This window comes from Colwellia sp. Bg11-12 (assembly GCF_014076955.1).
GTDB lineage: Bacteria > Pseudomonadota > Gammaproteobacteria > Enterobacterales > Alteromonadaceae > Colwellia_A.
On record NZ_JACGUZ010000056.1, the window covers coordinates 1 to 57671 of the forward strand.

The window sequence follows — 57671 nt, forward strand, 5'->3', positions numbered from 1 at the left end:
TATAAATAATAATAAATACTAATACATACTGGAGATATACATAATAATGAAAAATTCTACTATCAAGCGAAGCTTTAATCGCTCATTAGCTGCTGTTGCAGTAGGGGCATGTTTAGCGACATCTCCTATGACATTTGCTGCTAGTAATACTGTTGGTTCTATTTACGGTGAAGCAAAAGCTGGCGCTACCATTACATTTAAAAGTGATGCTACAGGTTTAAGTCGTACACTAACTGCTGATGAAAGCGGCAAGTTTAGTTTTAAAAATGTACCTCCAGGACGTTACACTGTTAAAAGTAGTAACGGTGGCACTTCAACGGTAATGGTAACTATTGGTACTGGTTCATCTGTTATATTTTCAGGTGACAATACTGAAATAATTCAAGTAAGAGGTTCTGCAATCTCTGCAATTGATACTAGCTCTGTTGAGTCTTCAGTTGTATTTACTAACGAACAAATTGAATTGCTTCCTGTTGGTCGTAACAGTACAGCAATTGCTTTATTAACTCCTGGTACAGTGCCAGGTGATGCAGATTTCGGTAACTTACCTTCATTTGGTGGTTCATCAGTTGCTGAAAATGGTTATTACATTGATGGTTTCGATGTAACTAATATTCGTTCATTCTTAAGCTTTGCAACATTACCGTTTGACGCTATTTCTCAAACAGAAGTTAAAACCGGTGGTTACGGTGCAGAATACGGTCGTTCTTTAGGCGGTGTTACTAACACAGTAACAAAAAGTGGTACTAACGAATGGAAATTTCAAGCAGCAGCTTATTACACGCCAGACTCTTTAAGAACTGACGGTAAAAATACTATCGATTTAGAAGAACCTGATGGATCATTATTCACAGGCTACAGAGCAGACGATTACAGTGAATCATTGTCTTATAACATCGGTGTTGGCGGTCCAATTATTGAAGATACGCTATTCATTTATGCCAATCTTGAATTTCAAGATAACAAGCGTGACACTTACAATCGTACTGAAAGTAATGAACGTAGCACAACCAATCCAAATGGCCTTATTAAGCTTGATTGGTATATCAACGATGATCATTTAGTTTCTGGTACATATATTCAGAACGAAGAAGATATCGACCGCGTTTTCTACACTAACGCTGATGACGAATACTACACTGGTAAGCACGGTGAAGAGTCAACTCGATATACAGAAGAAAATGGTGGCGACATCATGATTTTCAACTACTCAGGTCAAATTACTGACGATTTAAGCGTTAGTCTTATGTATGGTGAGTTGGAAAACAGAAACGCGAATAAGAACCCGCGTAACCCTGATGAAGCCGCTGCATTATGTCCAAGAGTTTTTGACACTCGAGGTGATAAATCTTGGGGCGCTAGAGAAGTTTTAGGTTGTTGGAACACAGCACAATCACAAATTCTTGATGTAGAACCAAAGTCAGATCGCGACGAACGTACAAGCTATAAAATTGATGTTAGCTACACGTTAGGCGATCACGAGTTCCGTATGGGTTACAACAATGAAGAATTTACTTCATATACCCTTGGTTCACAGTACACTGGTGGTGTTTACTACCGTTACTTTGAGTCAAACGCTGCTACAAGTACAAGTATCAACGGTGTAGAGCAACCAATAGGCACTCAAGCTGTTCGTGTTATTTATGATGATCAAAAATCAGGTAGCTTTAAAGTAGAAAACACAGCTTTCTACATTGAAGACAACTGGCAAATCACTGACGACATCTTGTTATACCTTGGTGTTCGTAATGAAACTTTCACTAACTATGCTGCAAATGGCGAAGTGTTTGTTGAAGCTGACGAGTTAATTGCACCACGCCTTGGTTTTTCTTGGGATGTTGATGGCGATTCAACTAAGAAATTTTACGGTACCTTTGGTCGTTCATACATTCCAATTGCATCAAACACTAACATCCGTGCAACTCGTCAAGAAGCCGGTTCTCAGTACTTCTACAAATATGACGATATAGATGCTGCTACCGGTGCTCCAATTGGTTTAGGCGAGAAAATTGGTGGTGGTTACACTGATGATCAAATACCTGATCCTCGTGTAATTGCTGTTTCTGATTTAGACCCTATGTTCCAAGATGAATACATTCTTGGTTACCAACAAGAAGTTATGGAAAACTGGACTGCTGGCGTTAAGTTGATGTACCGTGAAATTCAAGACGGTATGGATGACATGTGTTCACATGATGGATTCTACAACTGGGGTGTTGATCAAGGCTTTGCTATGGCTAATGAAGGCAATGATTGGGAAACTCCAGAAGGTGGCTTCGACGTTCACTCAATGTCAGGTTGTTTATTAGTTAACCCAGGTAAAGATCTTAATTTATTCATTGATACTAATGGTGACGGTGACGTAACTGCTCAAACAGTATCTAATGATTACTTTAATATTCCTGAATATAAACGTAGTTACAAAGGTCTTGAACTAACGTTAGAAAGAGCATTTGCTGACGGTTGGTACATGAACGCTTCTTATGTTTACTCTAAGAGTGAAGGTAACATCGAAGGTTATGTAAACTCTACTTTAGGCCAAGAAGATGCGGGCGCGACTCAAGATTTCGATCACAAACGCTTCCAAGATGGTTCTGATGGTTACTTACCTAACGATCGTCGTCATCAGTTTAAAGTTTATGGTGCTTACCAGTTTACTGAAGAGTTAACGGTAACCGCTAATGTTAACCTTATGTCAGGTACACCACAAAGTTGTAACGGTTTCTTACCAACAGATGCTAGAAATGGCGAAGCTGCTTTCTTAGTAGGTGATGGTTCTACATCATTCGATAAAGGTAACTTTGATCGTTACGGCGCTTCAAGTTTTTACTGTGTAAACGAAAATGGTGAATCTGAGCTGTCTAATCGTGGCGATTACGGCGATACTGATTGGACTTATATGGTTGATGCTGGTTTAAGCTACATCCCACATTGGGCTGATGATCAATTAACGTTAAAAATTGACGTATTTAACATCTTTGATTTTGATGAAGCTACAGAAGTTAATCAACAGAAAGATTATTCACGTGGTGGCAGCGAAATCAATCCAAACTTTTTAGCGCCTACAAGCTTCCAAGCACCTCGTAGTGTAAGATTTACAGCTCGCTACAAGTTTTAATCGTTATTAACTCATCTGTAACACTTATGGTGTGACAGTAAAAGTTAACTAACATGTGCAAACGGCCTTGATTCAATGAAAATTGATTCAAGGCCGTTTTTTATGGGCTAATATATTTTATTGCGCTCTATTTTCCACCGGGTTCACTTTAACGGCCACTTAACCGGTAAAGTATGTATAGATGAAAATATAAGAGGAATGGGCGGTGCATCAACACACTTTATACTTATTACGCCATGGCGAAATTGCTACTCCAGGTATTTTAGCCGGTAAAATTGACGTGGCACTTTCTGAAAATGGCTTACAACAACTATGGAAATCGAGCCAGCAATTACCTAGAATATCTTACTGTATAAGTTCGCCGCTGCAACGTTGCCAAACTTTTGCTAAAGCGTACTCATTAAAAAATAATATTCACCTTCAGCTAGATAATCAGCTTAAAGAAATGGATTTTGGTGATTGGGATGGAAAAAAATATGAAGATTTATGGAAAATAAAGCCAATGGGTAAACAACCTTCCATCGGTGATTTTTGGCAAGACCCTTGGAAAAATAATCCGCCTAATGGCGAAGCAATGATTGATTTTGTTAAACGCGTTGATGCTTGGTGGCAGCAATGGTTAGCCACTGCGCCACATGGAAATACTCTAGTTGTCGCACACGGCGGTGTTATTAAACACCTTATTGCACGAATATTGAAACTGCCTATCCCTGGAACAACTCACATGAGTCATATTGATATTCCATATGCGGGCTTAGTGAAAGTTGAGCTTTATACCGATGAACAAGGTAGAGCTTGGCCAAGAATTGTTTGGTAAAAATGTTGACCGTTCGTCTATAATATCAGCTTTAATAGCAATTAAACCTTGCTATTTTTAACTAGCTGACCATAATCGCGTGATAAAATTAAATAACTCATTTTTAATGTGGGAATGTGGTGAAAATCCGCAACTGTACCCGCAACTGTAAAAGTCTTTTAGTGTTTGTTAAATACCATAAAGCTTGAGTCAGGATACCCATTAATTAAGAGTCATTTGTCTATCTAAAGGGTAGACATAACCAACAAAGTCGAGCGGGTTTACTCGAACATTGTATGCTCGACTCTTGTATTCTTTTCAAAGACTAAGAGATTGATTGTGCTCTGTTTGTCTGCTCCCAAAATGCAAATGACATGGAGTAGCAATTTTTTGAATAGTAGCAACGAGCAATTCTCATCAATACCTCCAGCTAGTACTGAATTACTTTCTGTGCAGCATGTTTATTGGCATGCCGACGGTCAGTTAATCTTAGATGATATTTCTTTTGCTATAAATAAAGGCAGCTTCACCGGTATTCTTGGTCCCAATGGTGCTGGGAAATCAAGTCTACTTCGTTGCTTATATCGCTACGTAAAACCTGATTCAGGTTTGGTTAAATTTAAGCAACAAGATATTTGGCAACAATACGATGCTTATCAATATGCACAAGATATTGCTGTGGTCTTACAAGAAACCCCTACGCATTTTAATTTAACCGTGCACGACATTGTTTCGTTGGGCTTACTGCCACATAAAGGTTTATTTACCCGCGAACAACCTAGCGATAAACAAAAGATAGACTGTGCTATTAAACAAGTGGGTTTAGTTGATAAAACCTTACAAAATTTTGAACACTTATCTGGAGGCGAAAAGCAACGTGCGCTTATTGCTCGTGCGATTGTGCAATCGCCAAGCTTGCTGATCATGGACGAACCAACCAGTCATCTTGATGTTCGTTATCAAATACAGGTTATAGAGTTAGCAAAATCATTAGGTATAACTGTTATTGCCACTTTTCATGACTTAAATCTTGCGAGTGCGATGTGCGACCAACTTATTATATTAGACAAAGGTAAACTTGTTGAGCAAGGAACGCCACAAGAGGTGATCACCTCTGAGATGTTATCAAATGTTTTTGGTGTTTGCGCGCAAGTCTCAACACATACACAACACAAGGTTCCCCATATTTCTTATTTTTACGGCTACGACATTCAAGATATAACAGAATACAACAGTGAGTTAACGCATGATTAAAATGAATCACTCGTTGATTATTTTCCTTACCTTAAGTTTTGGCATTATCAGCTTTATTGCGTCGTTATCTTTAGGCGCAGCAGATATTAGTTTTAGTGATGTAACTTCAAGCTTATTAGCGAGCTTCTCAACGGATAAAGACGCACGAGACATCTTGTTTTTTGAACGTATTATTTGGGAATTACGTATGCCTAGGGCTATTTTGGCTTTTTTAGCGGGCAGTGGTTTGGCGGTATCGGGGCTTATTTTACAAACGGTAACGCGAAATCCTTTAGCTGATCCTTATCTTTTTGGTATTTCCTCCGGGGCTTCTTTAGGTGTAGTGATTTCGATTGTTTTACTGGGCAGTACTATTTCTTTGGTCACACCAGTCGCCGCTTTTGCTGGCAGTTTAATTGCGATGTTAATGTTGTTGATGATCGCTGGTCGCCGGCAAAGCCAACAAGTTGAATCAATGTTATTGGCAGGTGTCGCTTTGTCATTTCTGTTTAGCTCATTTACCAGTTTATTGCTTTACCACACAGATCCTCAGGCGGTAACGGCTGTTTTATTCTGGACCATGGGAAGCTTTTCTCGTGCTGAATGGGCAACACTTTGGTTTCCTGCTGTCGTTATTATTAGCTGCGTGGTGATGATGTTAGCGTATCGACGCCAATTGAATGCAATGTTACTGGGTGATGAAAGCGCAACGACGTTGGGTATAAACGTTAATCGTTTTCGACTCGTTATGTTAGTGCTGAGCTCGTTGATCACCGCAACGTTAGTGTCTTTGTGCGGCGGCATTGGCTTTGTAGGGTTAATGATCCCACATATTGTACGATTTTTTGTTTCTCAGGGCACTACTTTTGGCATTTTATTAACTGCACTTGTTGGTGGTATTTTCATGATTTGGGTTGATGTACTATCGCGTATTGTACTTAAAAATCAAGAACTTCCGGTGGGCGTTATTACCTCTGCTGTGGGGAGTTTATTCTTTTTATCCTTGTTGTACTTCCGCAAAAACAAAGCATAAAGGGGCGATTGATGAGCTTTGCTATTAAAAAAATAACTAATGAATTTGATGAACATATACAAACAACCCTTGATGGTAAAACTAAGCCACTTGGCGCGTTAGGGCAATTAGAAAATACAGCAAAAATAATAGCGCGTGTGCAGTACTCATCGTTAAATAGTATTGCACCATCGCTTAAACTCAACAAACCCAGTTTATTGATTTTTGCCGGTGACCATGGTGTTGCAGCCGAAGGTGTTTCCATTGCGCCTAGTGAAGTTACTTCACAAATGGTGGCTAATTTTGCTGCGGGTGGCGCGGCAATTAATGTTTTTTGTAAACAACTTGGCTGGCAATTAAGCGTGGTTGATACCGGTATATTATCACCGCCAGAAAGTTATTTAGGTGTAATTGACCAGCGTTTAGGGACTATTACTGAGCCATTAAATGTATCGCCAGCAATGAGCGAAGCGCAAGTTGAATTAGGTTTTGAAAAAGCGACGACTTTAATCAAGAAAATGCATAAAAGTGGTTGTAATCTTATTGCTTTTGGCGAAATGGGCATTGGTAATACAACCTCTGCTTCGGCGATTATGTCAGCGGTAATGAATATTACCGCTCAAGAAAGTGTCGGGCGTGGCACCGGCGTAAGTGATGAAGTTATAAAACGAAAGCAGCAGGTTATTGAACAGGCATTAACGCTTCATAAAGATGAACTCAACAACGCTAAAGACATTTTACGGTGCTTAGGTGGTTTTGAAATTGTACAAATTACCGCAGCAATGTTAGCCGCTGCAGAGCAAAAAATGCTAGTTGTTGTTGACGGTTTTATTTGTACAGCAGCAGCCATGCTGGCCATAGCACTTAACAAAAATGTAAAAGACTATATGATATTTGCCCATTGCTCTGGCGAGCAAGGGCACCAAAGCATGCTCGATTATTTACAGGTTAAGCCGTTATTAAATTTAGGTTTACGTTTAGGCGAAGGTACGGGGGCAGCATTAGCTTTACCCTTAATTCAAGCTTCAGCCGCTTTTTATAATGATATGGCAAGTTTTGCTCAAGCTGATGTCACTAATGTAACTGATATTAAAACGAGTGGGGTTGACCATTAAATGACTAAGCAATCACTTGGGCAACAATGCCAACAGCAATATTATTTATTGTTACTGGCATTGAGTTTTTTTACTCGTGTACCGGTACGTTTACCTGAGGTTGTTAAACCTGAGATGCTGCATCAAGCGAGTCGATATTTTGCCTTGATTGGTGTGTTTATTGGCGCGGTTACTGCCTTAATTTTAGTGCTGTTGGCGAGTTTCCTACCACTTTCTTTAGCGGTACTCATTTCAATGGCATGTAGTTTATTACTCACAGGGGCTTTTCACGAAGATGGTTGGGCTGATGTGTGGGATGGATTTGGCGGTGGCTGGACCGTCGAACAAAAACTGAATATTATGAAAGATAGCCGTTTAGGCACTTATGGTGCAGCAAGCCTGTTTTTTATTTTAATGACTAAATATCAAAGCTTAGTTTTATTAGGCACGCACAACGAAAACCCGGTGCTAGCCCTCTCATTCGCATTAGTTTTAGCACATACCTTGAGTCGAGTGGTAAGTACGAGTTTAATTTTTAGCATGTCTTATGTCAGCGAAGATGCACAGTCAAAAGTAAAACCTTTAGCACAACATTTATCAATAAAGGGGTTAATTATTTTATTGATAACTGGCGCAGTTGTGCTATTTACTTTGTTACCGCTCATGCACGCCTTTGTGATGATTGTGTGCTTATGGATAATACGCATTTTACTTATCTTATGGTTTAATCGTCAGTTAGGCGGTTTTACCGGCGATTGTTTAGGGGCAGCGCAACAAATTTTAGAAGTTGCCGTTTATATTATCTTGTTGGTATTAGTTTTACCTTCAACAGCATTTTTAGCTGAGGTGCGCTAATGAGCAATACTAACTTTAGCTGTCCGCCTTTAAGCCATATCAACGAGAACAACCTGCATTTTATTTTAGGTGGCGCGCGCTCTGGAAAATCTCGCTTAGCTGAAAATATAGCGAAACAAGCTGAGTCACAAGGGCGAACTATTTGTTATATCGCTACAGCACAAGCGCATGATAAAGAAATGAGCCAGCGTATTTTACGACACCAAGTTGAGCGTCCCGATCATTGGGCCTTACTTGAATCACCACTGTATTTAGCCCAAGCGCTTACACAAGCATTACAGGATAGTGATTGTGTTTTAGTTGATTGTTTAACACTGTGGTTAAGTAATTGTTTGTGTCATCAAGATAATGACTTTTATAAACAACAAAAAGCAATGTTCATCGACTTTTTAAAAAACTTCCTTAGCGATAAAAGCCCTTATAAAGCGAAAAAGCTTATTTTTGTCAGTAATGAAGTGGGCCACGGTATAGTGCCGATGGGGGAATTGTCTCGAGAGTTTGTTGACCAAGCGGGTTGGTTGCATCAAGAGCTTGCCCAATTAGCCAATCAAGTTGATTTTGTTATGGCGGGATTACCCATGACATTGAAAGCTAACATTTCGCAGCATAACGTATTGGATGAAAAAGACGTATGAAAACATTAATGGTGCAAGGCACAACGTCTGATGCAGGAAAGAGTACTTTAGTTGCGGGTTTATGCCGAGTATTTGTAAATTTAGGTTATAAAGTTGCACCGTTTAAGCCACAAAACATGGCGTTAAATAGTGCCGTTACTAGCGATGGAGGCGAAATTGGCCGTGCGCAAGCACTTCAGGCTATTGCGGCGAATATTGCGCCACGTGTTGATTTTAATCCAATTTTACTTAAACCCAATAGTGATACAGGTGCACAAGTTATTGTTCATGGGCGAGCAATATCGAATATGGAAGCCACTAGTTATCACGACTATAAAAAAGTAGCGATGGACGCGGTACTCGATTCTCATCATCGCTTAGCTAAAGAGTTTGATCTGTTAATGGTTGAAGGTGCAGGTAGCCCTGCTGAGATAAATTTACGGGAAAATGATATTGCCAATATGGGCTATGCTGAAGCCGTTGATTGCCCTGTTATTCTTGTCGCTGATATTGACCGAGGGGGTGTTTTTGCTCACCTAGTGGGAACCTTAGAGTTATTGTCAGCTTCTGAACAAAATCGTGTTAAAGGCTTTATTATTAATCGCTTTCGTGGCGACATTACATTATTAACATCAGGGCTTGATTGGCTGGAAGAAAAAACCGGCAAACCCGTTCTGGGCGTATTACCTTATTTACATGACTTAGCCCTTGATGCTGAAGATGCTGTCGCGATTGAAAACAAGGTTGAACAAGCAAAAATAAACATTGTTGTGCCGTTATTGCCTCATATTAGTAACCATACTGATTTTGACACTTTACGCTTAAACCCCGAAATAAATTTACGTTATGTCAAAATAGGCGAACGTATCACGGATTGTGACTTAGTTATTTTACCGGGCAGTAAAAATGTAATATCTGATCTTAAGTTTTTTAAAGAGCAAGGTTGGCAACGTGATGTTGAGTGTCACTTACGTTATGGCGGAAAGGTCTTTGGCATTTGTGGTGGTTATCAAATGTTAGGAAAAACCATCAGCGACCCCCACGGTATTGAGTCAAATGTTAAGTCGATAACAGGGCTAGGTTTACTTGACCTTGTTACGGAGTTAACCCCCGAAAAAATATTAGCACAAATAACGGCTACCATGACGTTAGGTAATGATAGTTGCCTTGTTAAAGGTTATGAAATTCATTGTGGTATTTCTAAGAGTCTGATAAATGATGAAAAATTGCTGATGCCACTCCTTGTTAATAAAAGTGATAATCAAGCAACTGATGGCTGTATTTCAGATGACAACCAAATAGCAGGCACCTACCTGCACGGTATTTTCGATGAAGGCGATGCAACACAATTATTAGTTAATTGGCTCGACAGTAATAATGACATTCAACAGACTATTAATCTTGATGAGCATCGAGAGCATCAGCTTGAACGGTTGGCTGATGTTTGCCAAAAACACTTAAAGATATCAGTCATCGAAGATATTATAAAAGACAGTAAAACGACCAAAGCATAGCATAGCGGTGAAAAACGCATATTCAACAAACATAAAAGGCTAAATAACATGACCAAAAGATTTTTATCGCTGACCCTGGTAAGTTTATTATTAATAGTAATAACCGCTAAAAGCTTTGCTGAAGAACCTAAGCAGCGCATAGTCGCCTTAGCGCCACACATCGTTGAAATGCTATTTGATATTGGCGCAGGTAAAAAAATTGTTGGTACTGTTTCTTACGCTGACTACCCAAAAGCGGCATTAGATATTCCACGTGTTGGTAGCTACCACGGCATGCAAATAGAAAAATTGTTGGCATTAAATCCTGATTTAGTGATTGTTTGGAAGTCAGGTAATTCGCAAAGTGATATTGATAAAATGCATCGTTTAGGCCTAAATGTAGTTTTTAGCAACCCTAAAGATATCGATGATGTTGCCACCGAACTGCGTTATTTTGGCAAATTAACGGGACACAAAGAGCAAGCGGAAACGGTCGCTTTAGCCTATGAACAACGGTTAAAAAAGTTACGTCTTGAAAATATAAACAAACAACCGATAACTGTTTTTTATCAATTGTGGTCAGAGCCGATGATGACTATTAATGGCACAACATGGATAAATCAATTAATTGAAGTGTGCCAAGGGGTAAATGTTTTTAAAAGTAATGCTACACCGTACCCTAAAATAAGTACGGAGAATGTGATTGTTGCTCAGCCACACTTAATGATTTTACCGGATGAAAATTCGGATAAGCCACAACCTATTATTAACTGGCAAAAATGGCCAGAAATACCCGCAGTGAAAAACAATAAGTTTATTCACGTGGATGCAGATTTATTACATAGATTTAGTACCAGAATGTTAAGCGGTGTTGAAGATATGTGTGAAAAAATTGATCAGCAAAGATAGCTGTTCAGTTAACTTAACCGATAGATAATACTATCTATTATTTGCGAATTACAGGGGAAGCCAATGAGAATTTGGCACTGCCCCCGCAATGGTAATTGTTATGGTGTGTGAGTTTATAACTCACCATAATATAAGTCCGATACTCTGTAATTTGCGTAATTATCTCGTTTATTTGAAGCTTATATAGAAAGCATAAACAACGAGATCAACATGGTGCGGAGGGCATCATAGAAAGAGGTCATATGAAAACTAAATTATTTAATAAAACACCCATTCAGCTTGCTATCGCAGGTATTATTTTTTCAAGCTTAACGTCATCAATTGCCTATGCAAAGGATGCGAATGCAGATGAAATTGAAAATATTATCATTACTGCTAATCGCACACAGCAAGAACAATTCTTAACCTTATCAGCAACGCAAGTTATCACTAAAGAAGACATTGTTGCTTTTCAACCACAAAACGTTACCGACCTACTAGAGAAAGTTGCCGGTATCAGCGTGGTTAATCAAGGAGGGGCAGGTCAGGCAAGTTCTGTATCTATGCGTGGCACAAGTAGTGGGCATACGCTCGTGTTGGTTGACGGTGTTCGCATTGGTTCGGCAACATTAGGCTCTACTAGCTTTGGTGGCATTTCAGTGGCTTTAATTGAACGTATTGAAGTTGTTAAAGGTCCACGTGCTGCATTATGGGGTTCTGATGCTATTGGTGGTGTTATTCAAATATTTACTAAAAAACAGCAGTTAGGTGAAGGTGTTATCAGTGCGGGTTTAGGTAGTAATGGTTTGTGGAAAACTGATGCATCAATCGGATTAGGCAATGAGCAACACTCGTTAACGTTAAGTGCTTCTGCCGAAGAAAGTGATGGTTTTAGTGCAACTAAAATTGATGGTGACGCTTATGACACTGATGAAGATGGTTATAGCCGTTTTTCATTAGCCGCTATTGGCGAAAGTAAAATTAATGATGAATTTTCATTACATTTAGCGTCTCGTTGGGAGCAGGGTGGTGCTGAATATGATCAAAGTATTCAATACTACAATCCTGATAATGGCTCGGCTAATGAAAGTGAATACGAGAATTATTACTTACGTGTTGCAGGTCAATATCAGTCAGGTGCTTTATTTACTGAACTTTCGCTGTCAACGAGTCAAGACCAAGGCGAAACTTTTGGTAATGATGTTAAAAAGTCAGACAGTGATGAAATTAAAACTCAGCGTGATCAATTTTCAGCCTTAGGCCAATATTCGTTTAGCGATGCGACTAGTATTACTGCGGGTGTTGATTTTTACACTGAAGAAGTTTCCACTGATACAGATAAAGACGCATGGACTCCTGGGTTTCAAAAGTGGGCTGTTGAAGAACGCGATGTTAATGCGGTATTTATTCAAGCTCGTCATCAGTTAGATGCGTTTTTATTTGAAGGCGCTGTTCGTCGTGATGACATCGAAGATGTCGACGTAGAAGTAACTTACAATGCTTCTGTTGGGTATCAAATTAATGATTCATGGCTTGTCAGCTTAAACCGTTCTACGGGTTTTAAAGCACCGTCATTTAACGATCTATACTGGCCTGGATCTGGTAATCCAGATGTAAAACCAGAGAGTATCACGAGTAACGAAATTTTGATCCGTAATCAATTTTCATCTGATGGTATTGACGGAAGCGTTGAGATGAGTTTTTTTGAATCAGACATTGAGAACTTAATTGCTTGGTCACCAAATGCTTCAGGTGCTTGGCAGCCATCCAATATTAACCAAGCTGATATTCAAGGATTAGAATTAACGTTAAATGCAACGGCTGGCGATTTTAGCCATCAACTTGCTATTGCTTCTATTGATGCTAAAGATGCACAATTAGACGTGCAACTTGCTCGTCGTCCAGAAGTTACCGCTAATTATACGCTCGGTTATCATTGGCAAGAATTCACCTTAAATGGTGTGCTTAGCTATCGTGATGAAAGCCCTGAAAAAACCAATGCTGATTCAGATATTTTAGATGACTACTGGTTAGTTAATGTATCGTTGAGTTATCAAGCGACCAATAAACTCGTGTTTATTGGCAAAGTAAATAATCTATTTGATGAAGAGTATGAAACAGCGCAGAACTATGTGGCTGATGGTACTAACTTTTTATTAACGGCTACTTATTCTTTTTAATAAGTAATACAGTATAAGTAATTAAAAACCTACACTATTGTGTAGGTTTTTTTATAGTGGTATTTTAACGGCCTAATAACACAGAGAAAAGCAGGATTTTATGGATACTGAAACGGCAAAAATTAATCGTAGTGTAAAACTGATTAAAGGTTTTATGTTATTAGTGATTGCTATGTTTTTACTACAATATTACCAAACTGGAGTACTCGACTTTGGCGCGTTTGCTGGCTCAGTTGGCGTTTTATCGTTATTGCGTGGCATTCTACTTTCGCCGTCATTACTTGTTACACCGTTTAAATATTGGAAAGTATCTACTGCTACATTTTCGAAAAGTAGTTGTTTTTATTTCCTGTTAGCTTTCGTATTAATTTTGGTCAGCGCATTGTAAAACAGTTGATTGTTTTGTTATCCTCGGCCTAGCAATAGTTGTTATTTTTTGTTCGATATCTCAATTGATTTCAATGTTATTTTTTCAATTATTTCGCAGAGTTGCGTTCTTTCTTCAACACTTAAAACAGACAATAATTCTTCTTCACGTTGTAAAGCCATCGGTATTAATTGTTGATAAATAGCTAAGCCATGCGCTGTTAGTTTTAACAATGAAGATCGCTTATCGGTTTTATCGGTATTTTTAACTAACAAGCCTTGGGTCTGCATTTTTGCTATTGCGCGGCTTGCTGGCATTTTTTCTAAATTTGTTTGCTCGCCTATTTGCTTTGCTGATAACAACTCTCCGTTACCTAAACTGGCTAAAACACGCCATTGTTGACGAGAAAGTTCAAACCTTCCCGTATAAATTTCAGCAATATTATCACTTACTTTTGCTTGTAGTTGAGTGAGCTGATAAGGAAAAAATTCTGTTAAGTGTAAGCTTTTCATCGTCTATGTATTCTCAGCTAATCTTGTGAAGGTGTATCGTTATCAACTCTAAATGATTCTGCATTCAAGTGATGTTTTTTCAATAGTTTATAGAACTCTGTACGATTCCGCTGTGCTATTTTGGCTGCTTGTGAAACATTACCTTCGGTAGTCTTTAATAATTTGGCTAAGTAGTCGCGTTCGAATTTTTCTCTCGCTTCTTGAAAAGAAGGCAGCTGTGCACTTTGAGTACGCAATGCATTATTAATTAAGCTTTCACTTATTAATGGCTCTGTTGATAAAGCGACACATTGCTCAACAACATTTTGTAATTGTCTAATATTTCCTGGCCAGTCAGCCCTGATTAAAACTTCCATCGCTTCTTGGCAGAAACCATTTATTTTATGAGACGTATTTTCGATCGCTACACTTAAAAAGTACTGGGCAAGTAAAGGAATATCTTCACGGCGCTCAGCGAGTGTTGGTAAGGTGAGTTCAACCACATTTAAGCGGTAATAAAGATCTTCACGAAAGCTTTTATCAATAATGGCCTCTTGAAGGTTTTTATGGGTTGCAGCAATAATACGTACATCAACTTTTATTGATTGTGTACTCCCTACCGGGCGAACTTCTTTTTCCTGCAGAGCTCGTAATAATTTCACTTGAAAGCTCATTGGCATATCACCCACTTCATCAAGAAATAAAGTGCCGCCATCGGTTGACTGAAAAAGTCCTTGGTGGTTTTTATCAGCGCCAGTAAAAGCGCCTTTGCAATGACCAAATAACTCTGACTCTAACAATTGTTCGGGTATGGCCGCACAGTTAATGGCGGTGAATTTTTTACTGTTACGCTTGCTTGCTAAGTGCACCGCTTTCGCCAATAATTCTTTACCGGTTCCGCTTGCGCTATGGATCAATAAACTAAAATCACTTTGAGCAACCTGATAGGTTTGCTGTAATAATGACGACATCACAGCGCTGCGACTAATTATCTTTTTACGCCAAATGTCAGCTTTTGCATTGGTATTGTGTGCGCTATTTTGTGGTTGTAAACGTATGGCTTCTTGTACAGTTGATAACAACTCTTGGCTTTCAAAAGGTTTGGTTAAAAAGCTAAAAACCCCTTGTTTTGTCGCACTAATAGCATCAGGAATAGTACCGTGGGCGGTCATAATGATGACAGGTAAATTGGGTTGTTGTTGACGAATTCTTTCGAAAAGTGCCATGCCGTCCATGCCTTCCATGCGCAGATCGCTGATCACTAATTGTGGATGAAAAGTTTCTAATATGCCTAATGCCATTTTGGCACTACTTGCTGACTCGATTTGATAACCTGCCGCTGATAGCCGAATACCCAGTAATCTTAATAAGCTGGGATCGTCATCAACAAGCAGTATTTTCTCGCGTTGTTTTTCATCGAATTTTTTTTGATTATTGGTTGAAACCATCGTCTTTACTGTCCATGTTCATTAATAGTATGTTCTATTTTTTTTAGCTGAAGGATCTGCTGCTGTAATGCTTTAAATTGCTGCTGTTGCTGCACGGAAGCTTCTTTTATGGCGTTAAACGCTTTCTTTGCTTGTGATAGTTCATTCAGACGTAACACTTGTTCATTGAGTTGTATTTTTAGCATGCTATAAAAGGCAAAGTCGGCCTCAGTTATATCGCTGTTTTTGAGATCAATGAGTGAAAGCTTGTTTAAGATACTTTTTGCAGTAAACGGATTGTGAACAGACGAATGAGGCAGTGAAAAAAGCAATACTGATTTTAATTGCCATTCAATAGCATCGTTATTATTCATTTTATTTTGTGTAACAGCTTCATTACTGTCGAATAAGACTAACTGATGTTGGCGAACTTTATCTGCTAATTGACTGTCAGTTAAGGTCACTAAAGATAAATAATACTGCGTATAGTCAATGATTTTACTTTCAACAGTTATATCTGCAGTTGTTTTTTTTAGTAATTGACAACCACTTAATATTGAGAGTAACGCTAGTGTAAAAATAACGAGAAGGTTTTTATTGGTTGAAAATATCATCAAGCCTTTACTCCTATTTTAGTTTCCACTAGAAAAGCATGAGGCAAGGTGATTGTCATTGCGGTACCACTATTTATACCGGTATTACTTTTTATTTCAATGGTGCCATTTAGTCGCATCAGTAGCTCCTTTACAATGGTTAGTCCTAGACCACTGCCTTTGATTTTTGCATTTTTTGCAGGAATGCCTTGGTAAAAAGCATCAAATATTTTTTCTTGTTGGCCGTCAGCTATACCGATACCTTGGTCAATAATACTCAACAACAACGTATTATCATTGAGTGAGCACACTATGTTAATAACGTTGTTTTCATCAGAGTACTTAATCGCATTTGATAAGAGGTTATCTAAAATAACACTTAACTGTTTCCCGTTAGCTTTGAGCTTTATCGCCGCACTTTTATACACAACTGTTAAGTTTTTTTGTTTAATATCTAAACTTCTTTGTTGTAATACTTGGTCAACTAATAATGATAATTCAACGGTTTCAGCATCTTGTAAACTGGTTGAATCAAGCACAATATTGAAGTCTAGTAGGTCTTCAATTAAGCGTTGTAAGCGAGTAACACTGCTACGAATAATATTAGAGATTTCTTGTTGTTCAGCATTTAATTCCCCGACACTGTGATCATAAAGCAATTCGGTGCCTTCTCTAATTGCCGCCAGTGGTGTTTTTAGCTCATGAGAGATATGACGAATAAAACTCGATTTTTGTAACTCCAGTGCGTGCAAGCGATTACGCATAACTTCTAAGGCGTCAGTAATTTCGTTCATTTCGGGTGAGCCGTTAAATGTGACTTCACTGTCGAAGTTTCCTAATGCTAAATGCTGTATTTTCTTTAATAATTGTTTGAGCGGCGTAGTTATTAAAAAGATAAAGATTGCTGCGATGATTAAAGTGAAGGGAATAATCATCAGGCTTTTGAGCATGTCGTGTCTAACATCGTTGGCCGATGCTTTAATCTGCTCTGCTTGCGAGATTAATAAATTGTTACTTTGCTCAGCTATTTTTTTTCGGATAGAGACAAGTTCAGTAAAATGTACTTGTAGCGATGCTAATGACGATGTTTCCAATGGGTGCAACGTTAAATAACGGTGAACTAATTTAATCGCTTGAGAGAATTCTTTACTTAGCCGATTTAAGTTGTTGTCTTTATTAAACAATGGATTACTAGCCATGGCTTTTAAAATAGCTTGCTCGTGTCTTAAATAAGCAGTTAATAAGTCTTGATCTTTTAGGATCAAAAACTGACTAGCACTTCTTTCCATTTTGGCTAAGGTAAAATTTATTTGCCGATTTGTTTTAACGAGCTCAGCGACATTAAAAATAGCCGATGTACTTTGATGAGAAAGTAATGAAATTTGATTTGCGCTATAAAGTAAAGCTATTACTAAGGGCAAAGCAACCAAAGAAAAGCCTAAAATGCTGAGCTTTTTAATAGAATACGCGTTGATCGCTAGAAAATGAGGGAGGTTTAATTTTTTCATGGATGCCACAACGATTAATGAGATGAGTAGTTTAGTTTTATTAAAAGAAAAAACAACCATGTCGTTTATTTGAGACACTCTTTTAAACCCTGTAATAGCGGGTTTTGAAGTTTTATTATGAGTTAGTTACTGTTTTACTTAGATTATTTTATCCATTGTTAGTGTTAACGTTTGCTCATTATTTTTATCAACATTTTCTCTGTTGCCAAATGGCGACACATTAGAGGAGTTCTTGGGTAGCTTTAAAGTATTTATCTAATAATATCAGCGTTTTATATTTATGGTTCAATTCCTGCTATGTCTATTGTGTTAACCCTTATATTGATTAAAATAAATCCATGAACTCTATGAATAAAGGAATTAAAATGAATTCTATTAGCTTGAAAAAAGTCACTCTACTTGTTGGTACCTGTGCGTTAGCTTCGTATTTTGTAAGCGCAGAAGATAACGTTGCAAGCCTTGAAGTTCCCGCGGTTGAACAAGTTGTTACTAAGCCTACTGCGACTAAAGTGTTGTCTGCTGATAAATTAGTTAAGGTCGATAAAAGTATCCCTACATTATTGACACAACTTGACCATGATAAGAATGGTTCACTTAATGAAGCGGAAGTTATTGCGAGTAAAGATGATCAATTAATGAAGCACTTTAAAGATATTGACAAAAATGCGGATACTGAAATCAGTGAAGTTGAGCTAAAAAGTTATCTTTCTGCGTTAAAAATGAAAAATTAAAAATTAACAGTTGAAAGATTAACCGTATCTCTCTAATATTATTAGCCTCGAATTTCCGGCTGTTGCCACCTACGCAGTTGGATTTTTTCTCACATGTCATACCTAGTAGAAGATTATTATGGACAACAAACTCACTAACAGAGTACCCGTAGAATCAATGCCTCGATTTGTACAAGTTGATGATTGGATTTTTGAGATAAAAACTGTGCGCGCTCTTCGTGTTGATGAGTATGGTAAACCTTATACGGCCATTGCCAACCTAACGGTTAATGGAGATAACGCTTACATTGATGGTTTGCTAACACGTGAAGATGAAAAGTTTAGCCGCAAAGATTTCCAAGCCTTTTATAAATTTTGTCAACAAATGAAAGTAAAACAAGCGCACTTTGATCGTTTTAAAAACAGTAAACTGATTGCTGAACGTGTCGATATCAAGCCTGTAAAATCAGTTAAACAACAAACCATACTTAAGCTCGTTCGTTAAAGGCCCTTTACTAACTTTGTACATTAAGTGCGGATATCTACTTTATTTTTAATACAATGGGTATAACATAGCTAGCACTCTAATAGCGCGATAAAATTAATTCCTACTTATGTCATTAAGCACAGCTCGTCTCGACCGTTTTATTAGTGAACACTGCAATATTAGCCGTAGATCTGTACGATTGATATTAGCGCAAAAACGGATAATCGTAGATGGCTGTATATCAAGTGATATTGGCCAGCGTATTGATAAATTTTCAAAAATAACATTTGATGGTCAAGTTTTACAAGATAACCAAGCGCTTTATATAATGCAGCATAAGCCCATTGGCGTGGTGAGTGCGACGATAGATAAGCAACATAAAACCGTTATCAATTTACTTGAAGAACAAAGGTTATTTTCTGAGGATACCAGTGAAGACAAAAACAATTTACATATTGTTGGTCGCCTTGATCTAAACACTTCAGGTTTATTGTTGCTCACTAACGACAGTCGTTGGTCAGAACGGCTCACTTCTCCCAAGCATAAAGTAGAAAAATGTTATCAGGTTACCTTACAAAACCCATTAACGGATGATTATGCCCCAGCATTTGCCAAGGGGATGTTTTTTGAATTTGAAAATATTACCACTAAACCAGCAAAACTAAAGATTATTGCTAATCATGTTAATGAACAAGGTAATCAATATGTTGCTGAGGTTAGATTAACAGAAGGGCGATATCATCAAATTAAGCGGATGTTTGGCCGATTTCGTAATCCCGTTATAGGCTTGCATCGACAAGCCATCGGAAACTTATTACTTGATGAAGATTTGGCTCTAGGAAAGAGCCGATTTTTAACTGATGAAGAAATCAGGGGCATTTTTACAACGGCTGTTACAGAATCAGCATAATAAGTTTAATCAAATTCATCGGCATCACTAATTCGCTCTAATCGCTCCTGTTCTTCTGCAAATGCCGCTTTTATTTCTTCTAATATTGTATCAACATCTGCTGATTTAGTATTTTCTTTAAATAAACCGGTCAATTCAGTTTCAGGTGTTAACTCTGCTTTTTCATATAATGCCCACATTTCTTGAGCATATTTGCTTTTTGCTAATTCAGGAGCAAATTGAGCATAATACTCGGTGATATTGTTTACATCGCGAAGTAGCATGCTTTTAGCATTATTATTTGCCGAGGCATCAACCGCTTGTGGTAAATCAATAATTACCGGGCCGTATTCGTCAACAAGTACATTAAACTCTGACAAATCACCATGAATAATACCTTCGCAAAGCATAAGCTTTACATAATTCATCATGATTAGATGGTCTTCTATAGCGTGTTCGCTTGGGAGAATAATATCATTCAAGCGTGGTGCAACATCGCCTTCCCCGTCAGTGATCAACTCCATTAATAGCACACTTTCAAAACAACCAAAGGGCTGAGGCACACGTACGCCAGCGGCAGCTAACGTATAAAGTGCTTCAACTTCAGCATTCTGCCATGCATCTTCTTGTTGTTTTCTACCATATTTTGAGCCTTTTTCCATCGCGCGTGCACGACGGCTATTACGACTTTTTCGACCTTCTTGGTATTGAGCTGCTTTTTTGAAACTTCGCTTATTGGCTTCTTTATATACTTTTGCACAGCGAATATCATCGCCGCAACGTACCATATATACAGTGGCTTCTTTGCCACTCATTAATTGACTGAGTACTTCGTCAATCAGTCCATCGTCAACAAGTGGTTGTAATCGTTTAGGTATTTTCATTATTTCATTAAATCGGCTTTGAGACTATTCTTCATCAAGATCGTCGAAGTCATCACCCATAGGTTTTACCGAACGGAAACCCTCTTTTACGACAATTTCTAAATAAAATGAGGTTAAACCAAGTTTTTCAGCTTCGTCGATATGTTTATTGATTGCAGACAAGTGAACGACTTCTGCTTCTGCTTCTGTAATACCATATTTAGAGTCAAAATCCCAAAAATCAACGCCAGCAGGAAGCTTTTTGTTTCTTTCTCTTTTTATGTATTTTTTAACATCATGTTTTACACCTTCAAATAAGCGAGCTACTTTAATTTTTGGGTGACTGATGTTGAATGTTTTTTTCATGACGTTCCTAAATGATATTGTTAAGAGAATTTGTTACATATGATCTGCATTTTACGTTAATTTTTCCTTGGGTGCGACAGTTACTCTTTGCTAAAGTGAACTTGGTTATATTTTTCCGTGTATTATTGAATTTTTTATAAGGGTTTTCCTGTTATGTCGTCTGTAATTAAACGTTTATCTCGTCTGTTTTTTGTGTCTTTAACCACATTACCCTTTGTTGTGAATGCCACTGGCAATAATGATTTCACTCAATGTATTGATAATTTGCAAGTAAAGGCTAATGCTGCCGGTTATTCTCGTTATATTGTTAATGATATTATTCCATCTCTTTCGCCCATAAAAAGAGTTATTGAACTCGATCAACGTCAGCCCGAATTCAGTCAAAGCTTTGCTGACTATTTAAGATTACGGTTGACCGATTATCACATTCAAACAGGTCGAAAAAAATTAGCTGAACATAAGGTCTTGTTTGACCAACTTTCTAAAAAATATGGTATTCCTGCGCAGTATCTCGTGTCTTTTTGGGGCTTAGAGACAAACTTTGGTAGAAACAAAGGAAAAATGTCGGTGTTAAACTCGCTTGCAACATTGGCTTGTGATGAGCGGCGTAGTGAATATTTTACAGCGGAATTGTTTGATTTATTTCATTTGATTGATAACAAAACGGTTATCACTGAACAACTCGCAGGCTCTTGGGCTGGTGCCATGGGTCATATGCAGTTTATGCCCTCAGCGTTGAGAAAGTATGCCTTAGATGGTGACAATGACGGAAAAATTGATGTTTGGCAAAGTGAAGCTGATGCGTTAACGAGTGCTGCGAATTATTTAAACAGTATTGGTTGGTTAGAAAAAGAGCGTTGGGGGAGACAAGTAAAGCTTCCGAAAGATTTCGCTTTTCAGCAAGTTGAGTTTGATCAGTTCTATGATCTCGCAACATTTAAAGCTTTAGGTGTAACGCGTGCTAATGGTGCTGCTTTATCTGACTATAAAATTGAGGCTGAATTAGTTTTACCTGCTGGCGCTGATGGCCCGGCATTTTTAGTTTACCCAAATTTTAATGTTATTATGAAATGGAACCTGTCTGAGAATTATGCGCTTTCTGTTGGGTTATTAGCGAATCGTATTCAAGGCGCTGCGGGATTAAAGATAAGCGATAAAAGTCAGCGTAATTTATATAAACCTGTGGAATTACAAGCACTACAAAAAAAGCTTAATATGATGGGGTACGATGTTGGTAAACCCGATGGCATCTGGGGGCCAAAAAGTCGAAAAGCTATTCGTTTATATCAGTTGAAACATGGTTTAGTTGGTGATGGTTTCCCTGGCCGTGCTGTATTAAATAAAGCGGGAATTCAAGGCTAGTTAGTTTTATTAATAGGCTATCTAATCAGGATATTTATGATTAATCGCCACGGCTAAGTCAATGTTATCAAGGAGAGCCTTGAGTACTTTAGGATCAAAATGGCTACCTGAAGACTCAGTCATTACAGTGATAACTTCAGCTATTGGCCATGCTTCTTTGTAACAACGCTTATGTGTTAACGCGTCAAAGACATCAGCTACCGCAACAATACGGGCGAAGATATGAATATCTTCGCCGGCTAAGCCTTGTGGGTAGCCTTGACCGTTATATTTTTCGTGATGTTGTTGAGAAATAATAGCCGCGTTTTGGAGGATCGGCCGTTTCGAACCGTGTAATATATTATACCCAATACTAGGATGATCTTTCATTATCGTCATTTCTGCATCATCAAGCTTTCCTGGCTTGAGAAGTACAGCATCTGGGGTGGCGACTTTGCCAATGTCGTGCATTGGGGCTGCTTGTTTTAATAATAGACATTCTTTTTGAGGTAAACCAATTTTTTTGGCAATAAGGTAGCTGACTTCAGCCATGCGTCTTATATGATTACCGGCTTCATTTGAGCGTGATTCTACGACATCACCTAATCGATAAATAAGATCCTCTTGCGTATCGATAATTTCTTTATTAAGGAGTAAGTTGTCAAAAGCTAAGCTGACATTCCCTGAAAATACTTCTAATAATTTACGGTCAATACTATTAAGGTTTTTAATACCTCTTAGAAAAAGTAAGCTAACTTTATCCCCTTGACTGGGAAAATAGCCAACTAGAATATCATCCTCGTAAATACTGCACCTGCTATCAATCGCTTTATTGAGATATTGATATATTTCGCTGCCAATGGAATCGTCGCCACTGTCATCACTGATTTGGGCAATAACGCGGTAGTCTTGCTTAGAATAAATAGCGCCAATACCTGTTATTTGTAATAGCGCACTGGGTTGATCTGTGTGTAATAGAGAAACGACTTGTTGTAATAGACCGCTAAAAAACTGTTGTAAGGTGCGCTGTTCTAGAATACTACTTGTAGAAGATATGACTCGCTCTAAGCCTGAGCGATAACGTTCTTGATAAATACGTGCTTTATCAATTTTTATAATATCTCGATAAGCACGCAATGCGGTAAATACGGTAGTAAATAACTTTGTTCTATTGAGCTCGGTTTTTTCTTTGTAATCGTTAATATCATACTCAACGATAACTTTTTCTTCAGGTGCTTGCCCAGGTTGTCCTGTGCGAAGTACAATTCGTGTAAAATGATTATTTAATACTTCACGCATCCATTTTGCTAGCATTAATCCTGCATCATCAGTTTCCATGACAACATCTAAAAAAACTAAAGCAACGTCTTCCTCTTCAGCTAATATTTTCTTTCCTTCTTCAGCTGAATAAGCATGAAGGAATGTAAGCCCACGATCGTCAAGAGTGAAACGTTTTAGTGCCATTTTAGTGATGGTATGAATATCTTTTTCATCATCAACGATCACTATTTTCCATGGAGGAGGTAAGGGTTTTTCGGTTTGCTTAATAAATGATAATGGCATAAACAACTTAGGATTAATAAACATTATCTTAGGTATAGCTAATAAATTTAAAAAGCTAAAGAATTTTTGATTGGCTATCAAAAATCCTGTTTTATTTAATTGTTATTGTAGTAGTTAACACCTTAAAATATCGATGTGTTTAGAAGGTTTGAATTGAGTATCAATATGAAGATAGCGTGATTTTTGATGACACTGGCGTATTTAAAAATTCTATGAAAAAAGCCAGTGGTATAGAGTTAATCGTTAATAACTCGCTAGGGTTGACCAATCCTGTTCAACAAAAAAAACAGCAATGAGCGATGTTTTTGTTGAACCAAATTTTATTTTTATGAGCCACAGTATTATTTTAATAATGTGTTTACTAGCCAAGCTGAAATGTCGCTCAGTTGTTCTGGCAATACACTATGAGGCATACGGTACGCTTGCCATGTCGCATGATATCCAGCATCAATAAGTAACTTATTGGCCATAACACCTGAACTTATTGGCACTACGTCATCTTGCTCACCATGGTTTTGTAAAATAGGTGTCTGTTTATTAGCAGTGTGACAGTTATCAGGTAATTTATCAGCGGTAGGTAAATAGCACGATAGCGCTAAAATACCGGCTAATTTTTGAGGAAACCTTAGTCCCGTAAATAAACTGACCACACCACCTTGGCTAAAACCGGCGAGTACTATTTTATCAGCTGGGATACCTGAATCAATTTGCTGTTGAATCAACACATGAATCGCTTTTTCTGATGCTAATACGCCTTCCATATCTGCACGATTATGCAAATCCATACTCTTAATATCGTACCAAGAACGCATCACATAGCCTTGGTTAATCGTTACGGCCTGCTCTGGTGCATGTGGAAAAATAAAGCGAATACCATGATTTTTTGGTAAATTTAATACAGGAACAATTGGCGCAAAGCCATCGCCTGAATCGCCAAGTCCATGTAGCCAAATAACACATGATGTGGCTGTTGATTTTGGTTCTACCGTAACGCGCGCTAAGGGTTTTATTGACATCTACTTTACTTATCTTAATAAATTGAACTTTACTCTATGATAACAGCTTGAGTTAATATTAAAAATCTATATAAAAAGAGTAAATATACCAAAAATTTAAGGCCTATTCACTGTAGGATTTATTTTTTGATGGGATCGCGTTTTAGCTTGTTCCATAAATGCCACATCTTAACTTTTACTTTGTGTCGTTTTCGACACAGTTTAATGCTGAAGTAATTAGCCTGATTTTTTTGTTATTAAATAACAGTTACTTATATCTAATTTGAAGTTGGCATGTCCCTTGTACTACCTTACTTAATTATTATTTACTAAAATGAAATCATCAGAGTATGGATATCCAACGAGAAAAAAAAATAATACCTTTGTGGCGTAAGTACTGGTATGTACCCGTTGTACTGATGTTAGCTTTTGCAACGTATAAATTAAAAAGTGTGATGGGTGATGCTTCTTTTATTGTTAAACAAAATGAATTAGTGACCGCTGTTGTTGAACAAGGTCGTTTTCAAGTGAATGTTCGCGCAACAGGGGTTTTAAAACCTGTCTATATTCGTTGGGTTTCAGCACAAGTTTCTGGTCGTGTTGAACAAGCCTTTGTAAAAGCAGGCGCTCATGTCATTAAAGGGCAGATGCTGATGCAACTTTCTAACCCTGAATTACACCGTGAATTAGAAAAAGCCCGTTGGGAATTTGAAGCAAAAAAAGCAGAAAATTATGCTGCTTATATTACGCTTGAATCTCAATTACTTGATTTAGAAAATTCAGTCGTTGAAGCTGACTATAGCTACCAAATCAGCAAGTTAAAACTTGATGCTGAAACACAATTAATCGCGCAAAAAAATGCCACCGTATCAGCGCTTGATTATCAGCATAGCCAATTGGCCGTTAAGCAACAAAATCAATACTGGCTATCACAAAAGCAAAAAGTTGAAAAAATGAAAGCGAGTTTACTTGCCTCTAAAACTGCTCAACAAGCACGATTGGGCTTAGTTGAAAATAACTATCAGCGTATCAAAGATCAAGTCGATGCTTTAGCCGTAAAAGCGACAACCAATGGGGTGGTTCAACAGATTTCTCTTGCGTTAGGCGAGCAAGTTCAAGTCGGTGGTAGTGTGGCTTTGATTGCGGATCAACGTTCGTTATTTGCTGAGCTTCAAGTACAAGAAAATAAAGTGAGTGATATTGCATTAGGTCAAACCGTTGTCGTTGATACGAGAAGTAATAAAATTTTTGGTAAAGTTATTCGTATTGACCCGGCAGTAAATAAGGGCATGGTTCAAATTGATGTGCAGCTAAATAGTGAATTACCCAATGATGCCCGACCTGATTTAACGGTAGATGGCTTAATTGAGGTAAGCGATATTGCGGATACACTTTATGTCCAACGTCCGGTATTTGCCCCTCGTTATAGTGATGCAGGTTTATATAAATTGATTAATGATAAAAAATTTGCTCAAAAACAAAAGGTGAAGTTAGGGCAGAGTTCAGTCAACCAAATTCAAATACTTTCTGGTTTAGCCGTCGGAGATGAAATTATTATTTCCGATACAACGAGTTGGCAAGAGCATCAAGAAGTGATGATTAACTAATAATAATTATTTATGAAGATAAGAGTAACAGACAAATTAAAGGAAATAAAAATGAGCACATTAATCGAATTGAAAGAAATCAGTAAAAAGTTTTTGACTGAAGAAATCGAAACACGCGCTATTGATACGGTTAATTTAACGATTAAAAAGGGTGAGTATATTTCATTAAGTGGACAGTCTGGGTGTGGTAAATCTACATTATTATCACTTTTAGGTTTACTTGATTCTCCAACCCATGGCACTTATGAACTAGATGGTGTTGATGTTTCATCATTATCAAGAGATCAACGAGCAAAAATTCGCAGTGAACAAATTGGTTTTGTCTTTCAGTCATTTAACTTAATTTCCGATTTGACGGTTTTTGAAAATGTGATGCTACCGTTAACGTATCAAAAAGGTTTATCAAAAAGTGAAATAGAGGGCAAAGTACAGCAGGTATTAGAAAAAGTTGAAATGTCTCACCGAAAAGATCATTTCCCATCACAGCTTTCTGGTGGTCAACAACAGCGAGTCGCTGTAGCTCGCGCTTTAGTTAACGACCCCGCAATTATTCTTGCTGATGAACCGACCGGTAATTTAGATTCAAGAAATGCTGAAGCAGTACTCAGTTTACTTGATAAATTGCATCAAGAAGGAGCGACAATATGTATGGTGACCCACGATCCTTCTTCTGCAAAAAGAGCCGACCGCTGTTTAGAGATGTTTGATGGCCGTTTAATTGCCGATAATATCAACATAAAAAACAATGCAGATTCAATGCCTGCACCTGCATTAGTTGTAGGTTAGGAGGATACATGTCTACATTTATCGATATCAAATATGCCTTTAGATTACTTTTTAAGTCGCCTAAGTTCACTGCGATGACTTTAGCTGTTCTTGTTGGGGGGCTTTCCATCAGCTTATTCACCTTTTCATTTTTGTATTCAACTATGCATAAAGACTTAGACTTACCTAACGGCGAAAGCATGCTGTCGGTTAATGCAGAATTTAATGGTGATTTTCAGTTATGGACTTCCTATGAATTCTTTATGATAAAGGAAAAACAAACAGTACTCAGTGAATTTGGTATTTATGATAAACAAGACTTTAGATTGTCTTTCGAAGATAGTGGAAAGAATGTTTACGGGACTTATGTTGACCAAGGCTTTTTTAATTTCAGTGGTACAAAAGCGGCGCTAGGTCGAACACTGCAAGCTGCAGATATAGAAGTAGGTGCTTCTCCAGTTGCAGTTATTAGCACTCAGATTTGGGCGAGTGATTATTCATCTAGCAAAGACATTATTGGTAAGACCATTATTGTGAATGATATTGTTACCGAAATTGTTGGTGTTATGCCCCAAGGGTATCTTTTTCCTGGTTCGAGTCATGTTTGGTTGCCGATAGAACAATCACTCATAAAAAAGACAGCGAACAATCCTAATCATGTTCATCTTTACGGTCGTATTAAAGCTGATATCAGTAGAGCTAAAGCTGAACAAGCCTTAAGCCAGCAAATTAATACGATTTATCAACAAAATGCTACGCAATACGATTTAGAAAAAGGTGATAAGTCAGTACGTTTGTGGTCATTTCCTTTTGCGCAAATGGGAGGTGAAGGTACGTTGATTTTTACCTTTTTAAATGTGATCGCTGGAATGATCCTATTACTTGCGTGTATTAATGTTGGAAATCTTTTACTTGCTCGGGCTATAGAACGTCAAAAAGAAACCGCGATACGAGCAGCATTAGGCGCATCAAACACTCGTTTAGTGAGTCAGTTAATGTGGGAAGGCGTTATTATTACCTTATTAGGTGGCGTTTTATCGGTTTTACTTGTAGGTGCAGCTTTACATTACACCGATATTATATTGCATTCATGGAACTCCAAAACGCTAGTATTTTGGTGGCGTTGGGGTATGGACAAAGAAACACTATTAATGGCGGCCGCCTTTACTATAGTGACAATTTTTTTATCCTCATTTTTACCCGCTTGGCGCTCTGCCAATCAAGACATTAATACAACATTACGTGATGGAACTCGTGGCGCACAAGGTAAAAAAGCAGGGCGTTTATCAAGATTCTTAGTGACGACTCAAGTATTTCTTGTCGCGATATTAATGCTTATTGGTTCAATGTCAGGGTATATATCCAATAAACTGGTTAATTTAGAAACGGGAGATGATTACACTAATGTGATGAGAGCTAGGCTCAGCCTACCTGAAAATAAGTATGCAGAACCACAGCAGCAAATTGCTTTTTATCAAAACTTAATGACAGACATCAAAAGTCACCCTCGCGTTGCGGGTGTCGTTATGAACAATTGGCTTGGAAACTTTCCCCTAACACTTGAAGGCGTTGATTACACCGATGAAAAAAGTAAGCCATCTGTTGATACGCTAAGTGTGATAGGGAAAACAGATACCATTGGTGTTAACCTGGTTGATGGGCGTTTCTTAAACCATCAAGACAAAAAAGGTAATCGTAAAGTCGCTTTGATTAGTCAGTCAATGGCGAGTCGATACTGGCCTGGGGAATCTGTCATTGGTAAAAGCTTTCAACTTAAGATAGATGAAAAAAACGAAAAACTATTTATAGTGGGCGTTGTAACAAATCGCATGAATCCTAAAACCATGCTCGGTAAGCTTGATAGCGCCGATGAAGTTTATACTTCAGGTTTACAATTTATGACGGCTTTTCAAAACTTTTTTTATCTAATAGAAGGCGAATTAATTAATAGTGAAGAAATATTTTATCAAGCCTTGTATAAAATAGATCGAAATATTGATCTCTTTTATGCGGTTGAACCGGCAGAGAAAAATAGAGGTATGATGCGTGATGTAATGCAATTAACGTCTAATATCACTTTTGGTACAGGCTTCTTTGCTCTAATGTTAGCACTGGTTGGCATTTATGGTTTAACCGCTAATTCGGTGGCACAACGTACTCATGAAGTTGGTATTAGACGCGCAGTGGGTGCTACCGATAAAAGTATTGTGAATATGTTTATGAAACAAGGTGCGAAACAATTAATTAAAGGATTAGGTTTAGCCTTAATCATTTTTGTATTAATTGCCTTTGGTTTTAATAAAATGTCGGAAGGTATATTCCCAACGTATTTATATGTGGTTCTTGCAGTAACGGTAGTTATCGGATTGTCTGCTATTGTAATGTTAGCGATATATGCACCAACGCGCAGAGCCGTTAAAATGGAACCAAGCTCAGCTCTTCGATACGAATAAGACGAAGGAAGAAAAGCTATCGCCCTTAATGTTAGGGCGATAGAGTAATATTAATCAATGGTGTAACTATAATACTGTGAAAAATAATAAAATCTTAATTGCTGATGATGACCTCAATATTATTGCCAGCTTAAAATATATGTTGTCAGAAGAGAATTTTGATATTTTAGCGATGACCACGCCTGAAGCTGTTTTGGAAAATTTAAAGCGTGAAAATGTAGATCTCGTTTTAATTGACATGAATTTTCAGCAAGATACAACCTCTGGTAGTGAAGGGTTACAGTTAGTTGAGGCTATTCAACAGTTTGACGAAACTCTGCCTATTATTGTTATGACCGGCTGGGCAACTATTGATATCGCGGTTGATGCTATGCGGGCTGGCGCAAAAGATTTTATCCAGAAACCATGGAATAATGAACGCATGCTCAGCGCGATTAATACGCAATTGAAATTAGCCAGTATCGATAAAAAGCTCAACCGACTCAATCAAGAAAACAAGTTACTCCGCTCACAATCGTTTCCTAAAAATAATGGCATTATTGCGCAATCACCCGTAATGAAAACACTCTTATCGTCATTAGAAGAACTCGCTAAAAGTGATATGAGCATTTTACTTACCGGTGACAATGGCACGGGTAAAAGTATGCTTGCTTCTTATGTGCATCAACAGTCATCGCGAGCTGAAAATTCTTTCGTTCCGGTAAATATGGGCGCTATTCCAGAAAGCTTATTTGAAAGCGAAATGTTTGGTCACTTAAAAGGGGCATTTACAGACGCTAAAGAAAATAGGGTTGGCCGTTTTGAAATGGCAGAGCAAGGCACGTTATTTCTGGATGAACTTGCCAATATCCCAATGGCTCAACAAGCTAAGTTGTTAAGAGTATTAGAGGAGAAAAAATTTGAAGTGGTCGGAAGTAGTAAATCACTGAGCGCGGATGTACGTATTATTTCAGCCACCAACTGTGATTTGGCAAAAGCTATTAGTGAACAGCAATTTAGACAAGATTTATTTTACCGTTTAAATACCATTCAATTACGTATACCTTCATTGCACGAGCGTATTGAAGATATTGAGCCTTTAGCCCATTATTTTTTACAACGCTTTAGTGCTAAATATAATATTGTCGCCCCTGAGTTATCATCGGATGCTGTTAATAAGTTACAACAGTATACTTGGCCGGGTAATATTCGTGAGCTAAGCCATCTTATGGAAAAACTGCTTTTTACCTGTAAAAAAACGGTGATAGGTGGACGAGATTTATTACTTGAGAATATTCATCATTCAGCAAGCGAACTTGATGAGAATAGAGGTGATAAACTCGCTAATCATTCGTTATTATCTTTAGATGAAATAGAAAAGATATCGCTGATCAGCCGTTTGAAACACCATAGAGGTAACGCCACAGAAACGGCCAAATCTTTAGGATTAAGCCGCAGTGGCTTTTATCGTCGCATGAGTAAACATGGCCTTGACTAATCGACAACGAAAACAAAAAAATGATCATAGCTTGTTAGCTCTGTTTTTGTGCTTGCCTTGTTTGCTTATAACCACCGTAGCACTTTATATAGCCAATGTGTCTGCTTATTTAATTGCTTTTATACTTATTGTTTTGGCGTTAATTGCTGTTTTTATTGTTGTCATTTCTGAGCAACGTTCTCAGCAACAAATAAGAACTTTGGCTAATATTCTGGAATCAATGATTGATGGCGATTATAGTTTACGTGGCCGAGAGCAAGAAAATAAGGCTTTTCAAGAGCTACTCACTCTCGTTAATAACCTCGCAGACACACTGGCATTAAGTAAAATTGAAGCGAAAGAGAGCCGACAGTTGCTTGAGCGAATAATGCAACAAATGGATGCAATGGTTTTAGCGGTTGATGAACAAGGTCGGATTGTATTGGCAAATGATTCGGCCCAAAAATTATTACAAATAGATATGTCTCAACACGCTCATTTATTGCTGACAAGCCTAGTGATAGGGAAAGTTATTAGTGAAGCAAAAAGCGGTATTATTGATTTTGAACAACCTCAGCTTAGTGGTGAACACTTCCTTTTTAAAGAATACTTTTTAAGTGAAGGCAAGCAACATCAACTCTTTTTAATCACCTCAGCACAACGATTATTATTAGAAAAAGAACGAAAATCTTGGCAAAGTTTATTGCGTGTTTTAAGTCATGAAATGAACAATTCTTTAACACCTATCTCTAGTATTAGCCAATCGATAAGTTCTAATTTACAAGACGGGCAGAAAGCCTTAAATCGAGAGTCTTTATTAACGGGGGTTGATATTATTAACGAACGAGCAAGTTCGCTTAGTTCCTTTATTGCCAGCTATAGTCAGCTTTCTCACTTGCCTGAACCCAATAAAAGTAGATTTGCCCTGCAAGGCTTTATTAGCCATTGTATTGCGCTCTTTAGTGATTGTCGTATTCTATTTCCAGATAATTCTATTGATTTAGAACAGGTAAATATTTACGCAGATAAAGCTCAGCTTGAGCAAGTCTTTATCAATGTCTTTAAAAACGCCAAAGAAGCCATGCAGAGAATTCGTAGCACAGACAAAATTATTGAAGTGTTTTGTCACATGGATGATAAATATTTTCACATTCACGTCTGTGATTCAGGTAGCGGGATAGCTAACAAAAATAACTTATTTGTTCCTTTTTATACGACAAAACCACAAGGCAGTGGTATTGGCTTAACGTTATGCAAACAAATATTATTTAACCATGATGGACTTTTATCGTTAAAAAACAGAGAGAATGTCGCCGGGGTTGAAGCTGTCATATCGCTTCCTAAAGGTTGATACGATAAATTATCAACTACACTCGATATATACCAATATTACCGTTTAGATATTTCCAGCAATACTTTGGTTAATATTATAGAGCTTCTGCTTATAGAGCTTTTTTTCATCAAGCTCATAGGTCCACTCTAGTGCTTTAACTAACATAGTTTGGGCCATCTCCATTTTTTGTTGCTTTATATAAATACGGTATAGCCCCATATAGGCTTGGTTTAAATAGGGCGCTTTCTTCAATGCTTTTTTAAAGTGTCTTTCTGCTTGTTCAATATCATTATTTTTTGTTGCGATATAAGCCTGAGTTAACGATTTATAGGGGTTAGGATCGTCTAATTCTTCCATCTTACTTTGCAGAAAACTCACTTCTTCCATTCGCTGTTGAGACTTAAGTAGCATAATATAATTACTTAATAGTGCTATGTTTGGTTTTCCTCGATCTAGACCTATTTTGTAGATTGCTTCTGCCGTTTTCACATCACCAGCCCTACGGTGAATAACGGCTAATAAATTAATTGTTTCGATATTTTTAGTATCATATTTATAGGCGGTATTAGCATACATAAAGGATTTCGCTAAATCTTTATCAGCTAAAGCGTCAGCAGCAATATTCTTATAATACATCGCTACAAAGGTATTATAAGAAAACGTTCCTTTTCTGCGATTATTTTTACTTGGGAAGTAATCAATGGCTATACCGGGGGGAGAAAAATAGAAAAAGTTATCATCAGCAACAAAAGAGGGATCATAAATTACTGTTTGTACATGCGAAGAGGATAAAATAACATCTTCTTTTTTAGAATAAATAGGTAAGGTATAAACGTTACGATATGAGAAATCCAACCCCAACAGCTTAGCATAAGCAGTCGTTAAAATAGCCAAACTCATACAATTCCCTTTATTAAGACGCATTGCGGTAGTGGCATTATATGTTTCACCATAATAGGTGAAATTGGCCATATTCTCGGTAAGTATCTGATAGAGTGCTTGGTGAGGTTCATAGCCCATAGCTACTTTTTTCTCAAAATCTATTTTTACCTTTTTTTGTTGGTCTTGCGTTAGGTAAAACAGTTCTTGCTCATTTAATGGTGCTATTTTTTTTTGTTCAAATAAATTGTAATTAATAGGGATATTGATGTGTTGTTTAAGAGCAGATTTTGAGCCATCTATAGATGTAGTTGAACAGGCTGAAAAAACAAAAGATAATATCAAAAGTAAAATTATTTTTATGCGATGCATTTGTCATCCTTAACATTCGGGTATATTTTTTATCTCGTCATGCCACGGGATAACTTAACTACGAATAACTCCGTACTTAAGTTAACAGAATAATAACTTATAATAAAGTGTCGTTGAAATTAATAATTACACGTGACTTTTAACCGCTCCGCTTAACTACACGCTATGCTTAATCGATGCTAATTATAAGTTGGGTGTAGTCGATACATAAGAATTTACCTCTCTGCATAAAGATTAAAGTTAGCTAGCGTTTTTTTTCGCAGATTAAATCAACAAAACACTCCCCATTTGCTATAATCGGTATTATCAATTGCAATGCCTTAATTAAACCGCGTAAATTTCGCGATTTTTTTTATATTATTTCTAGTCGATACTTAACTGTATGACTAGTCATAATTCCTTATACTGGAGTTTATATAGTTTCATGAGAAAGTTGTTATCTTCACCTGTTAAAATGCCCTTGTCTGATGCTGAAAATCAGGTTTATCAAAATGCCCTTAAATATATCACGCCGCTGAGCTTAAATTTAATGGCGGTTAAAGTGACACATCGTCCAGAAGATTTTCTAGGTTGGTGTGGCGAGTTAAACCGTCTTTGTCGTGAAGAACTTAATAAGGATCTTTTAGAAGATGAGCAACTTTTACCGCTTAAAAAACTACAAGATATTCTTGAAGCCGGGATAACGCTTAGCCAGTTTAAAATGGCTAGAATTGCTCCTTGGACAATATTTGCTGACTTTATTGAACAGCAAAGTAGCATACATGCTCTAGACGAACGATTACGTTTGCTTAACTATCTTGATGAAATTCGCCAACAACCTTTAGCAGACTTAATTGTTGAAGACCGACTCGCTTTTTCTGGTAAGCACACTACTCAGCACGACTACAGTATTTATAATTTTGATGTTGAATGGTTTGCTGGTACTAAAGGCGCCAAGGTTTTTCATACCTTACTTGAGCAATCACCAGAGAAATTTGATGCTGCATTAGCGCATATCCCTTTAACAGGAGATGTAAATCATGCTGATTATCAAAGTTTTGTTAATGACTTCCAACAAATCTTTAAAGAATATACACAGGTTAAATCTCAGGGTGAAAAAGCACCGTTAGCGGTAGCAACACGCTTGTTAGCAATGCGCCGACCGGATCAATTTATTGCATTAAATAATAATAAAATTGATATTCTTTGCCAAGGATTATCAATTGCTAAACTAAAAAACACTGATTTTTCTTCATACTGGCATGACATGATTGGCACTATGCGTACTTTTGCATGGTGGCATCAAGCACAACCAGAAATTGTTGAAGAAACTCGTGTTGCAAGTGATAGCGAAGCAAGTGAATCAGAAAATAACGAAAGCGAAACGCCAGAGAGTAAAAGTAAACGTGAGCAGACGTTATGGAAAAATCGTGCTGTACTCATCGATTTATTTTTATTTGCTGATGCTGACTTAGCGCCAAACTCAAACTATATTCGTTTGCGTGATAAAATGCTTAATAAAGCGAAAACTAAGTCAAAAGCTGCACCTAAAAAACGTAGCAAAGAGTCAGCTGAAATTTTGGTAGATAAAGCGCTTACTTCAGAAGACCTGCCAACCTACCTATTAGGTAAACGTGACTCAATTATTATTCAGGTAAAGAATGGTAAAAGTGTTGAACAAGCTATAGGTTTAATGCGCGCCATTTTTGGCTAAAGTTAATGTGGGTCAACACTTGTTATTGACCGGTGTTAATTATTAAATATAAAAACCAGTGACTGCAAAGCACTGGTTTTTTTATGTTCAGGATGGCCTTTCTCAGACATCCTGTCTTTCAAGGCATTAGTGCATCCTTGCACGTCAACGGTATGTCGTGATGCTGTGACTTCAAGGATGAAGGAAGTAGAGTAACGCAGGAGCAGTTACCGAGATGGCAAGGAACGACGATGTTCAAGATGGTTTTTTTCAGAAAAACATAAATACCTACATTCCTTCAGGCATAAAAAACACGAGGATGACATAATCAAACTCGTGTTTATTAAGTAAGTAAACCGTCTATCTATTATTTTTTATAACTAGAAGCAATGTTATCCATGCGTTCATTAGCATTATCAACAGATGATTTAACATCTTCTATTGTTGCTTTAGTCATTTTTTGTTGGCTTTTTACGTCGGCAACTTCATCAGTCAATGCATTAACTTTATTTGTTAGTGTATCAACCTTTTGGTTTAGGCTACTTACACTTGCTTCTAAAGCGTCGGTGTTAGCACAACCTGTTACTGTCATTACGAGTGCTGCTAGAGCAATATTTCTGATTAACATAGTGTTCTCCCTTTATTATCATGTTTGTAGGACAGTATGGCACAAAAATTATGGTACAAAAATTTAAAATTGTAACTTATCTCTATTTATAGAACATTTTTCTATGATTTACTTAGCTGATTTGTCAATAACTTCTTCAATCTTACTGACTAATAAATCAATTTTTATTTCGAGTTGTTTATTATGATCTAATATTTCTTTATTTTGTCTGCGTAATTCTCTATTTTTAACGTTAGTGTTAGAAAAACCAAAAAAACGATTAATAAATTGTGCGCCAATAAAACTCATTAATCCTACCCCAATATAAAACATGCACATAACAACGACTCTACCCGAGGTTGTTACAGGGTAATAATCACCAAAACCTATAGTGCTAGAGCTCATTTGAAGCGCCCAAAAGGCATCGTTATAGGTTTTAATATTTGCTGTTGGAGCGGGCAATTCAAAATGCAGTAAAAGCTGTGCAGCCCCTGCCATGATCAAATACAAGGTAAAAATTGTTAAGATCAAAATATATCGAGACTTGTAATTCTTAATACCAAATTCATCGATAGTGTAATGTTTAAGTCTATGGGTAATCATCATAATTTTTATAAATTCGCTGTTGTGCAATAGCGCTTACTATTCACTGCATTGTGTAACGTGTAAAATTAAATCATCCATTAATTTACGCTTTATTTCAAGTTGTTGTTCTGGAGATAGATTATATTTTAACGCTAATATTTTGTAATCATCGTGTCCTAAGCTTACCGTTAAACGAGGTCGCTTAGGTCTTTTATTTGTTGGCAGACCTAAAATATCACGAATTTGATCAGATGGACTCAAGCCAGCATGTAGTGCTTGAGTACGGATCGCTAATTGAATTTTTTCATCCATGTCAAAAGCCACTTGCACAGCTTTGACTGCTTGTATTGAAGATTGCCATTTTTCAGGTAATATTCTGCTCACAATTTAGCTCCCTGGAAAAATATCAATAATATCAGAAGTTGGACGATATAATGTGATAAATAGATCGGTTTCACCATCTTGCCATACTTCAATGTCAATACCGCGTGATTGTTCTTCATCAAGTAAACTATAAAGTTCAAATTGCTCACCGGCTTCATTACCTTCATATGCGCTTAAGCTTTCAGTGCGATTATCTTTACGATGAAAGTAACCTACTTTTGCAAAAACGCGTTGCTGGTATTGTGAACTACTCCAGCCTGAAGTTAATGACGAATCAGACTTTCTCTCAAGAAATGCTTGTCCTGGCTCATCAAATATTGTTGCAAATTCATCTAGATCAAAGAGAGACTCGATATCTTCATGCTGAATTTTAAGGGCAAATTTAAGGTAAGTTTGATCGTCATTTTCGATGGTTAAGTAAAGTTCAAGGTTGTTTTCACCCTGCAATACCCATTCAGTCTCTGTCTTATTCTCAAACTCGTAACAGTTGATAGCTGAAACTTGAAACTGTTGTGTTCGTAACGATTCAGGTAACGCGAAACTATCGGTAAGTACGATAATATCTTTAATCTTTAACTCTTCAGCTGAGTTAACTTGGCGTTCGTCTTCTTTCTTATTAAATAGTCGTTTTAGAAAGCTCATATTCAGATCCCAAAAATCCGCCTAGTTGTTGGGAGGATAACATCTAGGCGGTTAAAACGGTGCTAGTAAGCCAATAATGGCTCACTAGCGGGCACATATTACTTTTGTTTCGCTTTTAAACGGTCTAATACTGAGTTTGCACTATTATCCGTACCACCAATACCAGCTTGCTTAAGTTGTGCGGCTAATGAATTATCTGAATTTTCAGACTCAAGGACTTCTGCAGCCTTCATTTGATCATCAAATTTTTGTTGCTTTGCTTTAATGCGCTCTAAAGAATCTTTAGCATTTAATAACTTAGAGTTGCTTGATGAAAAATTATCAGTGATTGCTGACGTTGCTTTTTGTACACTCTCAGTGGTTTTAACCATCGAAAGTTGACGTTTATATTCACCAACCTGACGTTCACTCTTTTTCACTAATTCTTTTAAGCGATTGGCACTACCTGAAAAGCTATCAAGCGCTTGCTGCTGTGATGCGAGATCATTTTCTAAGGTAGAAATTTTTTCAGCTACAGCCAACGCTAATGTTTCATCACCTTTTTCTAAGGCTTGAACCGCATAACCTTCATGTTCAACCACTTCACGTTTTAAGCGGTCAACTTCACGGCTTGATGACATTTGTTGAGCCATGACACCTGTAAGGTCGCGTTTAGCTTTTGTTAAGTGATTCTCTGAATCACGAATTTCTTGTTCAAAAATACGGGTAGCATTTGAATCAACAATTGATTCTCCAACTTCTGAAGCGCCACCTCGAATTGCGGTCATTATCTTTTTAAAAATACTCATAGTTTTTTCCTTAGGGTGGTTAATTAAATTAGGTACTCGCCCATGTCATCTATAATTTCCATTGCGTTATTATTTAAAACGCCTAACTCATGCTCGATGTCATGAAATGATGAATTAATAGAAAGGGCACCAAAGATGACGTATTTCTCACCAATTTTTGAAAATGATGATAATGGCATCGGTATATTCATTTCTAACATGCTAACGTGCATATCTTGGAGGCAATCGGGTTTAACTTCTTCTTCGCCCCATAAGTAGGTAATACACAGTATTTGGTCATCGGTTACAGAAACAAAAATAGGTAATTCTTCACGGTCGATAACAGTGATCTGTAAAACGTCAACTTCGCCTGAAATAGGCTGGCAATCGAAAACCATCCCGGTTTCAGAGTTGTCTGCTAAGCTATTTAAGTGATCAGCAATTTTATGAATGTTCATGTGATTCCTTAGTCTGTTTTTCTTCGTTAATAAATCTAAAAGTTAATATCTCTCAGACATATTATGTCGTTGAGGTAAATTTAGCAGTTTGACATAATATGTCAAGCGTCAATTTGCATTATTTTCTATTTCTTTATCATTCTTGTAAATATGCGTTGTTTAAACCTTGTTGATCTCGCCATGCCTTTTGGTGTAATTGATAAATACTATGGCTACCTAAATAGTTAATAGGCACATCAGCTTGGTTTTTATAAAAGCTTTTTGAAAACTCAAAAGAATTAATAATCATCGGTAGGCTTAACCAGTGATGTTCAATAGGAAGACTTTCTAGAGACTTTAAACGATTAAGAGGACTAGCTCCGCGTTTTGAGGCTATTGTCCAGCCCCATTCACCAAAGCTTGGCACGTTATCGTGATATTGCTCAACATGAGCGAATTTTGCAGCGCGTACGGTTTTTCCAATAGCAATAAAAGCGTCTTTGGCGTGATAAGGGCTCGCTGATTGTATGCCGATCAAGCCGTCACCCGCGAGTAACTGTTGTAAACGTGCATAAAAATTCACCGAGTAAAGTTTATTTAAATCTGGGTGGCTAGGATCAGGCAAGTCAACAATGATGCTATCGAAGGTTTTCTGTTGTTTTAATAACTGATCAATCGCTAAAAAAGCATCTTCATTGAGAATAGTTACACGGGGATCTTGTAAGCTTTTTTGTGTTAATAGGTTAAGTTGAGCGGCTAACGCTGGTTTTAATTTTTCAGCAGGGTTTATAAATATCTGCATTAATTCGGCATCTAAATCAATTAATGTCACTTTTTTGGGTGACCATTTCAGGACATCACGTAATGCTAATCCGTCGCCACCACCAATAATTAATATATTATCGTGTCTTGCTGAACCGGCCATAACCGGATTAACTAAATAACTGTGATAAATATATTCATCGGAAGATGAAAACTGTAAACGGCCATTAAGATAAAAATTTATCACACTCGGCTGTTCAGTGCCCATATGGCGTTGAGTAAAGGTAAGTTGCTGATAGCGAGTTTTATCTGTGTAAACAACGTTATCTAAATAGAGTAGGTTGCTCATTTGGTTTAGCCAGCTATTACCCGAGTGATAAATAATACCAATTGCAAGGAGTAAAATAATATGGAGTGTTACTAAGGTTTTTCGCCAGGTCAGTTTTTCCCAAAAATGAAAGATGAAAACGCCACCCACAATAAGATTTAACGCGGCAGTTAACGCACTGGCTTTGCTGATATCAATAGATAAAAGAAAAATAACCCATACTGCAGCGCCGATTCCAGCCCCCACATAGTCAGCACCATAAATAGTCCCTAAATTATTTTTTAAATGTTTTTGGTGGATTGACTCTCTAATGCGTGCAATTAATGGGATTTCCATACCAATGAAAAATCCTAATATAAAGCCAAAAAAATAGGGGCTATTAAAAGCGATCTGCGAAAGTTGTTTAAAAAAACCACCTTGGGGAAGCGAGTCGGGGGGTAAATTAAAGGTGTCTGCTAATACTTGTGGGAATGTTTGAGTTAACGCTATTAACCCACCAATAATCAAAATTGAACTGCAACCTAAAAAAGCAATAATCAGTTCTAGCCAGACAAAACCTTTGAATGCACAATTAATGCCTCGTGCGGCAAAAGCACCGATCCCCATGGCTACGATCATCAAACCAATCATCGCATAAATTGTGCTCTCCATAGTGCCTAGAACACGTCCAGCATAATGAGATAAAAGGTATTCATAAATTAAGCCACAACCAGCTAAAACAGCCATGGTTAGAATAAGCAGTGTGTCGTTCCAAAATAATTGTTTTTTATTCATATTAATATAATTTCTCGCTCTTTCACTTTTTTGTGATCGCGGCTTAACGTTTACGTGCTGGGGGGGCACTAATGACTTGAAAAACAGGATGTATGAGAAAGGCCATCCTGAACATCGTCGTTCTTTGCCATCCATGGCATTACGACATACCGTTCATCCTGAACATAAAAAAGCTTTAAGAGCTTATGCTCTTAAAGCTTTTTAGTTATTGAATAAATAAAGATTAAGCCATTAAGGCCGTAAGAATAAGTGCAATTGAAATACTGGTTGCCATTTCAACACAAGCAACACCAATGTTTTGCTGTTGATCAACTTCTTCAACTAAGTTGATACCCCAAAGCACGATACGTTTGGCAATAGCAGTTAAAGCAGCTACGAGCAACGTCATTACAATTGCAAATACAAACCAAGAGACTAAATTCGTAAATAAGGTATCAGGTGAGTACGTGAGAAAGTGACTCGCTGCAGTAACGGCTAAGGCGGTACTTATTAGCTGACCCGCATAGCGGATAGCAATGGCGGTTTGTCCTTGTGAAAAAGCTTCTTGTAGGCAATCACCTTGATTATTTTTTGCATACTGGCGTTCTTTTAAACGAGTAACCAATAACAAGATAGCTTGAGAAATAATAAAACCGGCAATAATGGCAATAAATGTATCTACATCTAAACCATGTACCCACAATAAAACGGCGCGGATAATAATCGCGGTCGCAATTGCGCCTGCGGCATCAACTATACCAATAGTTAAGTTTTGCTTTAAAATTTCTTCAGTTTTATTGATATGTTGTAGCGATAACTTGTCATGTATAACACGTCCAATTTTTATCAATATTAAGCCTAACGTGCCATAAGCCAACATGCCAACAAATTCCATCCAGTAGCTTGGCGCATTTTCACCACTGATTGCGCCCGTAAGTACAATACCTAAAGCGGCAACACTACCCGCGACACTTATGCCAAAAGCAAAATTGTCTTTTTGTGCGAGCTCTTGCGTTGAGTTAACTTTAGCGGATAAGCCTGAAATAAAGCGCATGGCGCCTAGTAAAACAATCGCGATGGAAATATCAATAACTAAGTAAATTAATAGATCTTGATTTAAGGCTGTAATTTCAAAAAATTTATTCATGTTAATTCCTATATCCTACCCGTTATTTGCCGCGTCTAAAACTGCGAGATGTCGTGCTTTTGCTGTTTCTAAAGCTTGAGTTTTTTGAGTAGCTAGATTTTTTTGCATATGAACTTTTGTTGATACTGTTTGTGCTAAAACGCTTGGCACTTGTTTGTGCAGTGCTACTTTGTCTGGAAAGACTAGATGAACCCGTTCTACTTTTACTGTAAGTGCTATTGTATTTTTGTCCGCGACTTTGGAATGACTTCTTCGTACGCGTATCTAAATCATTCTGTTTTTTCAACTGGCTTGGCGAACTATACCGAGTGCGACCATAATCATTATAATAGCTGTAATTCCTTGACCGTCCCCAATCGTTATATGAAGTACGACGAGAGCCAAATACATCGCCCATCATGGAATACATGCCATACCATGCCCAAAAAGACATACCATTACTGCCTTGCGTCCAACTACCGTAACTTGGGTTACCAATTAGTTGTTCACCTGTACCAAAATCTTGAGCGTTATTGGCTTGTTTGCTTTGGGCTTTAGATAATGAATTGACTCGTGGTAAGACACCATCAGACATATCAGCAAGTACATTCAGTGGATCGCTTAAAGCATCTGAATAAAGTATCGGATCGGCGGCAAGATAGATATTAACCAGCTCATTGAACATATCTTCTTTACTGGCAAACATATTTGGTTGATTTTTAACGGTTGCTAGTCGGTCGAGCAACGACAAATACATTGGACCTTTTGTTGTTGCATCTTTGTCAAATTGATCAATTAATTGTGTAAGATGAGGTTTTTGCTGTTTTAGTTTTTCAGCGTATTGATGGATTAAACTGGCATTACGTACCTGACCACTGGTTAAAGCGTCGGCTAATTGTTGAATGCGAAGTTCAGTGATCGGCGTTTGTTGGTTAATTTTTTCTTCAAAGGGATCAGAGCAACCGACTAAGAAAATAACCAAGCTTAAAAAAGCGTATTTGATGTGCTGCATTCCTGCCATAGTGTCCTCAAAAATGCTATGGTAAATATATACTCAGGTGGTTTGAGTACGAATTTGTTATGTATATCTGTTCCCTTTTTCAATTTGCTAAAACCTGCACCTTGAATTGGTAAGAGTATATAATAACCCGATATTAATAGCATTAAAGACATAATATGTCTATTGATTCGTGATTTCATTCGGTATTATTTTTCCTTATCCTTTGCATCGTCAATAAAGTGGCTATTAAATGAATAAATCAACTAACTTGTCAGCGCTTCTTTCTCTTCAAAAGCAAAAAAGTACTCAATTATTTAATCAGCAATACCCCGGTGCAACCGCACATTTGTCTGAACAGCAATTAGCAGATTTTCAACACGCTTTAATGGCTAGCGATTTTATCTTAAACAGTGCATTGCAGTGTCCTGAAATTGTGGTGTCATTATTTTCAAGTGAGCGGGTTTACCAAACTGATTGTCCAAATTATCAACAAATGCTTGCTAAGCTGATAACGCCTTGTGAAAGTGAAGACCAGTTACATAAGGTTTTACGACAGTTTCGTCTACAAGAAATGGTGAATATCGCGGTTGCTGATTTGCTCTTTGAACTTGAATTAACCTTGTCGTTAGAGCGTTTATCTGAACTTGCTGACCAGCTTATTTTAGCGTCGTTAAATTGGTTAACGTTATTTTGCCAAGAAAAGTGGGGAATACCGACAAGTCAAAGTGGAGAGGTTCAACAACTACTTGTATACGGCATGGGAAAACTTGGCGGGCGCGAGTTAAATTTTTCATCTGATATCGACCTTATTTTTACTTACCCTGAAATGGGTGAAACGCAAGGTGCTAGGCGAAGTCTTGATAATCAACAATTTTTTATCCGTTTAGGCCAGAAATTAATTACGTCTTTGCATCAAAAAACAGCTGATGGTTTTGTTTATCGGGTTGATATGCGATTACGTCCATTTGGTGAAAGTGGTCCACTCGTTTTAACTTTTAATGCGATGGAATCTTATTATCAAGAGCAAGGGCGTGATTGGGAGCGTTATGCCATGCTAAAGGCGCGCCTCATTGGGCAAGGAATATATCATGATCAACTTTCAACCTTACTGCGTCCTTTTGTCTATCGTCGATATATTGATTTTAGCGTAATAGATAGCTTACGACGTATGAAAATGATGATTGCCCAAGAAGTACGTCGTAAGCAGTTAAAGAACAATATAAAGCTAGGTGCTGGTGGTATCCGAGAAGTTGAATTTATAGTACAAGTTTTTCAACTGATCCGTGGTGGACGTATAAAAGAATTACAACACCGACGTTTACTAACTGTGCTGCCTATTTTAGTTGAGAAAGAAGAAATTACCGCAGAGAATGAAGCGGTACTCACCAATGCCTATTGTTTTTTACGGCGAGTAGAGAATATTATTCAAGCGCTAAATGACCAACAAACACAGACATTACCCGATAACGATCTCGACCAAGCGCGGTTAATATGGGCACTTCATCATGATAAATGTGAAACGTGGTCAGATTTTCTTGAATATTTAACACTGCAAATGAATGGCGTTCACCTTGAATTTTGCGCACTCATTGGTGAAGAAAGCCCTAATCATCAAGCGAAAGATCAACATTGGACTGCCTTGTGGGACAGTCAATGGTCAGATGAAGAAAGTATTGCTTGGATAGAACAAGTCAGTGTTTTTGTTGATGCTAAAAAAATATGGGCGCTGCTCAGTGAATTTAGAGCAGACATGGAAAAACGCAGTATTGGACATCGAGGGCGTGCTGTACTCGACAAACTAGTACCTGTTTTAATGTGGCACATACAACAAGAACATAGCGGGCATTTCACACTAGAACGTGTGCTCATCATCTTTAATAAAATTTCAACGCGTACCGCTTATATTGAATTATTGTTTGAAAATGAAGGAGCGTTAAAACACCTGATTAAGTTGTGCCATCAAAGTAGCTGGATAGCAGAGCATATTGCTAAATATCCGATATTATTAGATGAATTAATTGATCCTAAATTATTAAATAATCCTCCTGAACTCAGCAGTTACTCAGCTGATTTACGACAAGCCATGTTGCGCATACCTGAAGATGATCAAGAAGCGCAAATGGACAGATTACGCCAATTTAAACAAGCACAACACTTACGTATTGCTACCGGAGATATTTGTGGAATACTACCTGTAACTAAGGTTAGCGATCATTTAACGGCACTTGCCGAAGCTATTATTGAAGAAGTTATACATTTGGCTTGGCAACAAATAGCACAACGTTTTGGTGTGCCATCATCAACGGTTGGCCAGGACCATAGGGGGTTTTCTGCGATTGGTTATGGCAAAATGGGGGGAATAGAATTAGGTTATAGTTCCGATTTAGATTTGGTTTTTCTTCATAATAGCCAAAGTGATGAAGTGACTAATGGTTTAAAGCAAATACCCGCTTCGCAATTTTATATGAAACTCGCACAACGGATCATGCATATTTTTAACACGCGTATGGCGAGTGGTATTTTATATGAGTTAGACATGCGACTCCGCCCATCAGGAAACTCTGGTTTACTGGTTATACATATTGATACCTTTGCACAATACCAACGAGATGATGCATGGACATGGGAGCACCAAGCTTTAGTAAGGGCTCGAACTGTTTTTGGCTATCCTGAGTTAGCAAACAAGTTTACAACGATAAGGAAAGAGATCCTGACTCGTGTACGTGAACGGGCAAGTGTCAGTACTGACGTGTTAAAAATGCGAAAAAAAATGCGTACCCATTTAGACAAGTCAACATCTGATAACACTGATATTAAACAAGGACAAGGTGGATTAGTTGATATTGAGTTTTTAGTGCAGTTTCTGGTACTTAGTGAAAGCTCGAAATACCCTGATTTATGTAAGTATTCTGATAATTTTCATTTGCTTAAAGCACTTCAGCACTTCGGTGTTATAAGTATCGAGCAGCAAAAGCAGTTAACGATCAGTTATTGCACTTTACGTGATTATGGCCATCACGCCACATTGAAAAATGAGCAACAATTATTAACCAAGGTGGATTTCCAGGATATCGCTGAAAATGTCAACGCTATTTGCCAATCCTTATATGAAAAACCTTGCTAAATAATGACAGGGTAATCATAGATCAAAGAGGTGCTTATCGTCTTTGAGCTTTTACGGGGAGTAAAATGCACTCTTCATCAAGGTAAGGTATATTCAAATCAATCAGTACGAGTGCGCGCTGTTGATGACAAAAATAAACGTTAATGCCTTCTGGAAAGTGTCCTTCAACAGCTTTACCCACTTGATAAGCTGTTTGAACTATTTCTTCATTGATGCGAAAAGGGTCTTTAACTAAAAAATCTCTATTTAGCCACCAAATCACTTCTAAGCCTTCATCGTTTGCGTATTCTGATAGTTTTTGAAACAGCGTTTCACCTAAACGAAAAGGGTGGTTTTCATTGGTACCACGCCAGTTCTTTCGTAATGGGCGTGTGACCATGCGACGCGCTTCCAGTAGTTTAACAATATCGCCTTTTGGATCTTGTAAGTAAACGATGTTATTACGGATCTTCGGACCAGAACTGTCATCATTGCCATGTAAATTAGCGTAAAAACGAGATAAGCCATCAGCAGCTGCATTGTTACTTTTTTTTATTGGACGAGGAATATCTTTTGTTATTGTCGCTTTATCTGAAGGGTCAATGACAGTGACTTGTTCTGTTACTGTACTTTCTTCATTTAAAGCAGAGAAAAGCTCTTCTTGGTTATCAAATAATAGAAAAGCTAAAACAATTAAAATCGAGCCAAAAATAATGTTACGTAACCAAAAATTCATAGAGTGCTTTCTTTCTTATTAGGCCACTGGAAAATTCCAGTATGATGTAACTACAATAAGTATATACCATACTGAAAAGTTATTATTTATACAATGTTGATGATTTTTAGCCTGATATTATTTATACAGTGAGGGATCATCTTCATTAGGTCTGGTTTTAAAGCGTCGGTGTAACCACATATACTGCTCAGGTTTGTACAATATAGCTTTTTCTAGCTCTTGATTGATACGAATAACGTCAGCTTCATCATCGCCAGTAGGGAAATTTTCCATCATCGGCTTAATTTCGAGAGTGTAACCGCTGCCATCATCATTTCTCGTTGGAATGAGCATATGATTTTGAACGTTTTTTTGGCGAGCAAAAATGAGTGTGCCAGTGGTAGTGGCAGCATCAGGCACGGCAAAAAATGGCACAAATAAACTCCGGCTTCGTCCGTAATCTTGATCGGGTAAATAAACACAGACTTCCTTATCACGTAATGCTTTCATTAATCCTTTAACGTCACGTTTACCTAACATGTACTTATTAGAACGACCTCGTCCTCTAAACTGAAAAAACTCCATCAGTTGATTGTTGTGAGGTCGGTAAAAAACAACCATAGGGTGGCCAGTGCCAATCCCACGGCAATTAATTTCTACACTTAAATAATGCATTGTTAATAATAAAACACCTTTGCCTTGTTGGTGCGCTTTTTCTAAATGCTCAAGGCCAACTACTTTTGTTTTTCTTTTAACTCGCCAATCTGGCCACCACCAGCCCATCCCTGTTTCAAACAAGGCGATACCGGTGTTTTCAAAGTTTTTCTTTAAAATGCGCGTACGTTCTTGCTCCGACATTTCAGGAAAGCAGAGTTCTAAATTTTTCATCGCCACTCTTTTACGGCTTGATCCTATTTTATACAGCAAACGCCCTAGGATCCTTCCTAGCATCAATTGTAATTTATAGGGTAACCATGAAATGGTATAGAGAATGATTACACCAAACCAAGTTAGCCAATACTTAGGTAAGAGAAAGGATATTTTAAAATCAGGTTGTAAAACTTTATTTTTACTCACGGGATGATGTCAACTCATTGAAATTCATGTGATACACTATTAACCATTATATCTGTATATCCGTAAAGAGTTAAGAGGCATAGGATGAAAGTAGAGATTCCCGCTTTTGAGCAGGCAAGTGTATTGGTTGTTGGTGATATCATGTTAGATCGATATTGGTATGGGCCCACGCAGCGTATTTCGCCAGAAGCCCCTGTTCCTGTCGTTAAAATCAACCAAGATGAACATCGTCCTGGTGGGGCTGCAAATGTTGCATTAAATATCGCTTCTATCGGTGGACGCGTGACTCTAATTGGGATAACGGGCAAAGATGAAGCCGCGCAGCACTTACAAAAAAAATTATCGGCATTAAATATTCACTGTGAATTTGATCAACAAGCTAATATTCCTACCATTACCAAGTTACGTGTAATGAGTCGTAATCAGCAATTAATTCGTTTAGATTTTGAAGAATCACTTAGTGATGTTGATAAAACATTGCTTGAAGAAAAAGTGGCAACCCAGCTGGTGAGTCATGATCTACTTTTGTTGTCAGATTACAGTAAGGGTACACTATCTGAAGTACAGAATTTAATTGCTATCGCAAAAAAACAAGGGAAAGCGGTTTTAGTCGATCCTAAAGGAACTGATTTTGAACGTTACCGTGGTGCTACACTATTAACGCCAAATTTATCAGAGTTTGAAGCGGTAGTGGGTGAGTGTAAAACAGAAAATGATATTGTCAGTAAAGGTCAGGCATTATTAGTAAAACTTGATTTAGAGGCAATGTTAGTGACGCGCAGTGAACAGGGAATGACCTTACTTCGCCGTGACCATGACGAATTCCATTTACCGACCCGAGCACGTGAAGTTTATGATGTAACTGGCGCTGGCGATACCGTTATTGCAACACTTGCTTTAGCTATTGCAGCAAAGGCTGAATATACCCAAGCCAGTGCTTTAGCCAATATTGCCGCCGGTATTGTTGTGGGTAAACTGGGTACGTCAACGGTAAGTGAAGCAGAATTACTCGCTGAAATATCAGCAGGGCAAGAAAGTGGCTTTGGTGTTGTTACCGAAGAGCAATTAAAAATTGCGGTTAAATTAGCAAAAGCTCGTGGTGAAAACATTGTTATGACTAACGGTTGTTTTGATATTTTACATGCGGGTCATGTATCATATTTAACCCATGCGGGTACCTTAGGTACACGTTTAATTGTTGCGGTTAACGATGATGCTTCAGTAAAAAGGCTCAAAGGGAGTGGCCGACCGGTGAACCCTACTGATAGACGTATGGCGGTGTTAGCGGGATTAGGCGCTGTTGACTGGGTAGTGAGTTTTTCTGAAGACACTCCACAGCGAATTATCAGTAATATTCTGCCTGACATTTTGGTTAAAGGTGGTGATTATAAAGTTGAAGACATTGCCGGTGGTAAAGAAGTGATTGCCAATGGAGGTGACGTAAAAGTACTTAACTTCGAAGAAGGTATTTCAACGACTGATATTATTAACTCTATTCGTTTGAAGTAGCTCATTTATTTTAGCGGTATTTTTAAATTGTCTTAATCCCAGATATAAAAAAGCAGCTAAATATAGCTGCTTTTTTTTCGGATGAACAATGAATTTTAAAGGGATTAACTTTCTAAATAATCCGTCGCTTTAACATTGAATTCGGCAAGTAAGTCGTTAATCAAACGATTAATTTCTCCAGCCATTAAGGCAAAGTCAGCATCAAGTTTTGCTATAACGTCATCACTATCAATATCGTCATTTTGTTCTTGAAGGACATCAAAGAATTTTAAACGTTTAATGGCTAAATCGTCACAAAGAATAAACGACATGGCTTCATCCCATTCAAGTGCTAATTTTACAACATATTTATCAGCGTCTAAGTGGGTTTTAATTTCATCACTATCAAGGTCTTGATTTTTAACACGAACCACTGCGCCATCATCACCTAATGCATGAAACTCTGCTTCCATGCCTAAAGTAAAGTTGTCACCAATACTTTTCTCGTTTAGCCAGTCTGTCATTAATTCATCAGGCGCTTTTTCTGGTGAAACACTGGTAACCGGTAACGTGCCAATAACTTTACGTAAAAGTGCTAATAGATCTTCAGCTTTACCACGACTCCCTGAATTTACCACAATCAGGTTATGCTCAGCATTAATATAAGCATGCGTGTCGGTGACACGAGAAAATGCACGTGGTAGTAATTCAAAAATGATATCTTCTTTAAACTGTTCTCTTTCTTTTTTGGTTGCACTACGCGCTTGTTCAACCTCAAGTTGAGCAACTTTTGCCTCAATCATATCTTTAACAACAGGTGCTGGAAGTATTTTTTCTTCTTTTCTTGCGCAAACTAAAAGGTTGCCATTAGCTGCATGAACCGTTGAATGTCCATGTTTACCTAAAGCGTTTACCCAACCAAAGTGTGACTGCTCTGTTGACCCACAAGGCGTGAATAAATGTTCAGCTAAGTGTTTTTCTAATTGATCTTCTGATAATTCAAAAGGGCGGGTAAATGTGAAAAAGTATAGATTTTTGAACCACATAGAAGCTTCCTGCGCCGTTGGAACACGAAGTGTGCCGGCTGATAAATTTTAAAAGAGCAATATAGTAACTTAAATATAAGTTATAAGCACTCATACTCTTGGGAATTAAAATGCTTATAGGTAAGGCATTGATTGAATAGGGTGTTATGTAAGGTGATTTCTGCTGAGTTACCTACATACACAACTTTTATATAGGCCCTTTTAATTACCTCATTGATGAACGTATTTGCAAACTGATCACATGATAAAATCAATGACTAGGTTAAATAATTTTACGTGCTCTGAGTTCGCCAGAAAACTTTCAGTTGTTCAAAAAATATTATTAATAGGTAACATTAGTACAGCCTTGAATTTAATATTTATATGAAAGCTATTTTAACGCATATCATTAAATTCAATATCATAGCTAAGACCTTCTCCTGCGTTAGACATTGCGACTATTGTGCCATTTAGCGTGTCGGTGACTAATTCATTAATAATATGAGTACCTAGACCTGTGCCACCATTACCTGCTTTAGTGGTATAAAAAGGGTCAAAGATTTGTGGTAATTTATTTTGGGGAACACCTACGCCATTATCTTGGTAGTGCAAATATAAGCGTTCACCTTTTAGCTGTGCACTGATAGTAATTATGCCACTTTCTATACCATCAAAACCATGGAGAATAGAATTAATAATCAGATTCGTAAATATTTGTGAAATTGCACCTGCGTGGCAGTAAATGTCAATATTGTCAGCACAGTCGACTTTAATGACATGTTTGGTTTTTTTAAATTTAGGCTGCAAAGACTGAATAATTTCATGTAGGTATTTGGCGAGATTAATTTTTCGAGTTTTGTCACTCGTTTGATCTACCGCAACTTGCTTATAGCTTGTGATCAAATCAGAGGCACGGTTAAGGTTGTTCATTAATAAGTGTAAACTTTGATCTGCATTATTGGTGAAGTCATCTAAAGATCGTTTGGTCAACTTCTGATTTTCGATATCATTTTGCAGAGAAACTAATAAATCAGCTAAATAACTGGTTGAAGTTATGCTCACACCGATAGGGGTATTAATTTCGTGTGAAATTTCAGCCGATAATTTACCTAAAATTGCCATTTTTTCTGCATCAATTAAGCGCTCTTGCGCTTTATTTAGCTCTTGAATAGAGCTTTTTAATTCTTTGTTCGTTTTCGTTAACGTTTCCTCTGTTTGACTTCGTCGAATGTTTTCAGCGGTTAACCGTTTTTGCTGCTCAATAAGTTCACGTTGTTGTTTGTTCATCTCGAGCATAGTGGTACTCAATGATGATGTTTTTTTAGCGACTTCTTGTTCTAGTATTAAGTTTTGGTCGTCAAGCTTGTGATTGGCCGCTAGAATTTCTTGTTTTGCTACACTTAGCCGTATTTGGTGCTGTACGAGTTCATCAAGCAAGTTGTTATAAGCATTTTGCAAAATATTCAGCTCATTGTTTTCATAATTCATCGTGTGAAGTTTTGATGCTTCTGGATCATCGATATCAAAATGATTAATTTGTTCGGTAAGTTCATTCAGCGGGTTGGTTAATAAATGAGAGAAGGCGAGTGAAAATAAAATAACTAATGCTGCAGTCTTTACCATCGCATTACCAATCAAAAAATATATACCTACTTCAATACGCTCAAAAATAACGGTGTCACTTGATAATAGAATGACGGTACCCACTTTTGTTGTTCGACCAGAGAATTCAAAAATAAGTGGGAAAGAATGACCGAATAATCCTCCTGAAAGTGAGTCAATGGTAAAATATTCACTATTTAATGCTATTTTTTCTGGTTGATTAAAATAATCATCGTTAGAAAACTCACCCAGTTGAGCAATAACTTGGTCATTTTCATCAGTGACTGTTATCCCCTTAATCATTGGGATAGCAACTAATCCTTCAGCAATATCGACAGCTTGTTGAGTATTCAGCTCCCAAACAGCACGAGTTAAACTACCACTGAATGTTTGTTCTAGGGTAAGCAGTTCACTGTTAATGTGACTCTTAGTGTTAATGTATTCGGCACCAATTTGAACACAGGTAACAATAAAGGTTAAAATAAAATAAACCGATAGCACTCGTGTTAATAGTTTTCGAGATATGCTTTTTACCTTCATTTCAACTTTCTTTTTTATGATACCTAACACTGATTTTAGACATTTTACGGTAGGTTAAAAGTCTTTTTTTCTATATAAATGATTTTTATTCAATAAAAGCTGTTTTATCCTATTTTAGTAGGGTAAATAATGTTTTAAGTTAAGTGATAAATGTTGAGTATTTATAAGCAAAAAAAGCTAAATTTATCAAAATGTCATAAACTTTTAAAAAAAGATTCATAATGTCACAAAAGTGTCATAAAGATTGGGCAGAATATGCGTCAAATAATGAGTTAATTTAAATAGTTTTAAACATAAAAATTCTGACATACATAAGGTATACCTATGAAACTTTCTTATAGCGTTATTGCTACAGCATTATTATCAACGTTTTCTATATCGGCATTTGCCGGTGATGTAAATATTTACGGCAAAGCAAACTTAACGGTTCAATCTTCAGATGATGGTGAGGGTTCTTACACCGAAGTTAAAAGTAACGCTTCACGTATCGGTTTTAAAGGTGGGCATGATTTAGGTAATGATTTGGAAGTGATTTTTAAAGCTGAGTTTCAAGTTGACCTCGATGGTGATAGTGAAAAAGGCAATAGTATTACTGACCGTAATCAATATATTGGCTTAAAAGGCAACTTTGGTGAAGTATTATTAGGAATAAATGATACGGTATTAAAGCAGTCACAAGGAAAGGTCGATTTATTCAGTGATTTAAATGCGGATATTAAAAACCTTTGGAAGGGTGAGAACCGTATGAGTGATACTATTACCTATAAATCACCTAAGTTTAACGGTTTACAATTAGGGGTAACTTATATTGCAGAAGATGCCATTGACACTGAAGATGGTACCTCAATTGCTTTATTTTATGGTGATAGTGGGCTTAAAAAATCTACTTTTTATGCTGCTGTAGCGATTGATTCTGAAGTGAAAGGTTATGATACAAAGCGTTTAACTGTTCAAGGCAAACTTGCGGGTTTCACTTTAGGTGCCATTGCCCATACGCAAGAAAAAGTTTCCGATGGCAGTGAAGTCGACGGTTTCTTATTCTCAGCAAAATATGGTTTTGATAAAGTTACCGTTAAAGCACAGCTGCAAACTGCTGAGTATGATGGTGGCGATGACCGTTCAGGTATGACACTTGGCGCTGATTACGCTTTAGCTAAAAGCACAAAACTATTTGCTTTTTATACTACGTTTGATATGGACAGTGCAGCAGATGAAGATTACTTAGCGGTAGGTTTAGAATACAAATTTTAAGAATCCTCATGATAATTATTGTGAAAATAAGCGACTTTTAGTCGCTTTTTTTATGGCTGGGCTTTTTGCGCGAAGATAAATGGATTAAACTTGATATGTGTAATATAAATGTCATAAAAAGTTATCACAATGGTCAATAAGTAAAGTGTGTACAGATAACGGGAAGTTAACATGAATAGACAAATATTGGTTGTTGAAGATGAAGCACCGATCAGGGAAATGATTACTTTTGTATTAGAACAAAATGGTTTTAATGCTATTGAAGCTGAAGATTACGAACAGGCTAAAGCAAAGATTGTTGAGCCATATCCAGATTTGATTTTACTCGATTGGATGTTACCAGGAGGCACAGGGGTTAAATTAGCAAAATCATTAAAACAGAATGAATATACACGCTCTATTCCTATTATAATGTTGACGGCTCGTGCTGATGAAGACGACAAAGTTAAAGGTTTTGATGCAGGCGTTGATGACTATGTAACCAAGCCATTTTCCCCAAAAGAACTTATAGCCCGCATTAAAGCAGTTATTCGTAGAGTTTCACCTACGGCACTCGAAGAAGCTATTGAGTTTCATGGTATGAAACTTGACCCCATCGCTCATCGCGTTTCAATTAATGACAGATCACTCGATTTAGGGCCAACAGAATTTCGTTTATTGCACTTTTTTATGACACACACCGAACGTGTTTATAGCCGTGAACAATTACTTGATAATGTTTGGGGCACTAACGTTTATGTTGAAGACCGTACCGTAGATGTTCATATTAGGCGTTTGCGTAAAGCAATTACTGGCGAAGGGCATGAAGATTTTATTCAAACTGTTCGTGGGTCGGGCTACCGATTTTCAGGAAAACTCAAAACGAGTGCTTAATATAAAATTGAGTTCTCGTACTGTTATTATTTGTCATAGGTAAAAACGACTCACTATGTATTTTCGTTTATCCGTCAAAAGTATCATCACGCGTTTATTGACTATCTTGTCAGTAAGCGCGTTATTTGGTTTTTTAATTGGCCAAACCCTCTTAGTACTCTTTATTAGTACTTTTGCTATTTTATGCTGGCACTACCATCATCTACTTAAACTTCTGAAGTGGTTGTGGCGTAGTAAAACACTTTCCCCTCCTCAGTCTGAAGGTGTTTGGGGTAAAATATATGATGGTTTATATCGACAAATTAGGCAACATCGCCACAAGCAAAAACAGCTGAATGAACGCATTAGAAAGTTCAGAGATGGTGCTGAAGCATTGCCTGATGCGGCATTGGTACTGTCTGATGAACTCACCATTTTGTGGGGCAATAAAAAAGCTCAGCGTATTTTAGGTATTCGCTGGCCAAGCGATGTTGGACAGCGTATTGATAACCTAATTCGTTTTCCTGAGTTCACTAAGTATCTAGAAGTCGGTAATTTTGAGCAGCCTTGTCATATTATTTCTCCTATTAATAATGATTTACAGTTAGAATTACGTTTAATGGCTTATGGTAGTGATCAGGTGCTTTTTCTTGCGCGAGATGTCAGTAAGATTAAAAGATTAGAAGAAATGCGCCGTGACTTTGTTGCTAATGTTTCTCATGAACTTAAAACCCCACTCACGGTTGTGCGCGGTTATGTAGAAATGATACTTACGACTGAACATGCGCTTGAACCTCATTGGCAAAAGGCTTTTGGCACGATAGAAACACAAGTTTCACGCATGGACCGTTTAGTCGAACAGTTATTGGTTTTATCACGAATAGAAAATCATGCAGATGAAGAAAAAAAACAACTTGTCGATATGCCTAAGTTAATTAAAACCTTAGTCGATGACGCAACTTGGCTTAATCAAGAAAAACAACATAAAATCACGGCTGATATTGCTGACGATCTATGGATTGAAGGTATTGATACTGAATTGAAAAGCGCTTGTGTGAATTTAATCTCTAATGCCATTGCTTATACGGCTGATCATGGAATTATTCATATTTCATGGCAACGCAGTGGTAATAAAGGTAAGTTTTCGGTTAAAGATAATGGGCCAGGGATTCGTCCTGAGCATGTTAATCGTATTACCGAGCGATTCTTTAGAGTAGACAAGTCTCGTTCTCGTGACACCGGAGGTTCAGGCCTTGGTTTATCAATTGTTAAGCATGTATTACACCACCATAACGCTGAATTAGCGATTGAAAGTCAGTGGGGTGAGGGCAGTGAATTTATTATTTATTTTGAAGTATTAGATAAAGGCTAAGGTCATTTTTATACTTATTTAATGAAAGAATAAAGTGTTAGATAACTTTATTCTTTCATTGATAAGCGTCCCTAAAAGCTGCTGTTCACTGACGTTCATAAACTTTTAAGTGCAAGTAAATTAGTTTGTTCCGCAATCTCCTTTTATAACTTATAGCACCGAACCAATCTCATTAGAATTTTTTCTACATCTTGAATAATATTATTAATTTAATGTTTTTATTTCGCATACCTTAGTTATATACAAAAAGGCTTTTTTTTCGAGAACGGAGTTTGATAGGTAGCTCAAAATCAACACATAGGCATATTCGATAATAATGCGATAGATGAAAATGTGATTACTATAGAAGACTCTATTGTTATAAAAATATTATTGTGATGTAACGAATAGTTTTCATTTATTTATGTTGGTGAATATCAGGGAAAATATGCTTATATATTTACGTATGTCATATAAGTGTCACAAACCTTAAATATAATTGTCACATAAGGTTTATATAGTGTTCATAAATTAATTAGCCCCAAATAAATTAATAATAATTTATTTGGGACAACACTCTCAGTGGAGAATAACATGGGTTTTAAACGTGCTTTAGGCGTTATAGGTTTAGCAAGTTTGGTGAGTTTCTCATCAATAGCAATGGATAAAGATTTACCTGAATATAAAAAAGTCAGTGGTATTTCAGGAAATTTATCTTCGGTTGGTTCTGATACTTTAGCCAACATGATGACATTTTGGGCTGAAGAGTTTAAACGCACCTACCCAAATGTGAATATACAAATTCAAGCAGCAGGTTCATCTACTGCGCCACCGGCATTAACAGAAGCGACTTCAAACTTAGGGCCGATGAGTCGTAAAATGAAATCTCGTGAAATAGAGTCATTCGAAAAACGTTACGGTTACAAGCCAACGGCTGTTCGTGTAGCGATTGATGCACTTGCTGTTTTTGTTCATAAAGATAACCCTATCAAGGGTTTACGTATTGATCAAGTTGATGCTATTTTCTCAAATAACCGCAAATGTGGTGCTAATAAAGATGCAGACCGCTGGGGTGATTTAGGACTAACAGGAGACTGGGAAGCTAAAGATATTCAACTTTATGGTCGTAATTCAGTTTCTGGCACTTATGGTTACTTTAAAAAGAAAGCGCTTTGTAAAGGTGATTTTAAAAACACCGTTAATGAACAGCCAGGCTCAGCTTCTGTTGTTCAATCAGTATCATCTTCATTAAACGGTATAGGTTATTCGGGTATTGGTTATAAAACATCAGGTGTTAGAGCGTTAGCGTTATCTAAAAAAGGTGACAACTATGTTGAAGCTAATATGGCGAATGCTATCTCGAAAAAATACCCATTATCTCGTTTTCTATATGTTTACGTAAACAAGCACCCTAACAAGCCATTAGCGCCAATGGATGCTGAGTTTTTAACAATGGTACTTTCTCAGTCAGGTCAAAAGATTGTAGAGAAAGACGGTTATATTCCACTACCTAATTCGGTTGTTCAAAAAGAATTGAAAAAACTAGGTATCAAGCTTTAATCAATACACCTAAGTTGCTCTTTCAAAAGGCCTGATTTATATCAGGCCTTTTTTCGTTTATATTAACGAGCGAGTGCAACTATAAAGACAAGCAATAGTTGAGTATCTTAAGCAGGCACTTATTAGTGAACTTCATTGCTACACGAATGCAGAGTTAAATCCTTTCTGTAATAAACCTACCGAGAGGATTTTTATTGGGTAAAGACAGTTGGGTAACATAATGAAGATTTTTGAGATTTAACTTTATCGATATTATCAATAAAAAGACAAGATATACCTATTAAAAGTGACGTTGA

General features: G+C 37.4%; 50 protein-coding genes and 2 riboswitches. Of the genes, 28 read left to right on the top strand and 22 right to left on the bottom strand.

Features of this window, described 5'->3' with window-relative positions:
• Window positions 1–46: 46 nt before the first annotated feature.
• From H4J39_RS04370 to H4J39_RS04420, 11 genes are all read left to right on the top strand, one after another.
• A complete protein-coding gene (locus H4J39_RS04370; RefSeq protein WP_182226168.1) occupies window positions 47–3118 on the top strand; it encodes a TonB-dependent receptor in 3072 nt (1023 codons plus the stop codon).
• A 205-nt stretch (window positions 3119–3323) separates the two neighbouring features.
• A complete protein-coding gene (locus H4J39_RS04375) occupies window positions 3324–3935 on the top strand; it encodes a histidine phosphatase family protein (RefSeq protein WP_182226169.1) in 612 nt (203 codons plus the stop codon).
• A gap of 63 nt (window positions 3936–3998) precedes the next feature.
• Window positions 3999–4156: riboswitch (cobalamin riboswitch) on the top strand.
• 127 nt (window positions 4157–4283) lie between these two features.
• Window positions 4284–5168, top strand: a complete 885-nt coding sequence (locus H4J39_RS04380; protein WP_182226339.1) for an ABC transporter ATP-binding protein — start codon at window positions 4284–4286, stop codon at window positions 5166–5168.
• On the top strand, window positions 5161–6180 hold the full coding sequence (locus H4J39_RS04385) for an iron ABC transporter permease (RefSeq protein ID WP_182226170.1): 1020 nt from the start codon (window positions 5161–5163) through the stop codon (window positions 6178–6180). Before H4J39_RS04380 ends, H4J39_RS04385 begins: the two co-directional genes overlap by 8 nt.
• A gap of 11 nt (window positions 6181–6191) precedes the next feature.
• Window positions 6192–7274: a nicotinate-nucleotide--dimethylbenzimidazole phosphoribosyltransferase gene (cobT, locus tag H4J39_RS04390; RefSeq protein WP_182226171.1), complete on the top strand. Its 1083-nt coding sequence runs from the start codon at window positions 6192–6194 to the stop codon at window positions 7272–7274.
• A complete protein-coding gene (locus H4J39_RS04395) occupies window positions 7275–8108 on the top strand; it encodes an adenosylcobinamide-GDP ribazoletransferase (RefSeq protein WP_182226172.1) in 834 nt (277 codons plus the stop codon).
• Entirely contained in the window at window positions 8108–8743 is a 636-nt protein-coding gene (cobU, locus tag H4J39_RS04400) for a bifunctional adenosylcobinamide kinase/adenosylcobinamide-phosphate guanylyltransferase (protein ID WP_182226173.1), read from the top strand. Before H4J39_RS04395 ends, cobU begins: the two co-directional genes overlap by 1 nt.
• Window positions 8740–10236: a cobyric acid synthase gene (locus H4J39_RS04405; RefSeq protein WP_182226174.1), complete on the top strand. Its 1497-nt coding sequence runs from the start codon at window positions 8740–8742 to the stop codon at window positions 10234–10236. Before cobU ends, H4J39_RS04405 begins: the two co-directional genes overlap by 4 nt.
• A gap of 48 nt (window positions 10237–10284) precedes the next feature.
• On the top strand, window positions 10285–11124 hold the full coding sequence (locus H4J39_RS04410) for a cobalamin-binding protein (RefSeq protein WP_182226175.1): 840 nt from the start codon (window positions 10285–10287) through the stop codon (window positions 11122–11124).
• Window positions 11125–11144: 20 nt separating this feature from the next.
• A riboswitch (cobalamin riboswitch) is annotated at window positions 11145–11291 on the top strand.
• Between the two features lie 75 nt (window positions 11292–11366).
• A complete protein-coding gene (locus H4J39_RS04415) occupies window positions 11367–13283 on the top strand; it encodes a TonB-dependent receptor domain-containing protein (protein ID WP_182226176.1) in 1917 nt (638 codons plus the stop codon).
• Window positions 13284–13383: 100 nt separating this feature from the next.
• Entirely contained in the window at window positions 13384–13671 is a 288-nt protein-coding gene (locus tag H4J39_RS04420; RefSeq protein ID WP_182226177.1) for a hypothetical protein, read from the top strand.
• Between the two features lie 41 nt (window positions 13672–13712).
• Here the strand turns inward: H4J39_RS04420 and H4J39_RS04425 are convergent, their stop codons facing one another.
• From H4J39_RS04425 to H4J39_RS19260, 4 genes are read right to left on the bottom strand one after another with little or no spacing between them, the layout of a single operon-like run.
• Window positions 13713–14162, bottom strand: a complete 450-nt coding sequence (locus H4J39_RS04425) for a MarR family winged helix-turn-helix transcriptional regulator (RefSeq protein WP_182226178.1) — start codon at window positions 14160–14162, stop codon at window positions 13713–13715.
• Window positions 14163–14179: 17 nt separating this feature from the next.
• Window positions 14180–15589, bottom strand: coding sequence for a sigma 54-interacting transcriptional regulator (locus H4J39_RS04430; protein ID WP_182226179.1), 1410 nt, complete (start codon window positions 15587–15589; stop codon window positions 14180–14182).
• 5 nt (window positions 15590–15594) lie between these two features.
• Complete coding sequence (locus tag H4J39_RS04435) at window positions 15595–16185, bottom strand: hypothetical protein (protein WP_182226180.1); 591 nt, start codon at window positions 16183–16185, stop codon at window positions 15595–15597.
• Complete coding sequence (locus tag H4J39_RS19260) at window positions 16182–17747, bottom strand: HAMP domain-containing sensor histidine kinase (RefSeq protein ID WP_182226181.1); 1566 nt, start codon at window positions 17745–17747, stop codon at window positions 16182–16184. The genes H4J39_RS04435 and H4J39_RS19260 overlap by 4 nt, the downstream gene beginning before the upstream one ends.
• A gap of 287 nt (window positions 17748–18034) precedes the next feature.
• Here H4J39_RS19260 and H4J39_RS04445 point away from each other — a divergent pair, with 287 nt between their 5' ends.
• The 3 genes from H4J39_RS04445 (at window position 18035) to H4J39_RS04455 (ending at window position 19776) form a co-directional block, all read left to right on the top strand.
• Window positions 18035–18400: a hypothetical protein gene (locus tag H4J39_RS04445; protein WP_182226182.1), complete on the top strand. Its 366-nt coding sequence runs from the start codon at window positions 18035–18037 to the stop codon at window positions 18398–18400.
• Between the two features lie 118 nt (window positions 18401–18518).
• Window positions 18519–18884, top strand: coding sequence for a hypothetical protein (locus tag H4J39_RS04450; RefSeq protein ID WP_182226183.1), 366 nt, complete (start codon window positions 18519–18521; stop codon window positions 18882–18884).
• A 109-nt stretch (window positions 18885–18993) separates the two neighbouring features.
• Window positions 18994–19776, top strand: a complete 783-nt coding sequence (locus tag H4J39_RS04455) for a pseudouridine synthase (RefSeq protein WP_182226184.1) — start codon at window positions 18994–18996, stop codon at window positions 19774–19776.
• 5 nt (window positions 19777–19781) lie between these two features.
• Here H4J39_RS04455 and H4J39_RS04460 read toward each other — a convergent pair whose 3' ends face one another.
• Together H4J39_RS04460 and H4J39_RS04465 are read right to left on the bottom strand one after the other, a co-directional pair.
• The gene (locus tag H4J39_RS04460) at window positions 19782–20639 is read right to left on the bottom strand and encodes a PA4780 family RIO1-like protein kinase (protein ID WP_182226185.1); all 858 of its coding nucleotides are present in this window, start codon (window positions 20637–20639) and stop codon (window positions 19782–19784) included.
• 24 nt (window positions 20640–20663) lie between these two features.
• On the bottom strand, window positions 20664–20984 hold the full coding sequence (locus H4J39_RS04465; RefSeq protein WP_182226186.1) for a DUF6172 family protein: 321 nt from the start codon (window positions 20982–20984) through the stop codon (window positions 20664–20666).
• 153 nt (window positions 20985–21137) lie between these two features.
• Between H4J39_RS04465 and H4J39_RS04470 the strand changes: the two genes are divergently transcribed.
• Window positions 21138–22346 (top strand): lytic murein transglycosylase, encoded by a 1209-nt coding sequence (locus H4J39_RS04470; RefSeq protein WP_182226187.1) that lies wholly within the window; start codon window positions 21138–21140, stop codon window positions 22344–22346.
• 21 nt (window positions 22347–22367) lie between these two features.
• Here H4J39_RS04470 and H4J39_RS04475 read toward each other — a convergent pair whose 3' ends face one another.
• Window positions 22368–23888 (bottom strand): HD domain-containing phosphohydrolase, encoded by a 1521-nt coding sequence (locus tag H4J39_RS04475; RefSeq protein WP_182226188.1) that lies wholly within the window; start codon window positions 23886–23888, stop codon window positions 22368–22370.
• A gap of 341 nt (window positions 23889–24229) precedes the next feature.
• Window positions 24230–24904 carry an alpha/beta hydrolase gene (locus H4J39_RS04480; RefSeq protein WP_182226189.1) on the bottom strand — a complete coding sequence of 225 codons (675 nt, stop codon included), beginning with the start codon at window positions 24902–24904 and terminating at the stop codon, window positions 24230–24232.
• A gap of 329 nt (window positions 24905–25233) precedes the next feature.
• On the opposite strand from H4J39_RS04480, the gene H4J39_RS04485 reads away from it, so the two are divergent.
• The 5 genes from H4J39_RS04485 to H4J39_RS04505 all read left to right on the top strand — a co-directional run bounded on the left by H4J39_RS04485 (window position 25234) and on the right by H4J39_RS04505 (window position 32515).
• Window positions 25234–26490 (top strand): efflux RND transporter periplasmic adaptor subunit, encoded by a 1257-nt coding sequence (locus H4J39_RS04485; RefSeq protein ID WP_182226190.1) that lies wholly within the window; start codon window positions 25234–25236, stop codon window positions 26488–26490.
• Window positions 26491–26541: 51 nt separating this feature from the next.
• Complete coding sequence (locus tag H4J39_RS04490) at window positions 26542–27276, top strand: ABC transporter ATP-binding protein (protein WP_182226191.1); 735 nt, start codon at window positions 26542–26544, stop codon at window positions 27274–27276.
• Between the two features lie 8 nt (window positions 27277–27284).
• Complete coding sequence (locus H4J39_RS04495; RefSeq protein WP_182226192.1) at window positions 27285–29708, top strand: FtsX-like permease family protein; 2424 nt, start codon at window positions 27285–27287, stop codon at window positions 29706–29708.
• A gap of 76 nt (window positions 29709–29784) precedes the next feature.
• Window positions 29785–31185 carry a sigma-54 dependent transcriptional regulator gene (locus tag H4J39_RS04500; RefSeq protein WP_182226193.1) on the top strand — a complete coding sequence of 467 codons (1401 nt, stop codon included), beginning with the start codon at window positions 29785–29787 and terminating at the stop codon, window positions 31183–31185.
• Complete coding sequence (locus H4J39_RS04505; RefSeq protein ID WP_182226194.1) at window positions 31172–32515, top strand: PAS domain-containing sensor histidine kinase; 1344 nt, start codon at window positions 31172–31174, stop codon at window positions 32513–32515. The genes H4J39_RS04500 and H4J39_RS04505 overlap by 14 nt, the downstream gene beginning before the upstream one ends.
• A gap of 45 nt (window positions 32516–32560) precedes the next feature.
• Here H4J39_RS04505 and H4J39_RS04510 read toward each other — a convergent pair whose 3' ends face one another.
• Window positions 32561–33748: a lipopolysaccharide assembly protein LapB gene (locus tag H4J39_RS04510; RefSeq protein ID WP_182226195.1), complete on the bottom strand. Its 1188-nt coding sequence runs from the start codon at window positions 33746–33748 to the stop codon at window positions 32561–32563.
• 424 nt (window positions 33749–34172) lie between these two features.
• On the opposite strand from H4J39_RS04510, the gene H4J39_RS04515 reads away from it, so the two are divergent.
• A complete protein-coding gene (locus tag H4J39_RS04515; protein ID WP_182226196.1) occupies window positions 34173–35441 on the top strand; it encodes a hypothetical protein in 1269 nt (422 codons plus the stop codon).
• 346 nt (window positions 35442–35787) lie between these two features.
• On the opposite strand, the gene H4J39_RS04520 is transcribed toward H4J39_RS04515, so the two are convergent.
• The 7 genes from H4J39_RS04520 to H4J39_RS04550 all read right to left on the bottom strand — a co-directional run bounded on the left by H4J39_RS04520 (window position 35788) and on the right by H4J39_RS04550 (window position 40706).
• Window positions 35788–36048 (bottom strand): Lpp/OprI family alanine-zipper lipoprotein, encoded by a 261-nt coding sequence (locus tag H4J39_RS04520; protein ID WP_182226197.1) that lies wholly within the window; start codon window positions 36046–36048, stop codon window positions 35788–35790.
• Window positions 36049–36156: 108 nt separating this feature from the next.
• On the bottom strand, window positions 36157–36633 hold the full coding sequence (locus H4J39_RS04525; RefSeq protein WP_182226198.1) for a potassium channel family protein: 477 nt from the start codon (window positions 36631–36633) through the stop codon (window positions 36157–36159).
• A gap of 36 nt (window positions 36634–36669) precedes the next feature.
• Window positions 36670–36999, bottom strand: coding sequence for a hypothetical protein (locus tag H4J39_RS04530; RefSeq protein ID WP_404842680.1), 330 nt, complete (start codon window positions 36997–36999; stop codon window positions 36670–36672).
• Window positions 37000–37638 (bottom strand): hypothetical protein, encoded by a 639-nt coding sequence (locus H4J39_RS04535; protein WP_182226200.1) that lies wholly within the window; start codon window positions 37636–37638, stop codon window positions 37000–37002.
• 98 nt (window positions 37639–37736) lie between these two features.
• Entirely contained in the window at window positions 37737–38426 is a 690-nt protein-coding gene (locus H4J39_RS04540; protein WP_146796233.1) for a PspA/IM30 family protein, read from the bottom strand.
• Window positions 38427–38449: 23 nt separating this feature from the next.
• Complete coding sequence (locus H4J39_RS04545; RefSeq protein WP_182181802.1) at window positions 38450–38863, bottom strand: YjfI family protein; 414 nt, start codon at window positions 38861–38863, stop codon at window positions 38450–38452.
• A gap of 136 nt (window positions 38864–38999) precedes the next feature.
• Window positions 39000–40706 (bottom strand): polyamine aminopropyltransferase, encoded by a 1707-nt coding sequence (locus H4J39_RS04550; RefSeq protein WP_182226201.1) that lies wholly within the window; start codon window positions 40704–40706, stop codon window positions 39000–39002.
• 76 nt (window positions 40707–40782) lie between these two features.
• Here H4J39_RS04550 and H4J39_RS19095 point away from each other — a divergent pair, with 76 nt between their 5' ends.
• Complete coding sequence (locus H4J39_RS19095) at window positions 40783–40911, top strand: hypothetical protein (protein ID WP_259368757.1); 129 nt, start codon at window positions 40783–40785, stop codon at window positions 40909–40911.
• Between the two features lie 18 nt (window positions 40912–40929).
• Here H4J39_RS19095 and H4J39_RS04555 read toward each other — a convergent pair whose 3' ends face one another.
• Both H4J39_RS04555 and H4J39_RS04560 read right to left on the bottom strand, forming a co-directional pair.
• Window positions 40930–41832 carry a DUF350 domain-containing protein gene (locus H4J39_RS04555; RefSeq protein ID WP_182226202.1) on the bottom strand — a complete coding sequence of 301 codons (903 nt, stop codon included), beginning with the start codon at window positions 41830–41832 and terminating at the stop codon, window positions 40930–40932.
• A gap of 22 nt (window positions 41833–41854) precedes the next feature.
• A complete protein-coding gene (locus H4J39_RS04560) occupies window positions 41855–42832 on the bottom strand; it encodes a hypothetical protein (RefSeq protein ID WP_182226203.1) in 978 nt (325 codons plus the stop codon).
• Between the two features lie 229 nt (window positions 42833–43061).
• On the opposite strand from H4J39_RS04560, the gene glnE reads away from it, so the two are divergent.
• On the top strand, window positions 43062–45935 hold the full coding sequence (glnE, locus tag H4J39_RS04565; RefSeq protein ID WP_182226204.1) for a bifunctional [glutamate--ammonia ligase]-adenylyl-L-tyrosine phosphorylase/[glutamate--ammonia-ligase] adenylyltransferase: 2874 nt from the start codon (window positions 43062–43064) through the stop codon (window positions 45933–45935).
• 34 nt (window positions 45936–45969) lie between these two features.
• Here glnE and H4J39_RS04570 read toward each other — a convergent pair whose 3' ends face one another.
• Complete coding sequence (locus H4J39_RS04570) at window positions 45970–46650, bottom strand: TcpQ domain-containing protein (protein WP_182226205.1); 681 nt, start codon at window positions 46648–46650, stop codon at window positions 45970–45972.
• Window positions 46651–46767: 117 nt separating this feature from the next.
• The gene (gene lpxL, locus H4J39_RS04575; protein WP_182226206.1) at window positions 46768–47706 is read right to left on the bottom strand and encodes an LpxL/LpxP family Kdo(2)-lipid IV(A) lauroyl/palmitoleoyl acyltransferase; all 939 of its coding nucleotides are present in this window, start codon (window positions 47704–47706) and stop codon (window positions 46768–46770) included.
• Window positions 47707–47790: 84 nt separating this feature from the next.
• Between lpxL and hldE the strand changes: the two genes are divergently transcribed.
• Window positions 47791–49215: a bifunctional D-glycero-beta-D-manno-heptose-7-phosphate kinase/D-glycero-beta-D-manno-heptose 1-phosphate adenylyltransferase HldE gene (gene hldE, locus H4J39_RS04580; protein ID WP_182226207.1), complete on the top strand. Its 1425-nt coding sequence runs from the start codon at window positions 47791–47793 to the stop codon at window positions 49213–49215.
• Between the two features lie 104 nt (window positions 49216–49319).
• Here hldE and rdgC read toward each other — a convergent pair whose 3' ends face one another.
• Together rdgC and H4J39_RS04590 are read right to left on the bottom strand one after the other, a co-directional pair.
• Window positions 49320–50240, bottom strand: a complete 921-nt coding sequence (rdgC, locus tag H4J39_RS04585) for a recombination-associated protein RdgC (protein ID WP_182226208.1) — start codon at window positions 50238–50240, stop codon at window positions 49320–49322.
• Window positions 50241–50615: 375 nt separating this feature from the next.
• A complete protein-coding gene (locus H4J39_RS04590) occupies window positions 50616–52361 on the bottom strand; it encodes a HAMP domain-containing sensor histidine kinase (RefSeq protein ID WP_182226209.1) in 1746 nt (581 codons plus the stop codon).
• 324 nt (window positions 52362–52685) lie between these two features.
• Here H4J39_RS04590 and H4J39_RS04595 point away from each other — a divergent pair, with 324 nt between their 5' ends.
• From H4J39_RS04595 to H4J39_RS04610, 4 genes are all read left to right on the top strand, one after another.
• Window positions 52686–53612, top strand: coding sequence for a porin (locus H4J39_RS04595; RefSeq protein ID WP_182226210.1), 927 nt, complete (start codon window positions 52686–52688; stop codon window positions 53610–53612).
• Window positions 53613–53783: 171 nt separating this feature from the next.
• Entirely contained in the window at window positions 53784–54485 is a 702-nt protein-coding gene (gene phoB / locus H4J39_RS04600) for a phosphate regulon transcriptional regulator PhoB (RefSeq protein WP_182181813.1), read from the top strand.
• Between the two features lie 55 nt (window positions 54486–54540).
• Entirely contained in the window at window positions 54541–55836 is a 1296-nt protein-coding gene (gene phoR, locus H4J39_RS04605) for a phosphate regulon sensor histidine kinase PhoR (RefSeq protein WP_182226211.1), read from the top strand.
• Window positions 55837–56409: 573 nt separating this feature from the next.
• Window positions 56410–57375: a PstS family phosphate ABC transporter substrate-binding protein gene (locus H4J39_RS04610; RefSeq protein ID WP_182226212.1), complete on the top strand. Its 966-nt coding sequence runs from the start codon at window positions 56410–56412 to the stop codon at window positions 57373–57375.
• The last annotated feature ends 296 nt before the right edge of the window (window positions 57376–57671 follow it).

Coding starts and splice junctions, on each gene's coding strand:
- H4J39_RS04370 (WP_182226168.1), top strand. CDS start 47: ATGAAAAATTCTACTATCAAGCGAAGCTTTAATCGCTCATTAGCTGCT.
- H4J39_RS04380 (WP_182226339.1), top strand. CDS start 4,284: ATGACATGGAGTAGCAATTTTTTGAATAGTAGCAACGAGCAATTCTCA.
- H4J39_RS04385 (WP_182226170.1), top strand. CDS start 5,161: ATGATTAAAATGAATCACTCGTTGATTATTTTCCTTACCTTAAGTTTT.
- cobT (WP_182226171.1), top strand. CDS start 6,192: ATGAGCTTTGCTATTAAAAAAATAACTAATGAATTTGATGAACATATA.
- H4J39_RS04395 (WP_182226172.1), top strand. CDS start 7,275: ATGACTAAGCAATCACTTGGGCAACAATGCCAACAGCAATATTATTTA.
- cobU (WP_182226173.1), top strand. CDS start 8,108: ATGAGCAATACTAACTTTAGCTGTCCGCCTTTAAGCCATATCAACGAG.
- H4J39_RS04405 (WP_182226174.1), top strand. CDS start 8,740: ATGAAAACATTAATGGTGCAAGGCACAACGTCTGATGCAGGAAAGAGT.
- H4J39_RS04410 (WP_182226175.1), top strand. CDS start 10,285: ATGACCAAAAGATTTTTATCGCTGACCCTGGTAAGTTTATTATTAATA.
- H4J39_RS04415 (WP_182226176.1), top strand. CDS start 11,367: ATGAAAACTAAATTATTTAATAAAACACCCATTCAGCTTGCTATCGCA.
- H4J39_RS04420 (WP_182226177.1), top strand. CDS start 13,384: ATGGATACTGAAACGGCAAAAATTAATCGTAGTGTAAAACTGATTAAA.
- H4J39_RS04425 (WP_182226178.1), bottom strand. CDS start 14,162: ATGAAAAGCTTACACTTAACAGAATTTTTTCCTTATCAGCTCACTCAA.
- H4J39_RS04430 (WP_182226179.1), bottom strand. CDS start 15,589: ATGGTTTCAACCAATAATCAAAAAAAATTCGATGAAAAACAACGCGAG.
- H4J39_RS04445 (WP_182226182.1), top strand. CDS start 18,035: ATGAATTCTATTAGCTTGAAAAAAGTCACTCTACTTGTTGGTACCTGT.
- H4J39_RS04450 (WP_182226183.1), top strand. CDS start 18,519: ATGGACAACAAACTCACTAACAGAGTACCCGTAGAATCAATGCCTCGA.
- H4J39_RS04455 (WP_182226184.1), top strand. CDS start 18,994: ATGTCATTAAGCACAGCTCGTCTCGACCGTTTTATTAGTGAACACTGC.
- H4J39_RS04460 (WP_182226185.1), bottom strand. CDS start 20,639: ATGAAAATACCTAAACGATTACAACCACTTGTTGACGATGGACTGATT.
- H4J39_RS04465 (WP_182226186.1), bottom strand. CDS start 20,984: ATGAAAAAAACATTCAACATCAGTCACCCAAAAATTAAAGTAGCTCGC.
- H4J39_RS04470 (WP_182226187.1), top strand. CDS start 21,138: ATGTCGTCTGTAATTAAACGTTTATCTCGTCTGTTTTTTGTGTCTTTA.
- H4J39_RS04475 (WP_182226188.1), bottom strand. CDS start 23,888: ATGCCATTATCATTTATTAAGCAAACCGAAAAACCCTTACCTCCTCCA.
- H4J39_RS04480 (WP_182226189.1), bottom strand. CDS start 24,904: ATGTCAATAAAACCCTTAGCGCGCGTTACGGTAGAACCAAAATCAACA.
- H4J39_RS04485 (WP_182226190.1), top strand. CDS start 25,234: ATGGATATCCAACGAGAAAAAAAAATAATACCTTTGTGGCGTAAGTAC.
- H4J39_RS04490 (WP_182226191.1), top strand. CDS start 26,542: ATGAGCACATTAATCGAATTGAAAGAAATCAGTAAAAAGTTTTTGACT.
- H4J39_RS04495 (WP_182226192.1), top strand. CDS start 27,285: ATGTCTACATTTATCGATATCAAATATGCCTTTAGATTACTTTTTAAG.
- H4J39_RS04505 (WP_182226194.1), top strand. CDS start 31,172: ATGGCCTTGACTAATCGACAACGAAAACAAAAAAATGATCATAGCTTG.
- H4J39_RS04510 (WP_182226195.1), bottom strand. CDS start 33,748: ATGCATCGCATAAAAATAATTTTACTTTTGATATTATCTTTTGTTTTT.
- H4J39_RS04515 (WP_182226196.1), top strand. CDS start 34,173: ATGAGAAAGTTGTTATCTTCACCTGTTAAAATGCCCTTGTCTGATGCT.
- H4J39_RS04520 (WP_182226197.1), bottom strand. CDS start 36,048: ATGTTAATCAGAAATATTGCTCTAGCAGCACTCGTAATGACAGTAACA.
- H4J39_RS04525 (WP_182226198.1), bottom strand. CDS start 36,633: ATGATGATTACCCATAGACTTAAACATTACACTATCGATGAATTTGGT.
- H4J39_RS04535 (WP_182226200.1), bottom strand. CDS start 37,638: ATGAGCTTTCTAAAACGACTATTTAATAAGAAAGAAGACGAACGCCAA.
- H4J39_RS04540 (WP_146796233.1), bottom strand. CDS start 38,426: ATGAGTATTTTTAAAAAGATAATGACCGCAATTCGAGGTGGCGCTTCA.
- H4J39_RS04545 (WP_182181802.1), bottom strand. CDS start 38,863: ATGAACATTCATAAAATTGCTGATCACTTAAATAGCTTAGCAGACAAC.
- H4J39_RS04550 (WP_182226201.1), bottom strand. CDS start 40,706: ATGAATAAAAAACAATTATTTTGGAACGACACACTGCTTATTCTAACC.
- H4J39_RS04555 (WP_182226202.1), bottom strand. CDS start 41,832: ATGAATAAATTTTTTGAAATTACAGCCTTAAATCAAGATCTATTAATT.
- H4J39_RS04560 (WP_182226203.1), bottom strand. CDS start 42,832: ATGGCAGGAATGCAGCACATCAAATACGCTTTTTTAAGCTTGGTTATT.
- glnE (WP_182226204.1), top strand. CDS start 43,062: ATGAATAAATCAACTAACTTGTCAGCGCTTCTTTCTCTTCAAAAGCAA.
- H4J39_RS04570 (WP_182226205.1), bottom strand. CDS start 46,650: ATGAATTTTTGGTTACGTAACATTATTTTTGGCTCGATTTTAATTGTT.
- hldE (WP_182226207.1), top strand. CDS start 47,791: ATGAAAGTAGAGATTCCCGCTTTTGAGCAGGCAAGTGTATTGGTTGTT.
- rdgC (WP_182226208.1), bottom strand. CDS start 50,240: ATGTGGTTCAAAAATCTATACTTTTTCACATTTACCCGCCCTTTTGAA.
- H4J39_RS04590 (WP_182226209.1), bottom strand. CDS start 52,361: ATGAAGGTAAAAAGCATATCTCGAAAACTATTAACACGAGTGCTATCG.
- H4J39_RS04595 (WP_182226210.1), top strand. CDS start 52,686: ATGAAACTTTCTTATAGCGTTATTGCTACAGCATTATTATCAACGTTT.
- phoB (WP_182181813.1), top strand. CDS start 53,784: ATGAATAGACAAATATTGGTTGTTGAAGATGAAGCACCGATCAGGGAA.
- phoR (WP_182226211.1), top strand. CDS start 54,541: ATGTATTTTCGTTTATCCGTCAAAAGTATCATCACGCGTTTATTGACT.
- H4J39_RS04610 (WP_182226212.1), top strand. CDS start 56,410: ATGGGTTTTAAACGTGCTTTAGGCGTTATAGGTTTAGCAAGTTTGGTG.